The following is a 48,023-nucleotide window of genomic DNA, read 5'->3' as shown; positions in this document are numbered from 1 at the left end:
TTCCCAGGCCCTTAATGACGGCATCAGCACTGATGTCGTCTGAATACCGTCATTATGTCCGATTCTTTTTCTATCGCAAGGGGCGAGCCGATTAACAAATCGTTAGCGAGGAGTGCGCAGGCCAAGATATTTTGCAGATAAGAATCAATTTCGATCGATCTTGTTGTTTTTAAACGCTAATATTGGAATTAGACGGCAGTCTATCAAAAAACATCTGGCGACGTGCTGTATCATGGCGGTGGTTGTATATAACAATCCGCTCTCTGTTGTCACTGGTACCAAGCGCGAATCAAACAATTGTCGGGGGCGACAATTGTTGGTTTGCTGAGTAGGTGGCAGTAACCTCTCCGTTTTTCTTTGCCGCGAGCGGAGTTTCGAAATAAGTCGACAGCAACTTTAATTTGGGGCGTGGCTCGCATTTCGTAGCCGGGCTGTACGGAACTCCGCGCTGCTGTGAATGGCATACAAGATTTTATCATTTTCGGACGGAAGATGCGCCAAGTTTTATTTAATTCTAGCCTTGTCAAATTCAGCCGGGCTAGATGCTCAACTCGCTTATTTGGTCTTGCGACGCCTTTTTGCAGGTGCTCTGGAACGTAAGCCGTGTCTCTGAAGTTGGACGGTCTCGTTTATAACGAGATCCAAAACCTGAATGTAGAAACGTAGGATAGTTCTATTTCGAGCAGTTAGGCTGACGCCATAATGAGTGGATAAAAAAGCGTGCATATGTCTTCTGTCCGCCAAGTGAAGCCGGGGAACCTAAGGTTGGTTGCTGTAGGGATACAAAGACAAGATTGGCAGCCTTCATATATATCGGCTCGCGGCGATCTCTGTTGCGTTAAGCGTTTAGCTGCTTCTGTCTGTCTAGATAATCACGTTGCGCCGAAAAATATGCGTAAGGGGCTGGATTTTTCGGGGAAATTGCGGTAGGGTTATTAAGTGCTTGGGCAGCTGTTCAACCGCCTATCAACCGCACTTTTAGTTTTTCCAGATTTCCTTCAAAAGCGCGTCGATCTTAGTCTCTCTGGCAAAACTGAAGAGGGGTTTTACTTTTGTTAAGGCGAAAAGTATCCATATTTTTATGTTGTTGCGATTCCCTGTAATGTGGACCGTCAATGACGATTATTACGAGAAACATAATTGCATAATTCGATTTTTAGATGAGTCCGATTTCGGCATTGTAAATGCCGTGCGTCACGGGAAAGGCTATAAGAAGCTTTTTCAACTATGATAAGCGCCAATGCAGGCGACATAATATTGTGAAAGTTCCAATTCTTGGCGCGGCCGTGTGCTATCAGTGAACTAATTTTCTCCTTATATCGCTTTTATTTCTGATATATTTCAGCGGTATTGAAAACGTAAATTGCATGTCGAATAGTTTTCAGGAGGCGGAAGTTGGACCTTTTCACGTCCATGCGTTACTTCATTCGCGTATACGACACGAACTCATTAAGCGCTGCGGCAAAATCTTTCGATGTCGGGCAATCAACCGTTTCCAAAGCCATCGCCTATCTTGAGAAAAAACTCGAAGTATCGTTGTTCCTGAGATCGACGCGGCAGCTTACGCCAACAGAGCCCGGCCGAATATTTAACGAACATGCAGTCAAAGTCGTGGAGGACGCAGACGCGGCGGTTTCGGCGGTCGGAACGAAGGCGCAGAGTTTCTCCGGTCAGATCCGCATTAGCGGGACACTTACTTTTATGTGCCAATATATTATTCCGAAGCTTCCGCACTTTCTGGATGAGCATCCGGGCGTCGAAATATCTGTCCAACTGGACGACAGGAACGTAGGCCTGATCGAGCAAGGGATCGATGTTTCGCTCCGCATGGGGCAACTTGACGATTCTGGTCTTGTTGCAAAACGAATAGGGCGTTGCAGACGCATCGTGGTAGGCGCTACGACCTATCTTGCCGCTCACCCGGCACCAACAACACCTGATGATCTGCTTGATCATTCGACCGTTGTTTTCTCCCAGGGGGAGGGCGGTGATCGTTTTGAATTCAAGGGGCCGCACGGGACCAAAACGATATCGGTCAGGCCTAAATTACGGATTAATGCTACAGAAGGTGTTCGGTCGGCTGTTCTGAATGGTGCAGGCCTTACTGTGGCTACCGAGTGGATGTTTGAAGCCGAACTGAACAGCGGTGTCGTATGCGAAGTTCTTGAGCAATGGACCCTGCCGGATCTCGATCTGTGGGCCGTGATGCCTGCCGGGCGGCGCACCAGCGCAAAAGTACGGGCGTTGGTTGCGTTCATTGAAGAGCAAATCAGGGCTACGAAATTCGGCATCGAGTGATATTCGAAATAGGAATAAATTTTATTCGAATTCCCCCTCTAATCTCCTAATGTGGAATAATTTACTTAGTGCGAACGCTGTCGTCGGGATGGCGACCCACTTAGGAGATTATAATGTCAATCAAGATTTATAGTGACCTCGGCTCTGGTAGCTACCGCCGCGTCGCTGCTGCAGCCAAGATCATGGGCGTCGAGTATGAGCGTGTGAATGTTGACCTTTTCAAGGGCGAAAGTCATACGCCGGAATTTCTGAAGCTCAATCCTCACGGACTGACGCCCGTGCTACAGGATGGTGACACCATCATTTGGGAGTCATCCGCAATCAATCTCTATCTTGCGGAAAAGGTGAACTCGTCGCTCGTCGGTAAAACCCCAAGTGAACGTCACGAAGTGTTGCAGTGGATGTTCTGGTCCGGTGAGCAGTGGCGAATCTTCTTTGTGCTTCTGTTTGATGAGCGCGTGGGAGCGCGCGCAATGGGCAAGCCGCAAAACGAAGCGGTTATCGAACTCGCCCTGCGCAAGATCCGCGATGCGGCCTCTGTACTCGATGCTCATCTGGCTGACCGAAAGTTTATCGTGGGCAACGAACTGACTTTGGCTGACATCGATATCGCAGCACCGTTCTCACAGATCGCTCGATCCAAGCCGCCCCTTAACGAATTCCCGAATATTTCAGCGTGGCAACAGCGCCTTCTGGATACTGTTCCCGCATGGGCGGAAACCAAGCGCGATCTTGACGAGCGCATGGACACGTTCTTCGCTTCCATCGGCCTGACGTTCTGACGCATGAAATGTAGTGAGGTGTGTGCCCTGCATTCGCCTCGCTACCAATTGCGCTTTATCACGCCTTTGGGCGAGCCGGTTTTCCATTCTAAGTTGGGAGCAGTCGATTGTGTTCCAGTTACTGGACGCGCCATTATCCCCTGTTCACATACACAAACCGAAGCTTCCGCATGTCCATTGAGCCGTTGAATCGTCGCGAGGCGCCCCTTCTAACCAGAGAGCACTTGTCTGCATTACCGCAGATGCAAGAGGATATTGACCCAAGGGAACGGGGACTGTTTCTGACTGAGGATGAACTCGATCGCTCTCTGGCACAAATGATCGAGAGCACGTCGTCTGCCCATGACGTATGGGTATTCGCTTACGGCTCGCTGATCTGGAACCCCATCTTTCCGGTTGCAGAGGCGCGGCGGGCCCTCATCCATGGCTATCACAGGTCGCTGTGCATGAATTCCGTTCGTGGGCGTGGTTCCATCGACAACCCAGGCGCCATGCTTGCGCTGGACGCCGGGGGTGCCTGCAACGGGATCATCATGCGGATCGGTGGTGACGTGAGTTCCGAGCTTAAGCTGCTTTGGCGGCGAGAAATGATGTCCGGAGCATATCTTCCCAAATGGCTCGATGCAAAAACGAATTCTGGCCCAATTCGGGCACTGTGCTTCGTGGCAAATCGCACAAGCCCGCACTATGCGGGACGCCTAAGCGACGATGAGGTCTCTCGACGCGTTGCGACCGCCTCCGGCATTTGGGGATCCAATCTGGATTATGTGCAGCGTACACATGAAAGCCTGGTGCATCATGGCATTCGCGATAAGGCTCTGAGCCGTACTTTGATGCGTGATGAAAGGGAAGGGCGGTCAGAAACATGTCCTGATTGCCGAACATAAATTCAAATCTGGAATAATTAATATGCTGATCACGCTTCTACCCGTGACTGGGTGGTAAATCCTAAATCCTGTTCAACGCCCAAGCTGCGGCTTCGTTGCCGCGACAAACCTAAAGGATGAATTCTAGGAGGATCTGCGCCGCAATGGGAAACAGACTCACGAGTAAAGTAGCGGTCTTTACCGGCGGAAGTTCGGGCATAGGCTTTGGCATTACGAAGCGTTTCGCCCAAGAGGGAGCTTCGATGTATATCACAGGTCGTCGCCGAAATCGGCCATGGCGCGATGGCGCATCCATTATCCTGACTGGTTCGATCGCAGACTCCATCGGCATTCCAGAAATGTCTGTCTATTCATCGACAAAGGCGGCACTGCGTAATCTGGTGCGAGAATGGTTCGTGACTCGAAGGATCGACCACTGCGCATCAATGTGCTGAGTCCGGGCCACATTTCGACACCGGGCTTCGACGCGCTTGCAACCGAAGAAGATGTGGCAAATATGGCCGCAAATATCCCGGCCGGTCGAATGGGGACGCCTGTGGATGTAGCCGGAGCAGCGCTGTTTCTTACGTCTGACGATAGCGCTTATGTCAATTTGTTAGCGGATGCCGCTGGCGCGAGTAAACGAGTAGCCACATCATGCCGCAAAGGATGGCGACGTTGGTCGTTCAATCAGAATTGAAACGAAACAGAGAGAGATTTTGATGGAATACGAGCTTTATTGGATTAGCGGCAGCCCTTATTCATGGCGGGTTATGCTTACCCTTGGATACAAAGGTATCCCCTACGTATCGCATCGCATCGATTCTTCGACGAAGGAACATAAAAGCGCCGACTATCTGCTTCTCAACCCCCGCGGACAGGTGCCGACCTTTACAGCCAACGCATCGCCGATAACAGAGTCGGTTGCGATCATGGCGTTTCTCGAAGAAGCGCATCCGGAACCTGTGCTATTTGGGAGAAGTCCAATTGAGACCGCCCGTACATGGGAGACGATTTTCGAGTTTGAAAACTATATACGCGATCAACTTTCTGACGGAATTGTGAGGCCCCTTCTCAGGGGGCTTGCTCACAACGATCCGGACGGAATGCGCGCGTCTGCATCATCAGCGCTTGATGCGCTAGGGTGGATGGAGAAAGCTCTGCAGCGTGATGAGTATCTGGCAGGCGATACCGTTTCGGCCGCCGATATAGTGGCTCTGCCCAATATGCAGATGCTTGCGCGCGTTGGTCGTCGAGAGGAAGCAATCAAGATGAAATTGGGCCTCGATGACTTTGCTGTCAGTCTACCGGCTATCAGCGCTTGGTTAGCACGCATGGAGACCATACCAGGTTATGACTCCGCCTATCCGCCACATTGGCGCGGCTGATCCAAATAAAACCCCGGGTTTCCCAAACGGCAAAGAGAGCAAGCTTCCCTAACGCTGCTACAGGCGAGGGAAGCGTGATAACAGGGAAAACCAAGGAGCACATTTCGGTGGTTATAATGGCCTGAAATTCAGCCTTTTCTACTTAACCAGGATCTAAGGCCGCGCATAGGGCGCGCCAGCTAGAGAACGGGAACGACGTGCCGCTCCCCACCTGAAATCAGAGGCGATCGTCGAGGTTATGCCCACCCCCATGGGCGGCTCTGCGTCCACAGGCTCTTCGAAGGCGCGCTTGAGACCGATCAACAACTTTCAACGTGAGACGGCGAGCACATCGTTCGCCTCTTGGTGTGTCGACACCGCATTGCTAAGTTAATCCAAGCATAATCGTTTGAGGCTATAAGAGGTATGAAAGAATTTTCTTCCCCGCTTTAACGAGCGGAAAGATCTCGCGTTTCTGAAATCCTTTTAATCTAATTTGGTAATACCCCTTACGTATGCTCGAAGATTACCGTTACTATTCTCTGTTCCCCTTTCATGGGGACAACGCAGAGTTAAACAATCTGTATGCTTATATTTAAGCGGAGTCCCAACCCATGGACGATCTGCACTGGGAACGGAATTTCGGCCACTTGAAACTTTGCTCTAAGTCGAGCCAGAGCGGCATCAAGGCGGCGGCTATCCGGATCGGGTTCTGCGTCGGTGAAAAGTTTTATAACCGCATCGCGCTTGATTGTTTTTCCCGGGTTCTCAATCAGGTGTTCAAAAAGAAGTAACTCGCGGGTTGATAGCTTCACTTGCTGCTGATTTGAGGTGAGCAAAACTCGCTTTTGCAAATTAAGCCAAAGAACTGTTTCTTTAGGTGGGAGTATAGATGGTTTTTCGGTCTCGTTTTTTCGCGTTCGCTTTACAAGATTGTTGATGGCAAGGGCCAGTTCCTCGCTATCAACAGGCTTGGTCATATATAAATCTGCACCCTCGCTATAACCGCGTAAACGGTCCTCACGGCCGGTGCGCGCGGTCAGCATGATAATTCCCATATTGTTTTTTGCAGAAAGTTCTGTCACCAATTCAAAGCCTGAGGTGTCAGGCAAATTTACATCCAGCACGGCAACATCGAATGTCTGCTGACTCAAAGCTCTGTAAAACTCCAAGCCTGAGACCGCTTCTTTCACAGACATTTTGCGTAGCCGCAAATAGTCCGCAAGACTTTGGCGCAAATCATTGTCGTCCTCGACGAGAAGAACGCGGGTAGGCTCTATTTTAGGGGATATATTTGTCATGGGCCTGTTTTGGTCTGACTATTACACCTATCAAAACCTTAAGGCTGGACAGTTTTTCTGATGCTAATGCCGGAGTTCTTATGGAAATGAAAGCGGAACGCCGCAACCCCTGCCCAGTGCACCGGAAGAAAACCAAAAGCCTGATAAGGGATTTTGCTAGCCGGTTTCATTTTTTTATGTGTTTTTTGCTTTTGCTATTACACATTGTCCTTCCGGGCAAGGTGTATGCTGCAGAAATAACGGTTTTTCCTAAGTTAGATGGGAACGTGTCAGCTTTAACAGACAGTACTTTCGGGTTGACGATTTCAGAAGTATTGCGTGCTGAGCATCAAAAGGACTTTTATCCAAGCCCGACTGCGAGTTTTAATTATGGTTTCGCGAAGACTGCCGTTTGGATAAAAGTTTCAATACCGAGTGACATGAACGGGAACGGCGTTTTGTCGTTCATGCCTAATTTTCTTGATACCGTTGACATCTATGTTGGTGCGCCTGGGAAAGCCGCGAAGGTTTCCGATTTTATCAAATACGAGGCTGGTGATCACCGTCCGGTTCTGTCAAGCGGCATTTCCGGGATCGATGATGCCGTTGCGCTGACGTTTTCCGCAGGAAAGACGACAACCGTTTATATTCATGTCGTGAACCATAATTCCGTTACGCAACTTAGCCTGCGTTTGGAAGAAGAAAACAACCATGGCCGCCAACTTGTAACGGGCGGCCTTCTTTACGGCGTGTGGTTTGGTGGAATGGGTACTTTATTCCTCACCCAACTCGTTTTCTTCTTCTTTTCTCGTAAAGCTGAATATCCTTTATTGGCACTCAGTACTCTGGGCGTCATTATGATCTATTTTGGCAATCTGGGGCTAAGCCACGTTTATCTGTTTCGGGGATTTGGTGCCGGTAACGATGCCTTTATCGGGGTTAATGCATGGTCAGGGCTCGCCGCCAGCGCCCTTGCTTATATGCATATTCTCAATCTGAGACGTTATGCGCCTAAAATGCGCTGGTTTTATTTGTTTACTGCGTTCTCAGGCTTGGTGGGCGTTGGTTTTGCCTTGACGGGCAAGACAGCACAGTTCGGACCCTATGGCTCGATGCTCAGTATTGTAGGTGTATTTGTCACCGTTTTCCTAAGTTTGCGACAGATCAATACGGAAGGTAGCGCGAGCAGGCTGCGAGCGGCAGCATTTTTTATCATGGGGGTGGGTGCGACCTTGACCATGTTGCAAAGACTGGGTTTGTCCTGGCTTCCTCATTGGACATTTCATGCCTATGGAGCGGCAATTCTTTTCCAGACGCTTTTGCTGACAGGATCCCTTGTCGTTCGATTGCGTGATCTCGAAATCAGAAACTGGAAAATGCATAAAGATGCCTTGCGACAGTCAAGGACGGCTGAACGCATTGCGGCGCATCTCGTCGAAGAAAGAACCAAAGAACTCGTTGACGCGCGCAGGGCTGCGGAGGATGCCTTGCGCGCTGAAATTCAATCACAGCTTTCACAAGTGAGATTTTTGGAAGTTGTTTCTCATCAATATCGCACGCCGTTGGCGGCAATCCGTTCGAGCGTCGATAGTATTGAACTGGCGTTGCCCGAGGGCGATGATGATAATCGCAGCCGCATATCCCGTATTCGTCGCTCTATATCGCGTCTGGTCGAATTGCTGGAAGCCAATCTGGTCAGAAGTCGGCTGCAAGGCCCGTCCTATAAGCCGAAGATGAAAATCCGTGAGGCCGCGTCAATCGTGGAGAGGGCTTATTTGAGAGCCAAAGACCTTCACGGAGCAGAAATTGTATTTAATGTTGACGACGATGCGCAGGCCGTAAAAATAAATGCGGATTCAGGCATGCTGGATCTGGCAATCATTAATCTGCTTGATAATGCAGTGAAATACAGCGCGAGCAGGGGAGCGATTACTTTATCGCTCTCTTTAAGAGAGCCGCATGTCATGATAGAAGTTTCCGATACGGGGCCTGGTATTCCTTCAGAAGAACTTCCCTATATATTCGATAAACTCATGCGGGGCAGCAATGCGGAAACGATTGAAGGCTCGGGGTTGGGCTTGTTTCTCGTTGCCAAAATCACAGAGATTCATGGCGGCGCCGTTGAAGCGGAAAGTAGCCCTGGATACGGTACGCGGATCAGTCTGCTCCTTCCTATATCTAAGCTAATTTCAAATTCCTAAGCCACTGTATCACGGATGACACAGCTTTCGTTACATTGCGTTACATAGAATAAAAACCGTTACATTTGCTTGTATTGTTAGTCTTTTTCCCTCCCGCTAGACAGCAGCCAGTATCAACTTTTGGCTGGCAACTGATAATGCGGCGGTGGGGAAATTAAATGTCTGTAAAAAATGACAAGACTGTAATCGCGAAAAACACATTGGTTCGCAAGGGATACGAGATTGCAGCTACACATCGTAGAAAAAATCTCCTTGCATCCGTTTCACTGAATATCCTTGCCGCGGTTGGCCAGCTAAATCTGCAATACAGGACTCTTAACAAGGTTGGATTGGTGGCGCTGGGTGTGCTGGCTGCTCCCATTGCCGCGCAAGCGCACACGGATTCTCTTGGTTATATCTTGACCCCCGGCAGTGCAGAGGGGCTCTATAATGCGAGAATCGTTTACGGTAGCTGGCATAGTGGAACAGTAAACCCAGAAGGATCGGCTGACTTATCGAAAGACGGTACTAAAATTAAAACAGAAGTTTTTAGTATCTATCTAGCAAATGTGAGCAATGGCACTCTTCCAGATGATTTAACCGTAGGAACGAATTATTTTTACGCCAGCCAAGATGGGGAGTCGTTAACGACCACTCCGCACTCAAGCGGCGTCTATAATTTCCAATCTGCTTACTTTATTGACCTGACACCAGGAACTTATACCTTCAATTACGCGCCTGGCCAGCTCTCGGACGTTTGGCGTCCCGCTGGTAATGCTATTAGTAAAGGTACGTTTATTATCACGGCCGATGGTGGGATCGAAGTTCCGGGTGCACCATCGACCGCAACCGATATTGCTGGTGCTGGCACGTCCTATGATGCCAGCAATCTGGGCGATAGTGTTAATTCGGTCTTCACAGGTGGGACACTGGTCGCCGATCAGAACAATCAAACTCATTCGAATAATTTTACGCTCGATTCTTCTGCATCGAACACTATTGATGCAAACGGAAACATCACGACCTTTACTGGTACGTTCTCGGATGTGGATTCGGCACAGCCTGGAAAAATAACTTTTGCGGACAGTTCTGCAAACGGTAACGGGAAAGTCACGCTCACTGGTGAGAACACCCATACCGGTGGCACTATGCTCAACAGTGGCACGCTTGCGCTTTCTGGTAATGGTACGCTTGGTGCGAACAGCAACACAACCACGGTCAACGGCGGCACGCTGGAACTCGGGGGTACCGATCAGACGCAGCGCGCTCTCGTGCAAACAGATGGCACGGTCCAGAACGGTAGCGTGAGTGTTTTTGATTACACGCTTTCCGGTGGCACACTTGCCAGAAATGCGACTATCGATGCCTCACATTTGATCGCTGTCAGTGCCGGGCAGGTTGATGGCGTGCTTAATGGATCGGCCGCGCTGACCAAGTCGGGATCAGGTACAGTCACATTGACCAATGGCAATGGCTATACGGGGGGCACCAGCCTCGATGAAGGCACGCTTGCGCTTTCAGGCAATGGTACGCTTGGTGCGAACAGCAACACGACCACAGTCAATGGCGGTGTGCTGGAACTCGGTGGTACCGGCCAGACGCAGCGCGCTCTCGTGCAAACAGATGGCACGGTCCAGAACGGTAGCGTGAGTGTTTTTGATTACACACTTTCCGGTGGCACACTTGCCAGCAATGCGACTATCAATGCTTCACAGTCTATTGCTGTCAGTGCCGGACAAGTTGATGGCGTGCTTAATGGATCGGCCGCGCTGACCAAGTCGGGATCAGGTACAGTCACATTGACCAATGGCAATGGCTATACGGGGGGCACCAGCCTTGATGCAGGCACGCTTGCGCTTTCTGGCAATGGTACGCTTGGTGCGAACAGCAACACGACCACGGTCAACGGCGGCACGCTGGAACTCGGCGGTACCGATCAGACGCAGCGCGCTCTCGTGCAAACAGACGGCACGGTCCAGAATGGTGGCGTCAGCGTTGTTGATTACACGCTGTCCGGCGGCACACTAGCCAGCAATGCGACTATCGATGCTTCACAGTCTATTGCTGTCAGTGCCGGACAGGTTGATGGCGTGCTCAATGGATCGGCTGCGCTGACCAAGACGGGATCAGGCACAGTCACCTTGACCAACACCAACAATTACAGCGGTGGCACGACAATACAGAATGGGATTTTGGTTGTCGGCAATGGCGGCACCGCCGGTTCTATAACCGGCGATGTCGTCAACGACGGAACATTGGTAATCAACCGTTCGGATAGAGTGGATTTTGCTGGTAATATTAGCGGTGCAGGTTCTGTTGTGCTTGCAGGTGGCGGGACCACTCAGCTTGCAGATAACAACCTCTATAGTGGTGGAACGACGGTTGCCAACAGCGTTGTCTGGGGATCGGCGTCAAGCTTTGGCACAGGGCAGATCAGCAACAATGGCGTGGTTGTTTTCAACCAGCAACAGATCGGTAATCTCGCCAACGCTCTGACTGGTGCAGGTTCATTCGTTAAGGTGGGAACGAATGCGCTCGAGCTTTCCAGTAGCGGTGATTTCAACGGCACATTTTATGTCGAAGAGGGAAGCTTGGCTGTGAATTCCCAACTGGTTCACGGCGATTTTCAAATTGGCAGCGGTGCTCTTTTGAGCGGCACCGGCGGATTGGGTAGCCTTACTCTAAGAAAAGGATCAACTCTCGCAACGGGTAACAGTATAGGCACACTGACTGTTGCCGGGAATGTTGTGCAGCAGAACGGTTCATTTTGGAACGTCGAACTGGCGCAGTCAGGCATCAATGATAGCCTCGTTGCCGGTGGAACAGTCACAATTGAAGACGGCGTGGTTCTCAACGTTGCAAATGTTACAGGCGTAAGATACGCGCTTGATGATACATTCACGGTTCTGAGCGCACAGAACGGCGTCTCTGGAACTTATACGCTGGCGGGCGATACTTATATTTCGACATTTTATGGTCTAATCGCTGATTATAGCGATCCGAATTCTGTTGTCCTGCGCGTTGCCCAGAGCCGCCAATTTGATCAGCTCAGCGGCTTGAATAAAAACCAGAACGCTGTTGCGGGTGCTCTGCAATCGCTTGGCATAGACAATCCGCTTTATCAGGCAATCAGCTATTTGAATGACGAGAACGAGGCCAAGAGCGCTTTCACGCAATTATCCGGTGAGATTCATGCGTCTGCTCACGCAGTAACGCTTGAAGATAGCCGGTTCGTCCGTGACGCAGCCCTAGGTCGCCTTCGTACCATCATGGGTGGCGTTTCCGGCGGTAGTGCCGCAGATACCGTTGCCGATAGCGGGCTTTCATGGTGGAGCCATGGCTTTGGTTCAGATGGTCGTTTTGAGAATACGTCAAACAACGGCGCTTCTGATCTGGATCGCACCATTGCCGGCGGATTTGCGGGTGTCGACACCGTGGTCGGTGATGCTTGGCGTATTGGTGCACTTGCTGGTTACAGCCATTCCAACTTCGATACGCGCTGGTTGAATTCAAGCGGTAAAGCGACAAGCTATCATGTTGGGCTCTATGGCGGCGGCAAGGCTGGTGTCATCGATGTAAAACTGGGCGCAGCTTATAGCTGGCAGGACATCGATACGGCACGTTCCGTAAGCTTTACCGGGTTTTCGGATTCTCTGTCTGCGAGTTACCGTAATCAGGTCACGCAGATATTTGGTGAAGCATCGCATCAATTTGATGTTCAGGGCGTGGCGTTGGAGCCATTTGCAAATCTTGCCTATGTCCATCTGCATAGCGGAAGCTTTACGGAAGACGGTGGCGCAGCTGCTTTGAAAGGGGCCAGTGACAATTCCGGGACTTTGTTTTCAACGATCGGCTTGCGCGCAAGCACTGTTGTTTCTGAAGATGGTGCGACAAAGCTCTACGGTTCTGCAGCCTGGCGTCATGCTTACAATGATTTGACGCCCGACAGTCGTTTGAGCTTTGCGTCAGGTGGAAGTGCGTTCTCAACAGGTGGAGTTCCGGTTGCAAAGAATCTGGCTGTTCTGGAATTAGGCCTTGATCGCAAGTTCACCGATGGATTGAGTATCGGTGTTTCCTACTCCGGCCAGATCGGAAATGGCTCGCAGGATCACGGAGCTAAAGCCCAATTGCAGTGGAAGTTCTAAAGAACGCCCTATTCTGATATATAAGTGCTGGGGATAATCATCTCCGGTACTTTTTTCTCGGAGTTATTATGAACCCCATATTCAAATCCGTTTTGATAAACTTTGGTATCGTGGCTGTTATGACTGGGCATGGTTTTGCTGCCTCTGATACGCCAAAAGCCGTCAATGAAAGCTTTGGAGATTGGCAGGTTGCCTGTAAATCTCAGGACGGACGCCAACTCTGTGCCGCAATCCAGCAAGTGGCTGGTTCGATTGAAGGAAAACCAGACGCACGCCAGCGCATAATAGCATTGGAGATAATACGTGCGGGAACCTCTGCAATCGGAACGATGATTTTACCCTTCGGCATCGATGTGAGCAAAGGTGTATCCCTGAGCCTGACAGGCGCAGATGCCAACGGATCGTCGTTGCCGTTCAAAACATGTCTGCCTGCAGGTTGCCTGGTGCCGCTTGAATTTGGCCCCCAGGCGGTGGAGGGGTTGAAGAAAGCAGAAAAACTCACTGTCAGTTTTGAAACCACAGCAGACGGACAGAAAAAAAGTATTGCCGTGTCCCTTAAAGGATTTGGCGAAGCTTTTGATCATATCAAGCCGTTGGAAGACGTAAGACAATAATGTGATCGGCATCGTAAACTTCACGGACAGCGCTTGAAAATTTAGCCGTTTGGTTTTGCTTATAAGGCTTGTAGACGTGCGCTTTCTTTCCGCATCTGCCAGGCAGATGCGCGCATTTCGCGATGCTGATCGGACGGAATATCATGGCGTAGAATGTTGAAGAAATTGGCGACCGGGTCATAAATGGAAACGAAGCACTGGAGATGTCTGAGAACGGCGGTGCAAAATTAGTCCACGAAATCGGCGGAATATTTCTGTCGAGGACGGAGTAAAATCCGGCCACCTATTTATCCTTCTGCGATGATTGCGGGAGGGTTAGAGGATTTACACCGTGGACTTATATTTGAAGGTTCGACTTGCTTGTTCTGAAGGGATGACCCGTCGGCAAGCAGCGAAGCATTTCAACCTTTCCCGCTCGACGGTTGATAAGATGATTTCCTATTCGGTTCCGCCAGGTTATCGTCGCAAAGCTGTGATCCGTCGTCCGAAGCTTGATGCCTTTACAGCGACGATTGATCACTGGCTTGATGAGGACGTGAAGGTTCCGCGCAAACAGCGCCATACGGCCAAACGTGTGTTCGAGCGTCTTCGCGCGGAATGCGGTTTCACCGGCGGCTACACGATTATCAAGGACTATATCCGCGAACGCGAGCAGCGCCGACAGGAGGTGTTTGTGCCTTTGCCGCATGAGCCCTGCCATGCGCAAGCAGATTTCGGTGAGGCGATGGTGGAGATTGGTGGTGTTGAACAGAAGGCGCATTTCTTCGTGCTGGATTTACCACATAGCGACAGCGGCTACGTGCGGGCCTATCCGGCGGCCGTGGCGGAGGCTTGGGTCGATGGCCACATTCACGCCTTTGCTTTTTTCGGAGCTGTACCGCAGTCAATTGTCTATGACAATGATCGTTGCCTGGTATCGAAGATATTGCCCGATGGCACGCGTCAGCGCGCGACGCTGTTCAGCGGCTTCCTGTCCCATTACTTAATCCGGGATCGTTATGCGCGTCCGGGGAAAGGCAACGAAAAGGGGAACGTTGAGGGCCTTGTGGGTTATGCACGGCGGAACTTCATGGTTCCCATTCCGCAGTTTGCGACATGGGCTGCGTTCAACATCTGGCTGGAAGAGCAATGCCGCAAGCGTCAACAAGACAGGCTGCGCGGTGAGAATGAGACTATCGGTGAGCGACTGCAACGGGATCTGGCTGCCATGCGTCCATTGCCGGCTTCGCCATTCGACACCTGTGATCAGGCCAGCGGCACAGTAACGGCTCAAGCTCTGGTTCGCTACAAGACGAACGACTATTCCGTACCGGTTGCCTACGGCCACAGGCAGGTCTGGATACGGGGCTATGTCGATGAGGTGGTGATCAGCTGCGGCGGTGAGACTATCGCGCGCCATGTGCGCAATTGGGGGCGGGAAGATGTCGTTTTTGATCCGCTACATTACCTGCCGCTGATTGAGAAGAAGATCAATGCGCTGGATCAGGCAGCTCCTCTTCAAGGATGGGCTCTGCCCGAAGAGTTCGCTACGTTGCGTCGGTTGATGGAAGGCCGCATGGCAAAGCATGGGAAACGGGAATATGTGCAGATATTGCGCCTGCTGGAAAGTTTCGATCTCGCCGACCTGCATGCAGCGGTGAAGCAGGCCCTGCAGCTTGGAGCCAATAGGCTTCGACGCTGTCAAACATCTTGTCCTGTGTCGGGTGGAGCGTCGGCCGCCACGGCTTGATCTGTCGATCTATCCTTACCTACCCAAAGCAACGGTCGAGAAGACGTCGGCGAAAGCCTACATGCGCCTCTTGTCGTCGGATGCAGGAGAAGCGGCATGAACATTGAAGCACCAGAGATCCTGCTGTCCCATTATCTCAAGACCTTGAAGCTGCCGACCTTCCAGCGCGAGTACCAGAAGCTGGCCAGATTATGCGCCCCCCGAAGGGGTCGATCATGTCGGATATCTCAGTCGTCTTGCTGAACGCGAGATGATCGAGCGGGAGCGCCGCAAAGTCGAACGCCGCATCAGGGCAGCACGGTTCCCAACAGTCAAAAGTCTCGACAGCTTTGACTTCTCAGCCATCCCGAAGCTCAATAAGATCCAGGTACTGGAACTGGCACGCTGCGAATGGATCGAACGGCGTGAGAACGTCATCGCGCTTGGTCCCAGTGGCACGGGCAAAACTCATGTGGCGCTTGGGCTTGGTTTGGCCGCATGCCAAAAGGGCCTATCCGTCGGTTTCAACACGGCAGCTGCCCTGGTCAGCGAGATGATGGAAGCGCGTGATAAACGGCGACTGTTGCGGTTCCAGAAGCAGATGGCGGCCTATAGGTTGCTGATCATTGCCGAACTGGGCTTCGTGCCGTTGTCAAAGACTGGAGCGGAATTGCTGTTCGAGCTGATCTCGCAACGCTATGAGCGAGGCGCAACTCTCATCACCAGCAATCTGCCATTTGACGAATGGACGGAAACACTCGGATCCGAGCGGTTGACCGCTACACAACTGGATCGCATCACCCACCACGTCAACATTCTTGAAATGAACGGCGACAGCTATCGCCTCGCTCAAAGCCGAGCCAAAAAGCACCGCTAAAACACACACAAAATTATCGCCGCCGCAATTTGGCCTGTTTTTAGTCCGCCGTTGATAGGTGTGCCTGTTTCAAACTCCTATTGATTTTTGTTCGGCACCTATCATATATTGCAAGGTGCCGAACAAATGGAGTTTTACTTGTCGACACAAATGGAATCGGGCCGACACGACACTGTCGGCGGTTGGGCAAAGCGATGCTACTTCGCCGGTCGAGCTGTTATGGATGCTACGCTACGTCCTTATGGTTTGGGCTCTACGCAATGGTATGTCCTCTATCATCTCGCGAATGAGGGGTCGACTCGACAGAGCGACCTGCTTCGCTCCCTGCATATCGAGCGAGCCTCAATGAGTGGTGTGGTGGCCACGTTGCAGCGCAAAGGGCTGATCAACCAGGTTCAAGCTGCTGATGATCAACGGCAGAAGTGCCTACGCATGACTGCGGCTGGAACGAAGCTCTGGGGCGAACTTCCCGACCTCCGTCCTGTAGTAACGCAGGCCTTCGACGGTATCGACGCGGATGACCTCGCGACAACCTTACGCGTCCTTAGTCAAGCTACTGAACAGCTGGACAGGCTTTTGAAGAAAGGGAACATCGCATGACAATTCTGATTACTGGCGCGACCGGCCTCGTAGGCGCGCGTCTGCTGAAGCGTCTTGCTGAGACAGGGCAATCGTGTCGGGCATTGGTTCGCGCTGGTAAGCCAGTGCCTGCGAGTGTGGACGGTGTAGAGGGCGATCTTTTCGATCTCGCATCATTGGCTACGGCTCTTCGAGAGGTTTCTGCTGTCATTCACCTCGCTGCCGTGTTCCGCACGCATGACACGGATCTGATCTGGAAGAGCAATCTGGAAGGAACGCGTAATCTGATTGGCGCTGCTAGCCAACACGCCCCTCAGGCCCGCTTCATCATGGCCAGCACGGGAAATGTTTACGACAGGAATTGCACGCATCCCAGTCGCGAGGACGACGAAGTTCATCCAGAGCAAGCGTATCCCGCGAGCAAGATAGCGGCCGAGAAGCTGTTAAGGGAAAGCGAACTCAACTGGTCGATTGTGCGGCTTCCGTTCGTCTATGGGGATGGCGACGGACATCTGCAGGCTCTTCCCAGATACGTCAAGCCGTTCGGCTTCCATCCTGCTCACCGAATGAGCACGGTTCACCATCGCGATGTCGCAACCGCTATGCGTTTGGCCCTGGAGGGGAGGTTTGATGGTCAAATTGTCAACATTTCCGATGAAGCGCCGACCACCGTATGTGAATTGGTCCGCCTGGTCGACGGTGCCATGGAAGACTCCGCCGAGCCGCTAACCGATCCTTGGTTTCTTCATATGGATGGTGCGCTTGCACGCAAGCTGGGTTTTCAACCGGAGGTGCGGACAGTTTATCAGGCAGCGCAGGAAGGGCTGCTGTGATGGGTTTAGTCGAGGCGCACGTTGATGTAGGCCGCGTGCCAGACGAAACGTGCTAATATGTCCGGCAGCATGCTTTTCTTAGGGTTGCGTCTTCTCCCCACGTGGAGAACCGGCTTAGGGTTTCCAATCTCGCTCAATGGACGCCAGAGCATTTTTTGAACGGGACAATGCTTTTCGAACAGACTTGAAGAGAAACTCTGGTGGTCAGAGTGCGCTTTTTGTTACGGTGCTTTGTATGGCGCCAGCGCTGAAGCGAAGGATAAATTATACAAGGTTGCGAATCGTGACGGCTGTTACTGTCTTCGATCCCTTCCGCAACTGGAAGAAGAAGGTGCTGAGGGCAGGGCTTCTCCATAGGCTCGAGGACCTTGTTCAGCTTCGCCACGTTCGGCTATACTTACAATCGCGAGGGTCTGCTGGCGGACGGTCGCGCCGAATTGCGCCCAACGGTAAGCCACCATCCGTACCAAGCGAATTTTTTCAACGGAACCGTGTTAAATGACAATTCCAGTTGAGATATTGCTTTATTTAACTGCACCCCATCAACGGCTTTCCGCCAACCTTTAGGTATGCAAAATCGGCATACCGATCAGCTTACTTTCGATTTCGGTTTCCGGTGCTCCCTTCGTATAAGGATGGATCATTCATCGACTGCAACAAAACCCAGGGAACATGAAGATATGGCATACATAACTGCAGAAATTCGAGCTTCGAAAGTATATCATGGATACGATGAGGCTCGGAAAGCAGTCGTCGATGATCTTGACGTAGGTGTATTTGTAAAGAAACTTATCAAGGTCTCCAGAATTTTGTCGGTTACCGAAGATTATATTTTTATTGAGTGCCCTCACAACACCGTTCAGACTTGGGAGTATAAAGGAACGCTTGAGGATTTGAGATTGAAACTGCTTCAGGTGGGTGTCGCGGCGGTGTAATTGTTTCTTCTGCACAGTGGGTATGGAAAATGAAAATTGTGGCCGTCAACGTTTACTATGTGCGCGGACAGGGTCTGAAGCCCGTTCTCGTGAAAATTCAGACGGATGAAGGTATATCAGGATTGGGTGAGGCCGCTATTTCCTATGGAAGCGGGGGTACTGCCGCAGCTGGTATGATTAAAGATCTGAGCGAACGGTTCTTGCTCGGAGCTGATCCGCTGTCCATCAATCGGATCATTTCGGATATATATGACCAGGCTTTTTGGTTAAAGAATCCCGGCGGAATTGCTTGCGCAGGCTTAAGTGCCATCGAGCAGGCCTTGTGGGATATTCGTGCCAGAGCATTGAATGTGCCGGTATATGATCTCTTCGGCGGTAAAATTCGTGATGAATTAAACTACTATGCGAATGGGTGGTACTTCGGAGCGAAATCCACATCGGACCTGATCAAAAAGGCTGCTGACGCAGTTGATGACGGCCATTATGCTCTGAAGATGTATCCGCTGGCACAGATTCAGCCAAATGGAACATTGCGGCATCCAGCTGGACGATATTCTGACAATCTCGATGCGGTCACAGCTGGGATCGAACTCGTGCGTGGCGTGCGGCAAGCGATTGGGCCGGATATCAGACTCATGCTCGATTTCGGTGGCGGCATTTCTACCGCAGACACCATGCGGTTTTGTGAGCGTATCAAAGAATACGATATCGAGTTTGTTGAGGAAATCACCGATCCGGGCGACCTCGGTGCTTTGTCTCAAGTCGGTTCGTCGATTGATATTCCGATTGCGACGGGGGAGCGGCACTATCTCAGACAAGGTTTTCGCGACCTTCTGGAGAGGCGCGTGATCAGCATATTGCAGCCGGATATAGGCAATGCTGGTGGTTTCGCCGAGGTCCATAAAATTTCAGCGATGGCTGACGCATACGGTTTGAAGGTGCAGCCGCATGTCTGTGGAAGTTCTGTCGCAGCTACCATCGCGACCCATATGGGCGCGTGTTTGCCCAACTTTTATATTCAAGAACATTTCCCATATTGGGCTGACATCCCCGGCTATATTGAAGTAGCGACCGCACCCTTTGAGGAAAAAGTCCAGAATGGACACCTTCCGATCTCAGAACGAATTGGGTTTGGTGTCGAGCTGAATGAGACTGTCGTGAAGGACCATCTTTGGGCTGTTATCCAATAAACGCCGTTACTTCATACTGTTGGGTGAATTGCAATCTAACATCACTATTGTCCGCTATTTTCATTTGCCCTCGGCACTGTTGTAGGCGAGTGTGTGCCACAACTGACGCACTGGGATGATATTTGATGAAAAAGCCAGGGAAACAGAACTGGGAAGTAGGGATGAACCTCATCTACTTCTCAGCCTTCCGGGCAGTAATGCTAACAGGAACGGTGAGTGCCGCTGCTGAACTCATAGGGCGAAGCCAACCCGCCGTCAGTCGGCTTTTGAATAAGCTTGAAACCGAATTGGGCGTTACTCTTTTTGAGCGCAGAAAAGGGTTGATCACACCGACATCGGTTGCCCACCTTCTTCTGGATGAAATCGATCGAGCGTATACATCTCTCGATTCTTTGCGAAACTTTGCGGCAACTGTTGCCGAAGGTGAGACCAGTCGCGTTACTGCGGCTGCTATGCCCGCTCTTGGGATAAGTTTCATGCCTCAGGCGCTAAAGAAGTTTAAAGAAAGCTGGCCCCAAACACGTGTGCAGCTGAATATACGACTTTCTGCCAAGATCGAAGAATGGGCTGCGTCACAACAACTGGATTTTGGTCTTGCTGAGCTCCCGTTCCGCAGATCTGGCTTTCAAACGGAAGTTTTCAGCGACGCCCCTTATATTGCTGCTGTGCCGCGCGACCACCCTCTCGCGAGCCGCCACAAAATTGAGCCGCCGGATCTTCGAAATGTACCCTTCGTATCATTTGCCTCATTTACCCCAGCTGGTCCGGTCGTCGCGCAGGCATTCCGCGCGGCGGGTGAAAAACTGGACCCAGCTTATGAAACAACGATTTCCGCTGCGGCATATGAATTTGCCAAAATTGGTCTGGGGATCGCGCTTATAGACCCTTATACAGCCATTCATCAACTTGATGATCGCGTGAAACTGGTGCCGTTCCTGCCTAAAATACCGTTCAACGTGGCGCTTCTTCGCCCTTATTCCCGTCCGCAAAGTCGCGTGTCGGAGGCGCTTCTGGATCTTTTGTTCAGCGAACGCGACGCGGCGTTGGCGAAGTTACCGCATTTTTAACTGATAAGAATAGGTAAGTTGCCTAAATTTCCTGCTCCTAATCCATTATGCATTTAATGCATAATGGAGGCCATTTTTTTTATTTTGAGCATTCCGAATTAGCTGCTGTACTCGCCCAACGCCGAGGAAAGGGAAATGAGTATGGAGGCTGCGCGGAACGAAAGTTACGATGTGATCGTCATCGGCGGTGGTATCAACGGTACCAGCGCTGTCCGCGAACTCTGCGCCGCTGGATATAAAACCCTTCTTGTTGAAAAAGGTGATTTCGCAAACGGCGCATCGGGCAGATCATCCAGGATATTGCACTGCGGTCTTAGATATTTTGAGACGAGGCATCCGGTCCGTACGTTCGCATCGTCGCCTTTGAAGTTGAAGAACGCGATTGCGATGGCGCGTGCCGCTATGAACGCCCGGGAAGAGCTGGTGCGTCTCCAGCCAATGCGATGCAAGCCTTTCAAAATGTGCTTTCCTTTATACCAAGCGGATGATCTGCGTGGATGGCACCTGGATATTGGGCTTTCGCTCTTGAACCGTCTTGGATCGGGTCGACTGCCGCTGGAGTACCAACGGCACAAGCACAACTTTGATAATTCCGTGCCTCTGGCAAAGGACCTGCGAGATCGGAACCAACTAAAGTCCATAGCGACGTACCGCGAATACATCATAGACTGGCCCGACAGGCTTTGCGTCGATGCGGCCATCGAAGCTGAAAAGCTCGGTGCCGATATCCGTTTGTTCACCAGTGCGAGCATCAGAGAGAAAAACTCTGAAGGGTTGTGGCAGGTCGATCTCAGCTCTTCAGATCGTGGAATGAGCAGTGCGTTCGCACCGGTCATTCTCAATCTTGCCGGGACTTGGATAGATGATGTTCTACAGTCCGTTTTCAGGAAGCGAGATGATCGTCTGATTCATGGGACAAAAGGCGCGCATATAGTCGTTCGACTTCCAGATTATTATCGTGGCCACGGGATTGCGGCGCTTAACCGATTGGGAATGCCTATTTATTGTCTGCCGTTCAAGGATGACCTGTATCATATTGGCCCGACCGAAACCTCTTTCGACGGTGATGCCAGTAACGTTAGGACCGATGATACCGATATTGAGTTCCTACTCGGCGAAATCAATTTTCTTCTCCCTGTGCTCAAACTGACAAAACGGAATGTCGAGTTCACTTGGGCTGGCGTGCGACCGTTGACCTTCAATGCCAAAAACCCTGATGGCGACAGAGTTCGCCAAATCCATGATTTGAAGGACAAAGGCCATTCAGGAATTTTCGCGATGACCGCCGGACCAGTCATGAGCCATATGAGTGCAGGTAGGGAGCTGCTGGCAACGGTAGATGCAAACATCCCAATGCGACGTGATCGGCAAGGGAGCGAAATGCAACAGACGAATACGACGTTGGGGGCTGGCAAAGGCGCCCCGTCGTTTCGGCATTATGTCTCGCGGGAACACGCCCAGGATCTGAAAGGTATATTCTATACCCGTAGCGGCATAGGTTGGGGGCGGCATATAGACCGAGCCACCGCCACTCATGCAGCCAATGAAATCGCCGATCTGCTTGGATGGGAGCCAGGGCAGATCGAGCAGGAAGTAGACAGCTTTCTTGAGCACCAACGGGAAATCTATCGTTCGGGAGAGCTTGCAAGGTCCTAACGAAACAAAAAAAGAGGAGTGAACTGAAATGGATATGCGCAGACAGAAAAATCTTGCTTTGGTAGCAGTTTCCACGCTTGCAATGGCGATTTCGCTTTTTGCCAGCCAAGCCCGTGCTGATGGCGAGCGACTGAAGGAAATCTTGGAGCGGGGTACTCTCCGTGTTGGTTTGCAAGGGGCCTTCAAGCCTTGGTCTTTCCCCGCGGCAGATGGCAATCTTCAAGGCATTGAAGTTGATCTCGCCAAGAGCGTCTCAGATGCGCTGGGTGTCAAACTAGAGCCTGTCATTATTACATCTGCGAACCGCATGCAGTTCCTCCAACAGAACCGGATCGATCTTATTGTTGGCGGTATGTATGATACTGCGGAACGTCGTAAGGTGATCGGTATCATTGAACCCGCTTACTGGGCTTCGGGACCGACCTTGCTAGCTAAGAAGGGCGTTATCAAAAGCTGGGACGACATTGCCGGAAAGCCGGTATGCGGAAAGCAGGGTAACTACTATAATCAACAAGTTGAGCGCCAACTGAAAGCAAAGCTGATTGCATTTACAGGAAACTCTGAAGGTAAAGAAGCTCTGCGTGCTGGACGTTGCATTGCCTGGGTCTATGATGACGTCAGCATAATGGCTGACCTCGAGACACCGGAGTGGCAAGATTACGAGATGCCAGTTGCGGTCCTTTATAATAACCCGTGGGCTGCTGCCGTCCCACTTGAAGAGCGCGATAAGGGCTGGGGCGCATTCATGGCCGGTATGGCCTACCGCTGGCAAGCTGATGGTACGCTGATTGAACTCGCCAAGAAATGGAACGTAGCACCGTCTAACTGGTTCACCGAGCAGAATAAGAAGCTCCATTGGGACACCGCCTACCTTGAGCCGAAAGAGTGAGGCCGGTGCTTTCTGATCAGTGGTAGCTCGGAGTTATGATGATCGAACATATATCAAGTTTCTTCCTCAATCTGAACGAGACCGCGGGCTTGAACTTTATCGTCTTCTACGACGAGTACGAGTTTAGCCGCTTTCTCGAAGGGGCGTTGATTTCACTGCGGCTGATGGCGTTCTCTATCTTGCTGTCGCTGGTCATCGGCGTGTTGGGAGCTTGGGCGCAAACGTCAAAAATTGCGATAATTCGCGTGGCGGTCGACGCATATATCCAGGCATTTCGAAATACCCCTCCGATGATCCAACTTTTGTTCTTCTACTTCGGCCTGGGCGCGTTCACGCCGGCCGTGGACATGGGGGGGTATTACGAGCCCATCATCTCTTCTTTTGGTTGGGCTGTAATCTCACTTGGTATTTTTGGCGGGGCGTTCAATGTCGAGATATTCCGGGCCGGTCTGGAAGCCGTGCCTGAAACGACAAAAGAAGCCGCTGAAAGCCTCAGCTTTTCGAACTGGCAAATCTATATGTATGTGACACTTCCACTGGCGTTTCGCATTAGCCTACCAGCCTTGACGAATAACCTGGTGAGTTTGGCCAAAACAACCTCGCTTGCTTATGTTATCGCCGTTCCAGAGATGACCTATATCCTCAATCAGGTTTGGTCGGATAACATCAACGTGCCTGAGATGATCCTCGTGCTGTTCGTGTTCTATGTCGCAGTTGTGAGTATTCTCGCTTGGAGCCTCCACGCCCTTGAACGCCGTTTGGCACTACCGGGGTATGGACATGAATAAGCGCGCTTTTACAATCGTTCCTTCGCGCTATGGCATAGCGGCATTCTCTACCGCTCTGTCGTTACGACACGGATTAGTTCTCATTGCACTGTTCTTCGGGTCATTGTGTGTTGCTTATGCGCAAACAATGAATGCCGGAACGCCGACTGCAGTCGAGACACTTTTCGGGTGGATTCCATTTATCCTGCGTGGCTTTGTGTTGAACCTCTATATGAGTTTTTTAGCGATGGCGTTGGCGACGGTTCTGGGAGTTTCACTTGGTCTCATGCAGATCAGTTTGTTTTGGCCGGTAAGAGGCATCGCGCGTCTGGTGACGCATCTGCTGAGAAACTCGCCTTGGCTCGTTATTCTCTTCATCGCCATGTATATGATGCCAGAGAATTTTCGTCTTCCGGGTGGGGTTGTGATACCGTTCCCTGGCTGGATGAAAGCAACGGTCGCTTTTGCACTGCCCGTCATGGGCAACATAAGCGAGATCGTCCGTGGATCGGTTCGTTCCATTCCGTCGGGGCAGTGGGAATCGGCCGAAAGTCTTGGCTTTACCCGTGTTCAGACACTTTGGAACGTCATATTGCCACAGAGCCTCCGGCGTTCGATACCACCATGGATGAACTGGTATGCGCTACTTACGCTTTCCACTCCGATGGCATCGATTTTCAGCGTCAGAGAGTCTGTTGCCAATGCACAGGCTGCAATGGAAGCGTCGGGCGGACGACCGGAATTTCTCTTTCCGTTCTATCTGTTCCTTCTCTGTCTTTTCTTTGCGTACATCTATCCAATCGCGCTTCTGACAAGAAAACTGGAGAAAAGATATGCTGCCTAAAGACAATATCGACGCGCGCCCTCTGGTTTCTCTAAAGGATGTGCACAAGGCGTACGGTGATCTGGAAGTTATTAAAGGGATCAGTCTTGATGTTCGCAAGGGCGAGGTGATCTGCATCATCGGCCCATCAGGTTCGGGCAAGTCGACTCTCATTCGTTGCATCAATGGTCTAAGCCCGGTGCAGAAGGGCTCGATAATCGTCGACGGGCTAGAGGTGAATGATCCCAAGCTCGACAAGCTTGCATTGCGGCGAAAGGTCGGAATAGTCTTTCAGCAGTACAATCTGTTTCCGCATAAGACGGTTTTGCAGAACGTCATGATGGCACCCATCAAAGTACTGCGTGAGCCAAAACGGGAAGTTGAGGAAAGAGCCCGCGCTCTGATCGCAAAAGTTAAGCTTACCGGCAAGGAAAACCAGTACCCGGGTCAGTTGTCAGGTGGCCAGCAGCAGCGCGTCGCAATCGCACGAAGTCTGGCCATGCGTCCGGATGTTATGCTTTTCGATGAAGTCACAGCAGCGCTCGATCCTGAGACCGTCAAGGAAGTATTGGCGACGATAAAGGAACTCGCGTCGGACGGAATGACCTGCATTCTGGTTACCCATGAAATGGGCTTTGCACGTGAGGTGGCTGATCACATCTACTTCACGGACCGAGGTGTAATCGTCGAACACGCTGCACCCAAAGAGTTCTTTACCTCAGCCAAGGATCCTCGGACCCAGCAGTTCTTAAGTCAGATATTCTAGCCGAATAACGACACGAAAATCATCAGTAGCATCAGGAACATGCCAGGCCGAGCGCCAGGTGTGAACGGGTTTCTATATTCTAAAGGAAAGAGCGATGTACCAGCAAGCCTCCAACGGTGTCAAAAAGGACCCACTGCTGCAGCCGTTGCAAATCAAGCATCTTGAACTTCGCAATCGCATCATGAGCACCAGTCACGCGTGTGGACTGGAGGTCAATGGGCTGCCGCTTGAAGCCTATCAACGGTATCATGAAGAGAAGGCCAAGGGGGGAATAGCCCTGTCGATGTTCGGTGGGTCCTCAAATATTGATATTGATTCTCCGAATGTCTTTCGGCAACTAAATGTTGGGACGGACGAAATTATTCCACATTTTCAGCAGTTTGCCGATCGTATGCACCGCCACGGCGCGGCACTCATGTGTCAGATAACCCATCTGGGTCGACGCGGCGAAAGTTATGGTGGCGATAGGCTGGCGATGATTGCACCGTCACCCCTCCGCGAGACGCTTCATCGTAGCATACCCAGAGAGATGGATGACCATGATATTGATCGTGTTGTGAAGGCGTTTGCCGCTGCGGCGCTACGATGCAAGGAGGGAGGATTAGACGGCATCGAAACGCATTCTGGTGGTCACATGATTGGGCAATTCCTATCACCGATTTCCAACCGCAGAACTGATCGATTTGGCGGATCGCTCGAAAACCGAATGCGTTTTCCACTAATGGTGCATGAGGCGATTAGAAAGGCTGTCGGTGATGATTTCGTCGTGGGTATCCGCATGGCAGTGGATGAAGGGCCCGATGGCGGCATGGATTTCGAAGAATCTCTAAAGGTTGCGCAAGCACTTAGCGATAGTGGCGGGATCGATTTCTTCAATGCGATTTATGGCATGATGGACACGACCCGTGGCCTCGCGGAAGACGCTATGCCCGGAATGGGATCGCCGCTTGCACCCTGGGTCGAGCCGATCGGACGCTTCCGCCAGGAGCTAAATATTCCAGTATTCCATGCCGCACGTATTTCCGATGCTGCTTCCGCCCGATACGCTATCCGCGAAGGAAAAATGGATATGGCGGGCATGACCAGAGCGCAGATCGCTGATCCATACCTTGCAAGTAAAATAGCTTCGGGACGAGAAAGCGAAATTCGGCCATGCGTAGGTGCTACACATTGTCAGTCGCCGCATCGTCCGGCGTGCCTGCATAATCCAGCAACCGGGAGAGAGACAGTTCTGCCGCAGGTATTTACGAAAACCGAAAGTGGCAAACGTAAGGTCGTCGTGGTCGGTGGAGGGCCTGCAGGTCTTGAGGCTGCCAGAATATGTGCGGAACGGGGTCATGAGGTTTCGTTATTTGAAGCGGCATCCGATTTCGGCGGTCAGCTACTTCTCGGCGCGAAGGGATCTTGGCGCAGTGACCTCATCGGCATTGTTGAGTGGCGGGTAGCTGAACTCAATCGTCTCGGTGTGTCGCTTCAAACGAATGCCTATCTTGAAGAAGATGAAATCCTCGCACTTAATCCTGATGTTGTATTGCTCGCAACTGGCGGCATGCCGCAAATTGATCTTCTGCATGGCGGTGATCTATGCGTTTCGACATGGGATATCCTAGCTGGTCAATTCAAGCTATCGGGTGAAGTTCTCGTCGTTGATGGTACCGGACGACATCCAGCTCCGTTAGCGGCCGAGAAGGCCGTTGGTTTTGGAGCTAAGGTCCAATTCGTCACGATAGATGCCCAAATCTGTGAAGAATTGACTTATGCCGAACGGGTACGCTGGAAAAAGCTCTTTTTGAAATTCGGCTTGTATCCCAAAACTGAAACGCATTTAACTTCAGTCCACCGCCAGGATAACCGCCTGATCGCAACGCTTGTGAACGATATTACCCGAGAAAAAGAAACAGTGGTGGTCGATCATGTTGTTGTGGAGCAGGGGAGTGTTCCGTCCAATGACGTTTTTGAAGCGCTTCGATCCAATTCTTCAAACGACGGTGTGACCGATCTACAGGCTATGGTCGAGGCCAGACCACAGCCTATCCGCGAAAGACCGGGATTTGAGCTTCACCGGATAGGAGATGCTCTTGCCAGTCGAAACATTCACTCCGCGATGTTGGATGCAATAAGAATATGCAGCTCGCTTTGAGGATTTTGGGAGCGTATTCAGCGTCCGAATTTATCCAACAGCTGATACCATGCTGCTACAGTACGGACGGCTGGCGCTCTCATCGCAAAAAATGGAATATCTTCTGGTTTCTGGCGCTGGATCAGCGCCAGATCAGGCTTTTCGCCTTGCAAAAGGTCAACCGCATAGCGTCCGAGAAGGCTCGACATCGCGATTCCTGTTCCATTGTAGCCGAGCGAAAACCCAATATTATTATCGATCAACCCGATTTGTGGAAGACTGTCTATCGTCATGGCAACAAGGCCCGACCAGCGATGGGCTATCCTGTAGCCTATCAACTGCGGGAAGATATCAAACATTGCTCTTTCAAGGGTCGCATAGGCGGACGCGGAGTCGTTCTTGCCGTAAGCGCCCCTGCCACCAAAAAGCAAACAGTCTCCGCTACGTCGGAACCAACGCATCATTCTTCGCGTCTCGCTGTAGCTTCGATTGTTGCAAAGAATTTCATCAAAAACAGAACTGGGCAGGGCTTCTGTCGAGATGATCGCACTCCTGAACGGTATGATGGTCTTACGTACTTTACTGGTGGCAGGCGTGATGTCGGAATAGGCGTTCGTTGCGAACAAAATCTGTTTGCACCTGATCGATCCGGATTTTGTACGAACGAGTTTTTCCGAGCCTTCTGTCAAGATGCGAAGGACGGGGCTATTCTCGTAAATGAGGTCTCCAGCCAAAAGCACGGCATTGGCCAAACCCCGGCAGTAACTGAGCGGATGAATGGTGCCAGCATGGGAATTCAAAACACCTCCGAAGAAGCGCGTACTTCCGGTCTCTGCCGCAATCTCATCAGCCCCAAGCACTGCGATGCTCGTATCGCCGAATACCTCCTTGATCGTCTTCGCTTCCTCCACGAGCGCTGCAAATGCGGTCTCGTTATGCGCACAGCGAATGTTCCCGGTTTTCGTCAGATTCGCGTCTCGGATCTGAAACCGCTCGACATAGCTTTCAACACAATCCATCGCTGCGTGACCAAGCTCGTTCATGCGTTGAGCGACTTGCCTGCCGTGAGTTTGCGCCATGGCACTTAGCGATACGCGATACTTCGTCGATACAACGCCGCCATTTCTTCCAGAGGCACCGAAGCCGACTTCTTCTGCTTCGAGAACAACAGGTTTCAAACCAAGTTCAATTGCTCTTATGGCGGCCGATAAGCCGGTATACCCACCACCGATGATGACCACATCGGCATCAATGTCGTCCTCCAATGTCGCGCAGTTCAGAGGTGGCGTTGCACTCTCACGCCACAAAGATCGGGGTAGGTTGAGTTTTGGCATCGGGAAAATACCTGAGCTTGATTACAAGTTATTTTCTCTCGTTTTCGACAGCATCGGCGAGTTCTCGCAAGGTCGAAAAATGGAAGTCCGGCGTCGTGACTTCTTTGGGAACAGGCGTTCCGCCGAAACCCTTGAGGCCCTTTCGGCGCTCGATCCAGCAGACTTTGTACCCGAGCTCTCTAGCGACGCCAATATCGTGGTATTGGCTCTGGGCAACATGCAGGATTTCATCTTGCACGAAACCAAATGCCGATTGGCGTCCAAGATTGTAGGAAAAGAAGCGTGGATCTGGTTTCGGATACTGGGCATCGTCAGCTGTGACGCTGTCGTGAAACGGGTTGCCGAGTTTATTCGAATTAGCGCTGAAACCAACGCGATCGTAATTGGTCATGGCAACCAATCTGAAATGCCTGCGCAATCGTCTGAGTGCTTCAGCAGAATCCTCGAATGCGGGGAAGTCAAAGAAGTGGCTATGAAATTTGTCACCCGCGGCGCTGTCGTCCGGCAGCCCAAGTCCCTTTGCTGCGTACAGGTAAACATCGCGCATGACCTCACTGGCACGACCTGGAAATTTAACCCTTGCTTGCAGATAGGGCTGGAAAATCTGATCGTCAGTCAGTGTCTTGGCGGCCTCTCCGCCTGCAGCACGGAACCCATCCAGAATACCCTTCTCGAAGTCGATACAGGTTCCGACGATATCAAAAGTCAAAACTTTGAAGTTTTCGAAGGCCATGAAAATTTTCTCTCCTGTTTCGAGCAAAAGCTTGTCCAGCTACTCTGGAATACTGAGGACCCATCCATCAATTCCAATAATAATCACCTATGGGGTTACATTTTGTAATGTCACAAATTCGGCGGCTCCTTCCCTCGCTTAACGCACTCGTCGCTTTCGAAGCGGCGGTCAGGTGCGGAACATTTGCAAACGCAGCCCGCGAACTGGGGGTAACAAGTCCCGCGGTCAGTCGGACAATCGGGCGGCTGGAGCTTCATTTGGGAATGCAGCTTTTCAAGCGAACGCCAACGGGAGCTGAACTAACGGAACATGGGGGCGATCTTTTCGAAGAAGTCTCGAAGAGTTTTTCAAATATTGAACGTGTTTTGGCTGGACTAACGCAAAATGCGAAAACGAAGCGACGAACGTTGCGAATATCAGTCTCGGGGGCCTTTGCTACGCATTGGTTTATGCCGCGCATGAACACATTTCAGGCACTGTTTCCAGATGTCGACATCGAGTGGCAATTGATCATTGGGCGGCTTGATTGTCCGGTAAACGATGCTGATATTGCGATGCGGTTTGATCCGAAAGTGGATGACCGGTATCGAGTTTATCCGCTCATGCCAGAGCTTCTTTTACCTGTACGATCTCCTGCTTTCGACTGCAATTCGATACAGTCTCAGCCGGGTTTGAACCAGGTGATCACCCTTAGTGGGTCGCAGTTCAGGTGGGCTGATTTATATTCCGTCGATGCGCTGAAAGAGATAGCTCGGGAACTTCAGTTTTCGGATTACAATGTCGTTGTGCAGGCGGCACTTATGGGGCAAGGCAACGCTATTGGCTGGCTAAGCGTGGTGTCTACGTTGCTCGCCAAAGGCTCGCTCGTTCCATCGCATCCGGTTGTCGTTTCGACAGGCAGGCGCTGTGATCTGGTGGCTTCGATCAAACCGAATGAATGGATAATTCATGATATTTGCGAATGGATCATCGACGAATATCGACGGGACGTGAGGGAGATTAACAAAGTATACGAAGGACTGATCCACGAATTTTGAGATTAGAACACGTGGCGGGAACCACGATAGCGCCCTCATGTCAGTTGATGTGAAAACTCCGCTTTCGTTGTCGAAAGCATGTTTTTCCGCGAAACATGCGCTCGTGTGACTGGGTGCCGCGCAAATCGTTGGCGACAGAAAGGAAGAGCAGCTTGTAGCGAGAGTGGACTCTCAGCAACTAGGAAGCAGACTCATTAATTGATGCGATCCATATTCTTGTCGCAGCGAGCTTGAGCGCCGCAAGGTAGTTGTCTGCGCGTCGATCAATTCGTGACGGCGCATGGCAATCTCCTTTCAACGAAAGTGAATCACACACCATTACGAAGAGGAACCACGCTTATGGGGACACAGCCTAGTGCAGCGAGCTCTCGACCAAATTGGGGCAAGCCCATTTTGGAACGGCCTCCAAAAGGGAAAAGTTTTTAAGAGCGCAATTATTTGCGTTTATAAGCAATGCAGTCCACTTCGACCTTACAATCCACCACCATACTGGACTGCACGCAAGCACGAGCGGGCGGGTTCTCTCCAAAAAATGTTTCAAAAACACCATTGAAGCTCCAGAAATCGCGTGGATCATCGAGCCAGACACCAATGCGCATAATATCTTCTGCGCCGTAACCTGCGTCGCGCACGATCTGAAGCATATTTTCGATGGCGATGCGTGATTGTTCAACGATGCCATGACCAACAATCTCGCCATCACGCATCGGTGTCTGCCCCGAAACATAGAGCCATCCATCTGCTTCAGTGGCTTTAGCAAATGGAAGCGAACGCTGGCCTGAGCCTTTACCCGTGCCAATTCCGTGGCGCACGATAGTCATGATATTTTCCTTGGGCGTTGTGAGGACATTTACAATGCGCGCGGCATCGCGGCGTTATTCTCCTGACGAGGGAGAGAAGAGTAGGCCGGGCGTACGCCTGTCTGGACGCCCGGCTTATGGTTACAGAGCTGGCAACTGTTCGCGTTTGGTCCCGAACCACTTTTCCTGCAGGGCGGGCAACTTTCCATTGATCACATTGGTGAAAATAAAGGTGTTTACCCATTGCAGAAGATTGTGTTCGCCCATCGCGACACCGATATGCGCCGGTGACTGACGGATCTCAAAGACCGGCTCGATCTTGGTGTCAGGACGGTCCCGGCGCAGATTGCTAATGATAGCGCTATTTTCAGCCAACATATCGGCCTGTCCTGCAAGATAGGCCGCCATTGCCCCCGGCACATCGTCAAAGCGTGCCAGTTTGGTTCCGGAGGGAACATTGTCGGTCAACCACAGATCCAGTGTAGTACCACGCGCGACAGCAATCGTATGACCGTCCAGAACCGAAATGTCTTCCGAAGCTCCGATATCAGAAGAGCCGAAGACACCCAGTTGCACCGCCGTATAAGGCTGCGAGAACATGACCTGTTGGGCACGTTCAGAGGTCGCTCCCATGGCGGCAATGATGATATCAGTTTGATCTGACAACAGGTTGGGAATTCTGTTTGTTCCGGTTACCTGCACGATCTCGAGATCCACAGAGAGTTCCTGTGCCAAGAGCTGCGCCACTTCCACGTCCAGACCTGTCGGCTTCCCTTCTGCATCGTTCATGCCCCATGGTGGCACGTCGAGCAAGATACCCACTCGAACCTTACCGCTGTTAAGAATATCCTGCAATTTATCTGCATATGCCGTCACCGGAGCAAGCAAAGTTGCCGCTATGCTCAGAGATGCAAAAAATGCTTTCAATCCCATTTGATTTCTCCCTTTTTATTGGTTGGGTTAATTTTATGATCGCCGTATAAAAGCCTGAAGTTCAGGTGTTTGCGGATTAACGAACAGATCGTCGGGATGACCTTCCTCCCAGATCCGACCTTCGTGCATGAAAACCACCTTGTTTGCGACATTGCGGGCAAAGGTCATTTCATGGGTGACCAGAACCATTGTCATGCCCTGATGCGCCATATCCTCCATGACCTTGAGCACTTCACCGACAAGTTCAGGGTCAAGCGCGGAGGTCACCTCGTCAAACAGCATCAGTTCCGGCGCCATCGCTAGACAACGGGCAATAGCGACACGCTGCTGCTGCCCACCTGAAAGCTGCTCGGGCCACGCTTCGATTTTTTCCAGCAACCCGACCTTGGTCAAGCAGGCCTCCGCCAGAGCACGCGCGTCGGACTTGGCAATTTTGCGTGTCAGGATCGGCGCCAGCGTTATATTCTTTAATACGTTCATATGCGGGAACAGGTTGAACTGCTGGAAGACTATTCCAACCCGCTGGCGATATTCTTTCAGGCCTGCCATTCGTGCGCTGATGGCTTGTCCAGCGACCGTAATCGAGCCGCCTTGCGTTTCCTCCAATCCGTTAATACAGCGCAACAAAGTGGACTTGCCGGAGCCGGAGCGACCGATAAGTGCGACGATGTCGCCTTTTTCGACGATGAGCGTCACATCCTTGAGAACTTCCAGAGTACCAAAGGATTTCCGCAGGTTCTTGATCTCAACGAGCGCCATGCAGACGTGTCTCCAATTTGCGCGACAAAAACGTCAGCGGGGAACAGATAGCGAAATAAATCGCAGCTATACTGATATAAACGGGCAGCGGTTGCAGTGTCGCTGCTGCTGATAGTTGACCTGCACGTGTTAATTCGATGAAGCCGACAACGGCGGCAAGGGAGGTTCCCTTGATGAGCTGAACAAGAAACCCGACGCTGGCAGGAAGTGCTATCTTAAGAGCCTGAGGCGCAATAATATGGATAAATTGCTGCCATCTGCTGAGCCCCAGACAAGCCGCAGCCTCCCATTGGGTTTTTTTGACTGCTTCGATTCCGCCACGCCATATCTCGCCCAGAAAAACCGCCGTATAAATCGTGAAAGCCGCTGTCACGGCCAGAAGCGGCGGTAGTCGAATGCCGAGGAAAACCGGCAAGCCGAAATAAACAAACATAAGCAAAGCCAGCAGTGGCACACCTTGCATCAACTGAAGGATCAATGCCGAGAACCAGCGCAGTGGAGCAATCTGAGACACTCGCATCATTGCAAAGAGCAACGCTAGTGGCCCACCAATCACCAAAGCAAGCAGCACCAGCAAAACAGTGTACTGGAAAGCAGTCGCAAAGGAGATTACATCAATCATTCCCAAAGGACGCATCGTTCTCTCCTATCGTGCTACAGGCCAACGGAAAGCGAGCTTTCCGAGAGCAAGGAAGAAAAGCCGAAATGCCAGGACCATCATCACATAGATGCCCGAGATGAGGGCATAGACTTCAAAACTGCGGAAGGTGCGGCTTTCAACGAAAGCTGCGGTGTGGAACAATTCCTCTGTCGAAATGAACGAGGCAATCGATGTTCCCAACAACAGCAGAATGAACTGGCTGGTGAGTGAGGGATAGATATTGCGCAAGGCCGGCAAGAGCACGACGTGATTGAACACCTGTATACCTGTCAGCCCAAGACAATGGCCAGCCTCAATTTGTGCCTTGGGGATCGAATTCAAACCCGACCTTATGATCTCCGCCACAAAAGCCGCAAAATAAAGCGTCAACGCAACCACAGCCGCCTCGAATGGCGGTAACCGCAACCCCACCTGCGGCATGACGAAAAAGATAATGAATATCTGCAAAACGGGTGGCGTATTGCGGATCACTTCAATATAGGCGCGGATCAGAAAACCAAGATACCGATTGCCCCGTCCCATCAAAAGCGCGAACACAAGGCCAAGTACAAGCCCTACCGCTCCCGCCATAAGCGCAAGCTTCAGGGTTACAAAAATACCTTCAATGAAAGTATCCTCGTAGCGCCATAAGGGACGAAAGTTCAAAGAAGACATCGGCCTACCCGAAGTATGTCGGCAAGGCTTTTGCAACCTTGCCATCAGAATTAGTGACAAATATCCACGACCATCGATCAAGCGCTGTACAAGGATGCGAAATCCCGAAACCGAGGATGTCGCCAACCGAAAGAGCGGTCGCTACCGGGAGTTCCAGAAAGGCGTGTTGATCGTTCAGCTTTGTTACCACAGGCCATTCGGGCAAGTGCACGGCTTTTCCGTTACGATAGCATGACACTGGAACAGGAAGCCCTTGATCGAAAGAAACATCCCTCATTCCCATGCCGCAGATCGCAAGCCCGGGCTCAGGCAGGGAAAGAACTTCGGCGTAAACAAGAAGTGCCGGTCTAAAAGCGTCGCTCGCCAACCCCATTCCCGCAGCAGCAAAGCCATTGCGCCGGTCGAGATCAACTAGCCGTCGTGCATAAACACCATGGTCGCAAAAGAAGATCGCGCCGGAACGCAAAACCAGATCGGCGTTTCCATCAGCTTTGACGAGAGGCCCAAGATCTTCGACAACCAGATCGAAGAAACTCGAGCCGCCAGAAGAAAGGACGAGATGATCATGCGGTCTAAAGGCGCGCAACTGAGCAAAAGCTGCAGACGCCAGTTCATGGAGAGAGGCAATCGCCCGGCGCGTCTCTTGCGGATCACTGCTTGCAGACGCTCCTTCATAAGCAGCAATTCCGACCGCGCGAAGCTGGGGAAATGAAACCAGTGCATCCAGTATAGCTGATACGGCTTCAATGGTTCTCGCCCCTGCCCGACCGCCACCAACCTCAATTAGGAAATCGATTTGACGACCAGCAGCCTCTGCCACTTCCGCAGCGGTCATCAACGCAGCCAGACTATCGACATAAAGGGTGATCTGCGCCGACGGATATTGCGCCAACAACCGGCCAAGCCGCGCGCCGCTGGAGACACCCCCGATCTGATTGGCAAGGATAAGCTGGTTTAAGCCATTTTCCAGCATGACAGCAGCCTGACGGATATCTGCCACCGTCAGCGCCATTGCGCCACGCTTCATCAAATCATGAGCAAGTTCTGGTGACATCGGCGTTTTGGCGTGCGGTGCTATTTTTGCACCAACGGCCCGTACATAGGTAAACATTGCATCGCAGTTCTGCTCCCAAGCGGAAGGGTCGAACGTCAAAAGTGGAAGCTGTGCCGATCCATCGCGAGGATCGATGCCCAGACTACCTAACTCTTGGACTTGCACCGCTGCATGATCGGCAGGGTAACCACGAACTGCGCCACTCATAAGATCAGTCGCCATCAGCCTTTAACCCTTCCCCTTGGCATCATTTGCAGCTCTTGCGCAGAAACTGCTTTTACACCGTCAATGATAACGTTACCATAATCTGGACGGAATAGCTCCACGACGTCAAGCAGATTCATGAATGCGAAGAAAAAAAACTCAAATATAAAGGATAAGGCTATGATTTCTTTGGGTGACATTCAGGCGGCCGCACAGCGGATCAAACCATATGTACGAAGAACACCACTTTTGGCGGCCGATCAAATAAAATCACCAATCACACAAGGAATTCTTTCGCTCAAGCTTGAATGTCTTCAGGTTTCCGGTTCATTCAAGGCACGAGGTGCCGCCAATCGCGTCATGTCGCTTCCTTCTGACGTGCGTGCTCATGGACTTGTTGCGGCCTCTGGTGGGAATCATGGACTAGCAGTCGCAAGATGCGGTTTTATCGCAAAGGTGCCAGCTACCATTTTCTTACCTCAATCTGTTGCGGCAGAAAAAGTAGCTAAAATGCAGGCCTGGGGTGCAAAAACTGTTATCGGCGGGGCAGACTTCGATCATTGTAACACCCTCGCGAACGACTTGGCCATGAAGGATAAAGCCATATATGTTCATCCTTTTGCAGACCCGTTTGTCGTCGCAGGTCAGGGGACCGTAGCACTTGAAATATTGGAGGATCGCCCTGAAACCGAAACAGTCATTATCGCAGCAGGCGGAGGCGGTTTCGTCACAGGCGCCGGAACTGCAATTAAAGCATTGAATTCTAATATTAAAGTCGTCGTCGTCGAACCTTACGGCTCACCCACACTGCATGACTCTGCCGCCGCAGGAGAAGTGGTTACGCTAAGCGAGATTAAAAGCGCCATCCCCACGATGTCCTGTCGTCGCACCGATGAAAAGCTCTTTGCACAGCTTTCCAAGGTGGTCGATGAATATGTTCTGATAGAGGACGACCATATGGCTCAAGCCGCACAATGGCTCTGGTTTGAAATGGGCATTGCGGCTGACCCAGCCGGTGCGGCAGCCGTTGCGGCGCTTTTATCCGGTGCTTATAAGCCACAAGCTGGAGAAAAAATCACTGTTACCGTTTGCGGTGCCGGATTACCATCCTGATACGCTCCTCAGCATAATTGTTTGCTTTCAGGAGAGAGCCGACATCCCTGGCAACAAGAGGATGAGCCATCATCTTCATTCCTAACGCCCCTGCCCGTCATCGATCTAATGACCGGTGAACAGGCAGGGAGACAGCGATACGATCATAAAGGCGTCTCTAGGTCATGGGCTAAATCAACAAGCATTTTCGCAGCTTTTATGATTGGCTCGATCTCAGCAAACTCATCAATTGCATGGGCCTGATCAATACTGCCGGGTCCAAAAATAATAGTTGGGATAGCGGCATTGTTGACCATTTTTGTTGCATCCGACCCATATGGCACACCAATCGATTCAGGATTGACTTCATAACGGGCACAAACGCTGCTCATGCGAGCCACAATCTCACTCGTCTGGGCAATGTCCATAGCTGAAGAGTCAACGAACGGCGTTTCAACCGCAACACATGCATCGGGAAATTCAGCCACTACCGCTTCGGCGACAGTCTTGAAATCTGCATGAACTTCCAGTCCCAACTCTGTCGGTAAATACCGATAATCGAACCGCAAACGGCAAACAGCAGGAACCGTGTTAGGGCCAATGCCAGCTTCAATTGCTGTACAAGTCAGTGTCGCGGGACCGAGCAGTGGATGGACGTGGGTTCGACGGGCCATTTCAGCGTCATAGGCGTCCAAAATCCGGCGAGCAATTGTAATACCGTTAATTCCTTCCTCAGGCTTGCCTGTATGCGCATTGCGACCTTCGATATTCACCCACCAGCGGACAGTGCCCTTACAGGCTCTGACTACCCGTAGTGACGTCGGCTCCCCCGCAACTCCCAGATCATACTGCTCTTCGCGGGCAAGATGATGCAATATTCCCTGGTAACTGAATTCCTCATCCATCGCAGCGAGAAAATCGACATCCGATTGTGGCGGCATCGCCTTCAATGCGCGCATTGCCAACATAAAAGCCACAACGCTTGCGCCATCATCTACAGCACCACGCCCAAAAATCTTGTCTCCTTCTATTCGGGGATTAAAGGGCTCTGCCATACCGGAAACCTGCACGGTATCCAAATGCCCTTCCCAAAGCATCCTCTTTGTCGCCTGTCGCCCCTTTATCCGCGCTATGAGATTTGGCCGACCCGGCGCCACTTCGTCAATTGCACAATCAATATTCTCGGCCCGAAACCATCCATATAGAGCTTCAGCGACTGCCTGTTCGCCAAATTGCGAAGCATCTTCGTCATTCTCCGTTTGAAAGGCAGGGTTGATTGAGGGGATCGTAATAAAGCTTGAAAGCAGAGAAATTACGGCTTCCCGATTGATCCCGGTATATTTCATCATGGCATATATCTCGCATGTGTGACAACGTTAACATTCAATATCTGATTAATAGTCATTCTGGCTACGTCTTCGGTTAAATAATTTAATGATTGCCAATTTGACTATTGCTTGCGAACGATACGTGTTCCCATTCGCATGCAGTCTTCCGTCCAGTCGAATCGAACGGTCAATGAATGTTAGATCAGCAAGACCCCCGCTGGATCAAGGTAAGGGGAAGCAGCACCCTGTCTTTCTGGGACCCAGCCTTAGTCAATCGAGCAGCAAGCATCTCGCCGGCCAAACGCCCCAACTCTATTGCGTCTACAGCAATAGTCGTAATTCCTGGCGGCAACTCCTGCATCAATGCACAGTCTCCAAACCCTGAAATGGCGATATCTTCAGGCACACGTAATCCACGAGCCTTTGCTTCAAGCAGAGCGCCACAGGCTAGAAGGTCGTTCGCACAAAAGACGACATCCGGGCTATGTTGGCGTAACAATTCAGACAAAGCGACTCGACCATCTTCTTTTGAGCGAACCGTGGGTAAGAGTATGGCACCGGACGCTTCCAGACCAAGACGAGCGCATTCATTCTGAAATGCAACATGACGAATGTGTCCGCGTCCGTACGCGCGACCGATAAATGCCGGACGCCGATAACCACGCTGCGCCAGATATTGAATCATGGCGCTCACGCCATCGGTATTTGAAATACCCACAAGCATATCAATCGGCGTATCGCAGTACGCCCAACTTTCGACGATCGGGATTTTGAGGCGACGAAACAAATCACGATTCAATTCTTGTTCCAGCATACCGGTGATAAAAGCGCCGGCAGGCCGGATTTGCGACAGACTGCGCGTCAACCGCACCTCACGCTCGTAGGAATAAGACGTGCGGGCAAGAACGACCTCGAACCCGAGCGCTTCCACTACGTCCGAAAACGCACCAGCAGCCTGCAGAAATTGTTCACTAGCCATTGAGGAAATGAAAACCGCCACAACATTCGAACGGCCTGAACGCAAAGCACTTGCATGGGGGTTGAGGCTAAACCCGGTCGCACGAACAGCTTCAGCAACTTTCACTCGGGTCTTTTCTGCGACAACTTCTGGCTTACCCAATGCACGCGAAACAGTGATCGCCGATACCCCTGCCAGCTTTGCCACGGCCTCGATACGAACCTGTCTGCCATTCTGTGGGACCTGCTCACTATCGTTATCGGAAACACGGACAACGGGGTCCTGAGTAACGGTAGGGATCGTCATATTCTGCATTGAAGGCCTTTATTACCGATAACTATATGGCTCAGGAGCTAGTGAACCGGATTGAATGTACTTTTACAACTGAACTTTGCAAATACGGATGAACAGACCGCTGGATTAAGACGGCGCAGATGGCGGTGCAGACGAAAACTTTGGCTATCAGGGTTGTAGTTTATATATTCCTACGAAGATCGGATGCGAGCAGTTGCGCTTCACATAAAGCTGCGCTGGCACACGAAAGCGACTATTTTCCAGCGGGGCCATCCAATTGAGAATGTGTTGAAGGGTTGGTGCCGGGAATATGAACACCGTCATGATCTCTGTGTACTGCATGCTATGCTATAAAAATAAGTTCTACACCAAACACGTAATTAAATAGAAATTATTCACGGACCATTATTTTGGTTCTTACAATTTAATTTTGGCGTGAAACGAGGGGGGGATCCGTTCGGAAAGTTAGTGTATGGACGGTTTGACGTGTGAGCTGTCGAGCCTCCATGACCGAGCTGAACCAGTTCACATTCAAAAATTCGTCACGCTATGTTCCATTGAAGGATTCAATAAGAGCATTGTCGGCTTGGTGTTCCAGGCTGGGAGAAAGCCAGTCTGACCTTGTGCCGTAAGCCCATAGATCGATGAACTGAAGGTGTCCGAAAGACGGGCGTGCCGGAATCTCGGTCAGCATCGTCCACAAAGCGCAAGATCGCCAAGACCACGGATGATGAGGCGGCACTGACCGCTGACACCACGGCGCTCGCCCTCAGTATGGTCGCTATGGCTATCGCCGCATCCCGGCGATGCTGCATCAGGCTAGCTGGATCGTGAACGTCAAGCGGGTTGAGCGCATCTGGCGACGGGAGCGGCTAAAAGTGCCTCACAAGAAACCGAAACGCGGCCGACTGTGGTTGAACGACAGTTCGTGCATCCGGCTTCGGTCGGAATATCCCAACCATGTCTGGTCATACGACTTCGTCGGGGATCGCACGCATAACGGCAGGAAAATCCGCATGCTCAACATGATCGACGAGTTCACGCGAGAAAGTATCGCCATCAGGGTCGAGAGAAAGCTGAAGGCCGTCGATGTCATCGACGTGCTTTCCGACCTCTTCATCCCCACCCATATTCGTTCCGACAATGGTCCGGAATTCTTCGCCAAGGCGCTACGGGAGTAGATCGCAGCAGTCGCTGCCAAAACCGCCTACATTACGCCGGGGCAGTCTATGAGAAAACGGCTATTGCAAGAGCTTCAACTCGAAGCTCCGCGACGAACTGCTCAACGGTAAAATCTTTTACACGCTCAAGGAGGCGAAGATAATTATCGAAAACTGGAGACAGCATTATAATACCGGGCGGCCCCATTCATCACTGGGCTACAAGCTGCTTGTACCCCAAGCAGTCGTACGGCCATAGCAGAACGATTCGTCATTCGGGAACAAAACAAGGGCAAGCAGAGCCTGCCCTTTCATTTGTCATTTAGAACTTAGACGTCATATTCAGTCTGAATGTTCGTCCTGGTGACGGCATGAGCCCAAGAGTCAGGGTATCCATATAATAGACATCGGCTACGTTATCGATTGCAGCATCAACTTGAAAGTGATCGTTGATCTTATAACTCGCGAAGAGATCTACCAAGGTGTATGGTTTCCAATCAACATTTACAATCGAACCGCCGACAGCAATGGCGCTATCACCTGTCCGCTTGCCAATGTAGGTTAATCGACTTCCAACGGTTAGTTTATCCTCAAACGCGTGCGCACCAAGGGTGAGCGACATACTGTTTCTCGGTGGTAGTTGATTGATAACATAACTGTTATCTGTTCCACCCGCGTTGCAAAGTTCATGACTGTTTGAAAGCTCGCTTGGATTCGCGCAAAACCGCGTACGTAGGTAGTGGGTATAGGAAAAATCACCGAAAAAGCGACCGGCGGCATACGAAGCAGAAAGTTCGAGTCCTTGCAGCTCCGCCTTATCTATGTTGACGATTGGAGCCCCCACTTCTTTTATAAATGTTCTGGTCAAGTAGTCATCAACTCTATTATTAAAGTAACTAGCTTTCACGCGCAACTTATCACTGTCAAAGTAGATATCATCTTTTAATACATTTAGGCCGAATTCCCAATTGTGTGCATGTTCTGGCTTAAGATTGAACGGAGATTCATCGGTTGAAAAGCCGCGCGTTGTTTCAAAAAGACTTGGAAGGCGGATCGCTTCAGCATACTTTCCATAGAACTGTATACCGTCAACTGGTTCAATAGTTGCTGATAAAACTGGCGCCAAGCCATTTCCATCATAGGCTCTATAAACTCCAGTTTTAACCTCCTGGATCATCGGCATGTTTACAGATCCGGGATTGGCTTTGCGGTGGGCGGTGCGTTCAGCGGCGGAGTGAAAATTAAAAACTTTATCTCCGTGACGTAACGGATAGATTTCAACCTCCCAAGGTCGTGTATCTTTTGATTTAAAATCTGAATATCTGACGGACGCGTTGAACGTCAGCCAGTCATTTGGTTTCCACTCCCCAGATGTGAACAGGCTTACTTCACGACGGTTACCACTTCTTCCCTTCATCAAATCGGCACCATCGCCTGGACTTATGGTCTCGTATGTGTAGCTGCCACCATAGTTTAACGATATTGTTCCAATTGAAGTATCAAATGCCGAGGTATTTTCAGCGTTGAACCCCCAACGTTTGTTTTTCGTTCCGTAGTAATTGTGAAGTATTGGATCATCAAACTGATACCATTGATACGGCGTGGTAAGTTCAGCATCTGTCATCCAAAGTCCTGCCTTTAAGGCAAAAAAATCATTACCCTCAGGATTCCACGAATATTTGGCGGTATAGGTATCCATCTTCACTTGATTAAGCTTTGCTTGGTACGCACCATAGTCTTCAGCGTAAAGAATTTGTGATGGCATGATTTCGCCATAGATGCTGTCATAACGCATGAAGGACAAGTCTAATTTTTGGTCGTAAGGGAGATGAAAGCCTCCCTTGAGAAGAAAAGACTTGTTATCTTGAGACGTATTAAGAACTTGTTCGCCCCCGCGATAGCGATTGAGACCTTCGAAAGCGACGCTTGTATATCCGGGTGCCACACTCGAGCATTCTCCCGCACTGATTCTCATGCAGTTTGGGAAAAGGATCTTATCAACAGTCTTACCACGGGTACCCGCATAGTAGTTGCCGTTTTTACGCCGCGCATAGGCAGCCAATACTTCAACATATTCCGACTTGTAGGCTGCAGCTATACTGCCATTGCCACCGGCAGGCTCAAGGAATGAGGGTCTATCCATACCTTCCGGGCCGCCAAAAGATGTTGGCAGCTGGCCATCGGGATAAGTGCCTGCGCCGTGCAGTCCTCCAGTTGTATCGACCGGAGGCACAGAAGAGCTGTTAGAATTGAAGCCACCTTTAATGCGAATACCAAAGTCCTTGCCCGGACGTAGAATGTCATCGGCGGAAATGGTGTTCATACGCACGATACCGCCAACCGCACCTGCACCGTCGGCTCCGGAGCTGGGGCCTTTCTCGACCATTACCCCGCCTATAAAGTCAGGGTCGACATAGGATCTTCCAGCAATGCCGGAATAGCCACGCCAAACTGTCGTTTCCTGAATGGCTCCGTCAACACTTACGGGAACGCGACCCTGCCCCTGCATACCGCGGATATTCACGTCAAGAGCTGCACCATTGCGGTTGTCTGCATTCAATACGCCCGGTGTGCCAGACAACATGTCACCAACTGATGTTCCGCGAAAGCGTTCGATCTTATCAGCCGATATGTAGGTTTGCGAACCGGCTGTCTGATAAGGCTGATCCGCCAGACCAACCCCCTGACCAGCAGTCACGGTAATCGTATCAAGCAAGGTCGTATCTTCGCCATTTATGATGTCACCTGCGGCAGACCCTCCACTCGGCGGATCGAAAATGGTTACAGTATTTGCATCGGTGAAGCTGTAATGCAGATTGCTTGCGGACAGCAGACGCGACATTGCCTGCTCTCGTGTGTAGCTTCCCACCAAAGCAACACTGTTTTTTCCGGCAACAAGGCTCGACGGAATCAGCATTCTTACACCCGTCCGGCCAGCAAATGCAGCCAGTGCTGAACTGAGATTTTGCGACGGGATATTCAGTGAAACTGTCTGCACCGACACACTCTGCGCGTAAGCTGTTTGCTGTGCTCCTATAACTACAACAAAGCCAAACCCAGTCGATGCCAACAACAAAGCCATCAAAGACTGTCTGCGATGTGTATAATTTTGCCCGGCTCTCAACGCCTCGTCCTGCATAGTACCTGCTCCGTCCAGCATAAGAAATATTTGGGCGTGGCTCGCAGAATTAGCGTTGTTTGGCTGGCCCTCTGTAGGAGAGACGAAATGAGAAGCAAAACTTTATAGGATAAAATTCAATAAATAATAAAATTAATACCAATCAATTGATTTATAATGATATTATTTTCATCCAGCCCTAACCATTACCGGATTATTGTCACTAGAGGCAGATGAGTGATGCGTATTGGAAGCGTACTTGCCAGTGTGTCCAATATGGTCTCTGGAGCGGTGAGATCGAAAGCGCCCGTGACATTCAGGGCGCGAAGCTCATTATTCGCAATAACGATTTTACCCCGGCGATATCGCTCAAGCTCTGAGATGACATCGCCGAGCTTCCGCTGGTTAAAGATAAGACGCCCGCGCCGCCACGAGGTTTCAATATCAGCGTCCACAACCTCTGGCGAAAAAGCGCTTCCAGCACGATCGTATAAGACGCGCTCATTCCCACTCACTTCTACAGCTGTGATAGGATCTGCATCGGTTGAGACCTCGACCAACCCAGACAGAACCGTAACGGCGACATTCTCGGTGCGGATATCGATATCAAATGACGTTCCGATAGCTTCGATCTTCCCCGCCGCCGCGCTGACAACAAAAGGACGCGCGCGATCCGGTGCAACATCAAAAGTTGCCTGCCCATAGAACAATTGCAGCGACCGCTTTTCAGGACGCATGTCAACCGAAAGTGCTGTATCTGCATTCAAAGAAACAGAGGAACCATCGGCAAGCGCGATTGTACGCTGTTCGCCAATACCAGTAACATAGTCCGCAAAAAGCTGTGGCCCGATAAAACCGGTTCGCTGCAACACAACACCCGCAAGCAAGAATATGCCGCCACACAACGCTGCTCGGCGTGTAACTGTAAGCTCGCGGTTTTTTCGTCTGAACTGCGGACCTGCAACACCGATACCGCTCCAGACGGCTTCAGCATCTCTTGCCGCGGCTTCATGCTGATCACTTAATGTTCGCCAGTCGGCAAAAGCATCGTGATCTACTGGAGTAGCCACGCCGGAATGAAGCTTTACCAGCCAGCCGATCGCCTCATCACTGAGGGCAATTTTGTCTGTATGCTCGGTGTTCTCAGACCTCATTTCCCGTCATTACCTCATCATTTTCGCTGAGCCTCTACTCGCACCGAACCGCGACTTCAGTATTCAAATTACAACACCAAATGGCGAGGAACGACTTATAGCCGGAATTAAAAATTAAAAAGGCTGAAAGTGATCTCTGCAATGCCGAAGCGCCTGAGCCAGATAATAAGCCACTGTACTTACCGAAACATTCAGACGCTCAGCAATCTCAGCATGGGTCAGGCCGTCACACCGGTTGAATAAAAGGGCTTCACGCGGATTGACAGGCAGTTTGGCGAGAACACTGACGAGATGGCGAAGATGGTCACGATCAACGATAACCGCCTCCGGAGAAGGATAAGCATCAGCAACAGCGGCAAGCACCGCTTCATCACTGATGCACCGAGATGAATGGCGTTGCTCCTTGCGGATAAGATCTGTGGCTATATTGCTGGCCACACGAAGGATGAACGCTTGCTTATCGCGTATGACTGCGATGTCTGTTTTACTTGTCTGGAGACGAATCCAGGTTTCTTGTAAAGCGTCTTCTGCAAGCTCATGCGAACCAATCCGCTTTTTCAGAATATGCCCTAATCCTCTCCAGTGACAAAGATAAATTGTCATCAGATCGTTGTAGGCCTCAGATTGCACGTTCCTCGTGGTCATCTACTAAACTCAAAAAAGTTATCTATGATGCCTCAATCCAATTGTGGTGTTCAACTAGCAACAGCACCATTTTACCTGACTGTCTTACTCATGTTATGAAACAGATTTCATTGCAACAGCTAATTTTTGAGGTGGCTGGGTTTTTCTGAACAGTTTCTGGTGTTTCGTGAAGTGGATTTCTAACCGATTATGCTGCCATTATCATTGGTGTCAGCGCATTGAAGTAAGCCTGATCCGGTGTCTGCTGGTCAAGGGATGAATATGGGCGTCGGCTGTTGTACAAGTTCAGATACCAGCTGATGCCAGCACGCGCTTCGGATACGGTCTTGTAAGCGTGGAGATAAACCGGCTTTGTCGCAAAATTCTGGGCTGGTGAAGTGTGCCTTATCATTGGACACCATTATTGTGCGAGCTCCGCAAAGAGCTGGAATGGCGAACAGTTGTCGTTGACGAATTGGTTCTTACGGATCATGTTAGCTACTTCGATGCCTGCAATGGCGGCTGAGGCGGAGTGAAACGCTTTGAAGCCCATCATTGGCTTGGTGATCTTCTTGATGGACCGATGGTCTTGCTCAAGAATGTTGTTCAGATACTTGACCTGAAGGATTTCAAACATTCTTCCGGCACCAGTGATTTTCAGGATCATGTTCACAGCCTGTGCACCGGCCAGGTTCGCCCCGCTTTTATCCATGACGACCTTGTCCGGAACACCATCGCAGCCAACGGCGTTCCCGAGAGGGTTGTCATCGGAAAGAGCGGAGCTAGGCAGTGTTCCCATAAACTTGGTTCACCTTTTTGAAGGTATGTGATTCAATCTCCGTGAAAGGAGATTGTCATGCGCCGTCATGAATTGAGCGACGAAGAATGGGGCGTCATCGCACCACTTCTGCCGACCAATACCCGTGGGATTGAACGTGTCGACGACCGCCGAGTGATCAATGGCATCCTGTGGCGCTTCAGAACGGGATCGTCCTGGCGCGACGTGCCGGAACGTTATGGACCGCGCACGACGCTCTACAATCGGTTCTCCCGCTTGTGCAAAGCAAGTATCTGGGATCACCTTCTAGACGCCGTTTCAAAGCGTTACGACGGCGATATCGTGATGATCGATTCATCCTGTATCCGCGTTCACCACCACGGTGCCAACGCTAAAAAGGGTGATCTGCAGATCCTTGCATGGGACGCTCGTGTGGCGGCCTGACAACCAAAATCCATGCACTTGTCGATGCTGATGGCTTGCCGGTTCGCCTGGAATTAACCGCAGGTCAGGCTGCTGATGCCCCCATGGCTGAAAAGCTGCTGAGTGACGTTCAGCCCGGAGCAACGATCCTTGCCGACAAGGCATATGACACCCATGCTATTCGTAACCTCGCCAATCAACGCAAATGCTGGGCGAACATCCCCGCGAAGACCAATCGTAAAAAGACTTTCAGCTTCAGCCGTTGGGTTTATCGTCAGCGCAATCTCGCCGCTCTCAACTTGCTGCCATGAGGATATGGATCGCCTCAGATAATGAGTCCGCATCCTAATCTGGCTGGTTTGCAATCTGTCAATACGATCCTGAAATTCATCGGAACGGGCAGGATCATTGAAATCCGGCAGATCAAATATCTCAACAATATCCTTGAACAGGATCACCGCTTTATAAAACGTCTCACAAGACCAATGATGGGCTTCAAGGCATTTCATTCGGCGGCGGCCACTATTGCTGGCGTTGAGGCCACCCATATGATCCGCAAGAACCAGTTCGCCAATAACAATCGCTCGCCATTCAAGATCTTTGCTGAACTTGCAGCATAAAGACGTCCACAGTTAAGGCCGACTCTACCTCAAACGAAAATTTGCGACAGAGCCGTCTCAAATACGTCGCCATCCCCTTCTGCTGTCATGTCTTCAAGATCACTGTCTACGTCCGTGCTATCATCGTTATCCTCTAGCCTATATAATGAAAACAATAACGCAACTGTCATTAGAGGCTGGCACTAGTAATACCTGACCACCATTGTTGGCAAGCGTGAACGAGGATACATTGCCAAGGTTTGCCGACAAGTCCGCGCCTTTGATCAATGTATCAGGAGTGCTCGAACAGGATTGCTGTATGGGGACAACCCGTGCCATTGCACCTTCGCACGTTTCTTCTTGAGGAACAGCGAATACAACGCCTCCGGCATCAGCAGTAAAATCCTGAGTTTCATAGCGCAGTCCTACCAGACCTTGAATTGAATGCTCGTTCGGTTGAGTAAGACGCCACTCGCTTGCAACCTGTTAGTGTGCACTGTTGGTAAGGATTCGGCCCAAAACAGGATAAACATTCGAACATTTCGTCAGCCCCGCCTGTTTGGTGTGTTCCAGAAAAAGCGTTGG

36 protein-coding genes and 7 pseudogenes (1 of these 43 only partly in view) are annotated in these 48,023 nt (G+C 51.1%); 26 read left to right on the top strand and 17 right to left on the bottom strand.

The annotated features are described in order from the left end of the window. Positions 1-1,395 precede the first annotated feature (1,395 nt). The 5 genes and pseudogenes from AAIB41_RS18470 (at position 1,396) to AAIB41_RS18450 (ending at position 5,334) form a co-directional block, all read left to right on the top strand. On the top strand, positions 1,396-2,298 hold the full coding sequence (locus AAIB41_RS18470) for a LysR family transcriptional regulator (protein WP_343315409.1): 903 nt from the start codon (positions 1,396-1,398) through the stop codon (positions 2,296-2,298). A 113-nt stretch (positions 2,299-2,411) separates the two neighbouring features. Continuing rightward, positions 2,412-3,080: a glutathione S-transferase family protein gene (locus AAIB41_RS18465; protein WP_343315408.1), complete on the top strand. Its 669-nt coding sequence runs from the start codon at positions 2,412-2,414 to the stop codon at positions 3,078-3,080. Positions 3,081-3,304: 224 nt separating this feature from the next. Next, positions 3,305-3,967, top strand: a complete 663-nt coding sequence (locus tag AAIB41_RS18460) for a gamma-glutamylcyclotransferase (RefSeq protein WP_343315407.1) — start codon at positions 3,305-3,307, stop codon at positions 3,965-3,967. Positions 3,968-4,110: 143 nt separating this feature from the next. Then, a pseudogene (locus tag AAIB41_RS18455) lies at positions 4,111-4,646 on the top strand (SDR family oxidoreductase). A gap of 22 nt (positions 4,647-4,668) precedes the next feature. Further along, the gene (locus AAIB41_RS18450) at positions 4,669-5,334 is read left to right on the top strand and encodes a glutathione S-transferase family protein (protein ID WP_343315406.1); all 666 of its coding nucleotides are present in this window, start codon (positions 4,669-4,671) and stop codon (positions 5,332-5,334) included. A 551-nt stretch (positions 5,335-5,885) separates the two neighbouring features. Here AAIB41_RS18450 and AAIB41_RS18445 read toward each other — a convergent pair. Further along, a complete protein-coding gene (locus AAIB41_RS18445; RefSeq protein WP_343315404.1) occupies positions 5,886-6,614 on the bottom strand; it encodes a response regulator transcription factor in 729 nt (242 codons plus the stop codon). An 80-nt stretch (positions 6,615-6,694) separates the two neighbouring features. Here AAIB41_RS18445 and AAIB41_RS18440 point away from each other — a divergent pair, with 80 nt between their 5' ends. The 16 genes and pseudogenes from AAIB41_RS18440 (at position 6,695) to AAIB41_RS18365 (ending at position 27,762) form a co-directional block, all read left to right on the top strand. Continuing rightward, complete coding sequence (locus AAIB41_RS18440) at positions 6,695-8,794, top strand: sensor histidine kinase (RefSeq protein ID WP_343315402.1); 2,100 nt, start codon at positions 6,695-6,697, stop codon at positions 8,792-8,794. A 158-nt stretch (positions 8,795-8,952) separates the two neighbouring features. Continuing rightward, positions 8,953-12,918, top strand: coding sequence for an autotransporter domain-containing protein (locus AAIB41_RS18435; RefSeq protein ID WP_343315400.1), 3,966 nt, complete (start codon positions 8,953-8,955; stop codon positions 12,916-12,918). Between the two features lie 68 nt (positions 12,919-12,986). Next, on the top strand, positions 12,987-13,532 hold the full coding sequence (locus AAIB41_RS18430) for an invasion associated locus B family protein (protein WP_343315399.1): 546 nt from the start codon (positions 12,987-12,989) through the stop codon (positions 13,530-13,532). A gap of 373 nt (positions 13,533-13,905) precedes the next feature. Further along, a pseudogene (gene istA, locus AAIB41_RS18425) lies at positions 13,906-15,361 on the top strand (IS21 family transposase). Beyond that, a pseudogene (gene istB / locus AAIB41_RS18420) lies at positions 15,358-16,117 on the top strand (IS21-like element helper ATPase IstB). Before istA ends, istB begins: the two co-directional pseudogenes overlap by 4 nt. A 126-nt stretch (positions 16,118-16,243) precedes the next feature. After that, a complete protein-coding gene (locus tag AAIB41_RS18415) occupies positions 16,244-16,717 on the top strand; it encodes a MarR family transcriptional regulator (RefSeq protein WP_343315398.1) in 474 nt (157 codons plus the stop codon). After that, entirely contained in the window at positions 16,714-17,529 is an 816-nt protein-coding gene (locus AAIB41_RS18410; protein WP_343315397.1) for an NAD(P)-dependent oxidoreductase, read from the top strand. Before AAIB41_RS18415 ends, AAIB41_RS18410 begins: the two co-directional genes overlap by 4 nt. Positions 17,530-18,209: 680 nt before the next feature. After that, positions 18,210-18,464, top strand: coding sequence for a hypothetical protein (locus AAIB41_RS18405; protein WP_343315396.1), 255 nt, complete (start codon positions 18,210-18,212; stop codon positions 18,462-18,464). 29 nt (positions 18,465-18,493) lie between these two features. Next, positions 18,494-19,654 carry a mandelate racemase/muconate lactonizing enzyme family protein gene (locus AAIB41_RS18400; RefSeq protein ID WP_343315395.1) on the top strand — a complete coding sequence of 387 codons (1,161 nt, stop codon included), beginning with the start codon at positions 18,494-18,496 and terminating at the stop codon, positions 19,652-19,654. Between the two features lie 125 nt (positions 19,655-19,779). Then, entirely contained in the window at positions 19,780-20,721 is a 942-nt protein-coding gene (locus tag AAIB41_RS18395; protein ID WP_343315394.1) for a LysR family transcriptional regulator, read from the top strand. A 135-nt stretch (positions 20,722-20,856) separates the two neighbouring features. After that, complete coding sequence (locus AAIB41_RS18390; protein WP_343315393.1) at positions 20,857-22,377, top strand: FAD-dependent oxidoreductase; 1,521 nt, start codon at positions 20,857-20,859, stop codon at positions 22,375-22,377. Positions 22,378-22,405: 28 nt separating this feature from the next. Then, on the top strand, positions 22,406-23,266 hold the full coding sequence (locus AAIB41_RS18385; RefSeq protein WP_343315392.1) for a transporter substrate-binding domain-containing protein: 861 nt from the start codon (positions 22,406-22,408) through the stop codon (positions 23,264-23,266). Between the two features lie 38 nt (positions 23,267-23,304). Continuing rightward, positions 23,305-24,054 (top strand): amino acid ABC transporter permease, encoded by a 750-nt coding sequence (locus AAIB41_RS18380; RefSeq protein ID WP_343316129.1) that lies wholly within the window; start codon positions 23,305-23,307, stop codon positions 24,052-24,054. After that, complete coding sequence (locus tag AAIB41_RS18375) at positions 24,047-24,877, top strand: ABC transporter permease subunit (RefSeq protein ID WP_343315391.1); 831 nt, start codon at positions 24,047-24,049, stop codon at positions 24,875-24,877. The genes AAIB41_RS18380 and AAIB41_RS18375 overlap by 8 nt, the downstream gene beginning before the upstream one ends. Next, positions 24,867-25,622, top strand: a complete 756-nt coding sequence (locus AAIB41_RS18370; protein WP_343315390.1) for an amino acid ABC transporter ATP-binding protein — start codon at positions 24,867-24,869, stop codon at positions 25,620-25,622. Before AAIB41_RS18375 ends, AAIB41_RS18370 begins: the two co-directional genes overlap by 11 nt. A 94-nt stretch (positions 25,623-25,716) precedes the next feature. After that, entirely contained in the window at positions 25,717-27,762 is a 2,046-nt protein-coding gene (locus AAIB41_RS18365) for an NADH:flavin oxidoreductase (RefSeq protein ID WP_343315389.1), read from the top strand. Positions 27,763-27,779: 17 nt separating this feature from the next. Here the strand turns inward: AAIB41_RS18365 and AAIB41_RS18360 are convergent, their stop codons facing one another. Both AAIB41_RS18360 and AAIB41_RS18355 read right to left on the bottom strand, forming a co-directional pair. Further along, on the bottom strand, positions 27,780-29,075 hold the full coding sequence (locus AAIB41_RS18360) for an FAD-binding oxidoreductase (protein WP_343315388.1): 1,296 nt from the start codon (positions 29,073-29,075) through the stop codon (positions 27,780-27,782). Positions 29,076-29,103: 28 nt separating this feature from the next. After that, positions 29,104-29,808: an HAD-IA family hydrolase gene (locus tag AAIB41_RS18355; protein ID WP_343315387.1), complete on the bottom strand. Its 705-nt coding sequence runs from the start codon at positions 29,806-29,808 to the stop codon at positions 29,104-29,106. Between the two features lie 89 nt (positions 29,809-29,897). Between AAIB41_RS18355 and AAIB41_RS18350 the strand changes: the two genes are divergently transcribed. Then, entirely contained in the window at positions 29,898-30,845 is a 948-nt protein-coding gene (locus AAIB41_RS18350; RefSeq protein ID WP_343315386.1) for a LysR family transcriptional regulator, read from the top strand. A gap of 434 nt (positions 30,846-31,279) precedes the next feature. On the opposite strand, the gene AAIB41_RS18345 is transcribed toward AAIB41_RS18350, so the two are convergent. The 6 genes from AAIB41_RS18345 to AAIB41_RS18320 form a co-directional block, all read right to left on the bottom strand. Next, positions 31,280-31,666 carry a RidA family protein gene (locus AAIB41_RS18345; RefSeq protein ID WP_343315385.1) on the bottom strand — a complete coding sequence of 129 codons (387 nt, stop codon included), beginning with the start codon at positions 31,664-31,666 and terminating at the stop codon, positions 31,280-31,282. 120 nt (positions 31,667-31,786) lie between these two features. Continuing rightward, a complete protein-coding gene (locus AAIB41_RS18340) occupies positions 31,787-32,578 on the bottom strand; it encodes a transporter substrate-binding domain-containing protein (RefSeq protein ID WP_343315384.1) in 792 nt (263 codons plus the stop codon). Positions 32,579-32,611: 33 nt separating this feature from the next. Further along, complete coding sequence (locus tag AAIB41_RS18335) at positions 32,612-33,337, bottom strand: amino acid ABC transporter ATP-binding protein (RefSeq protein ID WP_343315383.1); 726 nt, start codon at positions 33,335-33,337, stop codon at positions 32,612-32,614. Continuing rightward, on the bottom strand, positions 33,324-33,974 hold the full coding sequence (locus tag AAIB41_RS18330; RefSeq protein WP_343315382.1) for an amino acid ABC transporter permease: 651 nt from the start codon (positions 33,972-33,974) through the stop codon (positions 33,324-33,326). Before AAIB41_RS18330 ends, AAIB41_RS18335 begins: the two co-directional genes overlap by 14 nt. Positions 33,975-33,983: 9 nt before the next feature. Further along, positions 33,984-34,652 carry an amino acid ABC transporter permease gene (locus tag AAIB41_RS18325; protein ID WP_343315381.1) on the bottom strand — a complete coding sequence of 223 codons (669 nt, stop codon included), beginning with the start codon at positions 34,650-34,652 and terminating at the stop codon, positions 33,984-33,986. 4 nt (positions 34,653-34,656) lie between these two features. After that, positions 34,657-35,928, bottom strand: coding sequence for an alanine racemase (locus tag AAIB41_RS18320; RefSeq protein ID WP_343315380.1), 1,272 nt, complete (start codon positions 35,926-35,928; stop codon positions 34,657-34,659). A 120-nt stretch (positions 35,929-36,048) separates the two neighbouring features. On the opposite strand from AAIB41_RS18320, the gene AAIB41_RS18315 reads away from it, so the two are divergent. Continuing rightward, positions 36,049-37,023 carry a pyridoxal-phosphate dependent enzyme gene (locus AAIB41_RS18315; RefSeq protein ID WP_343315379.1) on the top strand — a complete coding sequence of 325 codons (975 nt, stop codon included), beginning with the start codon at positions 36,049-36,051 and terminating at the stop codon, positions 37,021-37,023. Positions 37,024-37,166: 143 nt separating this feature from the next. Here AAIB41_RS18315 and AAIB41_RS18310 read toward each other — a convergent pair whose 3' ends face one another. Together AAIB41_RS18310 and AAIB41_RS18305 are read right to left on the bottom strand one after the other, a co-directional pair. Further along, positions 37,167-38,351, bottom strand: coding sequence for a M20/M25/M40 family metallo-hydrolase (locus tag AAIB41_RS18310; RefSeq protein ID WP_343315378.1), 1,185 nt, complete (start codon positions 38,349-38,351; stop codon positions 37,167-37,169). Between the two features lie 181 nt (positions 38,352-38,532). Continuing rightward, positions 38,533-39,603: a LacI family DNA-binding transcriptional regulator gene (locus AAIB41_RS18305; RefSeq protein WP_343315377.1), complete on the bottom strand. Its 1,071-nt coding sequence runs from the start codon at positions 39,601-39,603 to the stop codon at positions 38,533-38,535. A 628-nt stretch (positions 39,604-40,231) separates the two neighbouring features. Here AAIB41_RS18305 and AAIB41_RS18300 point away from each other — a divergent pair. Next, positions 40,232-41,001: pseudogene (locus AAIB41_RS18300) on the top strand (IS3 family transposase); the annotation flags it as partial. 63 nt (positions 41,002-41,064) lie between these two features. On the opposite strand, the gene AAIB41_RS18295 reads toward AAIB41_RS18300, so the two are convergent. The 5 genes and pseudogenes from AAIB41_RS18295 to AAIB41_RS18275 form a co-directional block, all read right to left on the bottom strand. Next, positions 41,065-43,881 carry a TonB-dependent receptor gene (locus AAIB41_RS18295; protein WP_343315376.1) on the bottom strand — a complete coding sequence of 939 codons (2,817 nt, stop codon included), beginning with the start codon at positions 43,879-43,881 and terminating at the stop codon, positions 41,065-41,067. Between the two features lie 185 nt (positions 43,882-44,066). Beyond that, on the bottom strand, positions 44,067-45,014 hold the full coding sequence (locus AAIB41_RS18290; RefSeq protein ID WP_343315375.1) for a FecR family protein: 948 nt from the start codon (positions 45,012-45,014) through the stop codon (positions 44,067-44,069). A 114-nt stretch (positions 45,015-45,128) separates the two neighbouring features. Further along, the gene (locus AAIB41_RS18285; protein WP_343315374.1) at positions 45,129-45,659 is read right to left on the bottom strand and encodes an RNA polymerase sigma factor; all 531 of its coding nucleotides are present in this window, start codon (positions 45,657-45,659) and stop codon (positions 45,129-45,131) included. A gap of 187 nt (positions 45,660-45,846) precedes the next feature. Next, positions 45,847-46,047 (bottom strand): integrase core domain-containing protein, encoded by a 201-nt coding sequence (locus tag AAIB41_RS18280; protein WP_343316128.1) that lies wholly within the window; start codon positions 46,045-46,047, stop codon positions 45,847-45,849. Positions 46,048-46,059: 12 nt separating this feature from the next. Next, a pseudogene (locus AAIB41_RS18275) lies at positions 46,060-46,371 on the bottom strand (DDE-type integrase/transposase/recombinase); the annotation flags it as partial. 117 nt (positions 46,372-46,488) lie between these two features. On the opposite strand from AAIB41_RS18275, the pseudogene AAIB41_RS18270 reads away from it, so the two are divergent. Both AAIB41_RS18270 and AAIB41_RS18265 read left to right on the top strand, forming a co-directional pair. Further along, a pseudogene (locus AAIB41_RS18270) lies at positions 46,489-47,117 on the top strand (IS5 family transposase); the annotation flags it as partial. A 69-nt stretch (positions 47,118-47,186) separates the two neighbouring features. After that, positions 47,187-47,459, top strand: a pseudogene (locus AAIB41_RS18265) (DDE-type integrase/transposase/recombinase); the annotation flags it as partial. Positions 47,460-47,924: 465 nt separating this feature from the next. Here AAIB41_RS18265 and AAIB41_RS18260 read toward each other — a convergent pair. Continuing rightward, positions 47,925-48,023: the 3' end of a hypothetical protein gene (locus AAIB41_RS18260; protein ID WP_343315373.1), read on the bottom strand. Its footprint extends 234 nt past the window's final position; only the last 99 of its 333 coding nucleotides appear in the window; its start codon lies off the right edge, out of view; its stop codon occupies positions 47,925-47,927.

This window comes from Brucella sp. BE17 (assembly GCF_039545455.1).
GTDB lineage: Bacteria > Pseudomonadota > Alphaproteobacteria > Rhizobiales > Rhizobiaceae > Brucella.
The sequence above is the reverse complement of the archived record's forward strand: the minus strand, read 5'-3'. Positions and strand labels throughout refer to the sequence as shown.

Bases quoted from the DNA above. Each gene is read 5' to 3' on its own strand.
- AAIB41_RS18390 (WP_343315393.1), top strand. From the start codon at position 20,857: ATGAGTATGGAGGCTGCGCGGAACGAAAGTTACGATGTGATCGTCATC.
- AAIB41_RS18320 (WP_343315380.1), bottom strand. From the start codon at position 35,928: ATGGCGACTGATCTTATGAGTGGCGCAGTTCGTGGTTACCCTGCCGAT.
- AAIB41_RS18440 (WP_343315402.1), top strand. From the start codon at position 6,695: ATGGAAATGAAAGCGGAACGCCGCAACCCCTGCCCAGTGCACCGGAAG.
- AAIB41_RS18345 (WP_343315385.1), bottom strand. From the start codon at position 31,666: ATGACTATCGTGCGCCACGGAATTGGCACGGGTAAAGGCTCAGGCCAG.
- AAIB41_RS18365 (WP_343315389.1), top strand. From the start codon at position 25,717: ATGTACCAGCAAGCCTCCAACGGTGTCAAAAAGGACCCACTGCTGCAG.
- AAIB41_RS18285 (WP_343315374.1), bottom strand. From the start codon at position 45,659: ATGACCACGAGGAACGTGCAATCTGAGGCCTACAACGATCTGATGACA.
- AAIB41_RS18325 (WP_343315381.1), bottom strand. From the start codon at position 34,652: ATGTCTTCTTTGAACTTTCGTCCCTTATGGCGCTACGAGGATACTTTC.
- AAIB41_RS18330 (WP_343315382.1), bottom strand. From the start codon at position 33,974: ATGCGTCCTTTGGGAATGATTGATGTAATCTCCTTTGCGACTGCTTTC.
- AAIB41_RS18445 (WP_343315404.1), bottom strand. From the start codon at position 6,614: ATGACAAATATATCCCCTAAAATAGAGCCTACCCGCGTTCTTCTCGTC.
- AAIB41_RS18315 (WP_343315379.1), top strand. From the start codon at position 36,049: ATGAATGCGAAGAAAAAAAACTCAAATATAAAGGATAAGGCTATGATT.
- AAIB41_RS18360 (WP_343315388.1), bottom strand. From the start codon at position 29,075: ATGCCAAAACTCAACCTACCCCGATCTTTGTGGCGTGAGAGTGCAACG.
- AAIB41_RS18465 (WP_343315408.1), top strand. From the start codon at position 2,412: ATGTCAATCAAGATTTATAGTGACCTCGGCTCTGGTAGCTACCGCCGC.
- AAIB41_RS18335 (WP_343315383.1), bottom strand. From the start codon at position 33,337: ATGGCGCTCGTTGAGATCAAGAACCTGCGGAAATCCTTTGGTACTCTG.
- AAIB41_RS18430 (WP_343315399.1), top strand. From the start codon at position 12,987: ATGAACCCCATATTCAAATCCGTTTTGATAAACTTTGGTATCGTGGCT.
- AAIB41_RS18295 (WP_343315376.1), bottom strand. From the start codon at position 43,881: ATGCAGGACGAGGCGTTGAGAGCCGGGCAAAATTATACACATCGCAGA.
- AAIB41_RS18415 (WP_343315398.1), top strand. From the start codon at position 16,244: ATGGAGTTTTACTTGTCGACACAAATGGAATCGGGCCGACACGACACT.
- AAIB41_RS18395 (WP_343315394.1), top strand. From the start codon at position 19,780: ATGAAAAAGCCAGGGAAACAGAACTGGGAAGTAGGGATGAACCTCATC.
- AAIB41_RS18310 (WP_343315378.1), bottom strand. From the start codon at position 38,351: ATGATGAAATATACCGGGATCAATCGGGAAGCCGTAATTTCTCTGCTT.
- AAIB41_RS18435 (WP_343315400.1), top strand. From the start codon at position 8,953: ATGTCTGTAAAAAATGACAAGACTGTAATCGCGAAAAACACATTGGTT.
- AAIB41_RS18305 (WP_343315377.1), bottom strand. From the start codon at position 39,603: ATGCAGAATATGACGATCCCTACCGTTACTCAGGACCCCGTTGTCCGT.
- AAIB41_RS18375 (WP_343315391.1), top strand. From the start codon at position 24,047: ATGAATAAGCGCGCTTTTACAATCGTTCCTTCGCGCTATGGCATAGCG.
- AAIB41_RS18450 (WP_343315406.1), top strand. From the start codon at position 4,669: ATGGAATACGAGCTTTATTGGATTAGCGGCAGCCCTTATTCATGGCGG.
- AAIB41_RS18380 (WP_343316129.1), top strand. From the start codon at position 23,305: ATGATCGAACATATATCAAGTTTCTTCCTCAATCTGAACGAGACCGCG.
- AAIB41_RS18385 (WP_343315392.1), top strand. From the start codon at position 22,406: ATGGATATGCGCAGACAGAAAAATCTTGCTTTGGTAGCAGTTTCCACG.
- AAIB41_RS18350 (WP_343315386.1), top strand. From the start codon at position 29,898: ATGGGGTTACATTTTGTAATGTCACAAATTCGGCGGCTCCTTCCCTCG.
- AAIB41_RS18370 (WP_343315390.1), top strand. From the start codon at position 24,867: ATGCTGCCTAAAGACAATATCGACGCGCGCCCTCTGGTTTCTCTAAAG.
- AAIB41_RS18340 (WP_343315384.1), bottom strand. From the start codon at position 32,578: ATGGGATTGAAAGCATTTTTTGCATCTCTGAGCATAGCGGCAACTTTG.
- AAIB41_RS18410 (WP_343315397.1), top strand. From the start codon at position 16,714: ATGACAATTCTGATTACTGGCGCGACCGGCCTCGTAGGCGCGCGTCTG.
- AAIB41_RS18400 (WP_343315395.1), top strand. From the start codon at position 18,494: ATGAAAATTGTGGCCGTCAACGTTTACTATGTGCGCGGACAGGGTCTG.
- AAIB41_RS18405 (WP_343315396.1), top strand. From the start codon at position 18,210: ATGGCATACATAACTGCAGAAATTCGAGCTTCGAAAGTATATCATGGA.
- AAIB41_RS18355 (WP_343315387.1), bottom strand. From the start codon at position 29,808: ATGGCCTTCGAAAACTTCAAAGTTTTGACTTTTGATATCGTCGGAACC.
- AAIB41_RS18290 (WP_343315375.1), bottom strand. From the start codon at position 45,014: ATGAGGTCTGAGAACACCGAGCATACAGACAAAATTGCCCTCAGTGAT.